Below are 54187 nucleotides of genomic sequence, written 5' to 3'. Positions count from 1 at the left end.
GCGCCGCCGACGCCTGCGTTGAACCGTGGGTTCGACTCGAGGACGCGGATCCCGGCTTCGACCGCGTCGAGCGGGGTCGACGCGGCCGCGCCGGCCTCGGCCGCCTCGTCGAGGACCGCCTGTCTGGGTTCGGGTTCGTCCGGAGCGCCGCCCGCGCCGCCGTGGAGTATCACGCGCATGGTCGACCCTCCGAGGGCGACCCCATAAGGCTCCGGAAAGCGGCGGGGCGGACGGAACGCGGGAGCGACGGTCCGGAGCCCCCGGACCGACGCCCGATTTTTGTACCCCGCGGTCGAACCGGCTGGCGTGACCGACCCGCCGCCGACCTCCGTGCTCCTGCCGACGGTTCGCTGGACCGACGCCTGCGAGGAGGTCGCCGCGATGCTGGGGGAGGAGGACGAACTCCTCGTGATCGCGGACGACGCCGACGATCCGGTCGCCGACCGACGAGGCGAGACGGCCGAGGGAGTTCGGGTCGTGCTCGCCGGCGAGCCCGAAGGGTGTTCGGGCAAGGCGAACGCGATAGCCGCGGGGATGGAGGCGGCCGAGGGCGACCGGATCGTTTGGACCGACGACGACTTCCGGCATCCACCGGGGTGGCTCGCCGAGCTTCACGCCGACTACGAGCGGCAGGGGCCGACCACGGAGCTTCCGGTCTTCGTCGGTCGCGATCCGCTCGGAGTCCTGCTCGAGCCAGCCTACCTCGTCGGCGGAACGCTCGCGGTCGCCGCCGGCGGGATCGCGTGGGGCGGCGCGGTCGTCTTCGAGCACGACGATCTCGATCAGACCGCGTTCCTCGACGACCTCCGGCGAACCGTCAGCGACGACGGGACCCTCTCCGATCACCTCGAGGTGAAACCGGTGAAACGGATGCGGATCGTGCCCGCCGGCGGGTCGATCCGAGCGTCGCTGGAGCGGTTCGTCCGCTTCCTGTGGATCGTGCGGTACCACGCGCCTCGTGCGAGCGTGGTCAACGTCGGGCTCGCGGTTGCGTTCTCGACGCTGTGTCTCGCGGCGCCGATCATCGGGATCGGGTTCGTGACCCTGTTTTCCGGGGCGACCTACGCGTGGGCGGGGCTCCGCCGACCGACGTTCCTGCTCGCGGGCCCGGTCGCGATCGCGATGCCGGCGTTGATGGCGTACGCGTACGCTCGCCGGACGTTCGTGTGGGGCGGTCGTCGCTACCGATGGGTACGGAAGAGCGACGTTCGAGTGTACCCCGAGTGAACTCCCTTCCCGAACACGGTCGCGTGGAAAGCGGCAGGCACTTTACGGCGGTCTGAGAAACCTCGACCGACATGAGCTACGAGAAGATCGAAGTCCCCGACGACGGGGAGCGCATTACTCTCGCCGACGAGGAGACTGGCGAACTGGACGTTCCCGAGAACCCGATCATTCCGATCCTTCACGGAGACGGAATCGGAACCGACGTCGGCCCGGCCGCCCAGCAGGTGCTCGACGCCGCCGCCGAGGCGACCGGCCATTCCATCGCGTGGATGCGCGTGTACGGCGGCGAGAGCGCCCGCGAGAAGTACGACGAGAACCTCCCCGAGGACACCGTGAACGCGATCCGCGAGTTCCGCGTCGCGATCAAGGGCCCGATGACGACGCCGGTCGGCTCCGGCTTCCGCTCGCTGAACGTCGCGCTCCGCCAGACGCTCGACCTGTACGCGAACGTCCGACCGACCTACCACCTCGACGGCGTCCCGTCGCCCGTGAAGAATCCCGGGGCGATGGACATGATCACCTTCCGGGAGAACACCGAGGACGTGTACGCCGGCATCGAGTGGGAGGCCGGCACCGACGAGGTCGAGCAGGTCCGCGACTTCCTGGAAGACGACATGGGCGTCGAGGACGTGCTCCACGACGGTCCCATCGGGATCGGCGTGAAGCCCATCTCCGAGTTCGCCTCCAAGCGCCTGATCCGCGAGGCGCTCGACTACGCGCTCGCGAACGACCGTGACTCCGTCACGCTCGTCCACAAGGGGAACATCATGAAGTTCACCGAGGCGCAGTTCCGTGACTGGGGCTACGAGGTCGTCGAGGAGGAGTACGGCGACGAGTTCATCACCGAGGACGAGCTCTGGGAGGAGTACGACGGCGAGCAGCCCGAGGACACGGTCGTCGTCAAGGACCGCATCGCGGACAACATGCTCCAGCAGCTTCTCACCCGGACGAGCGACTACTCCGTCATCGCGACGATGAACCTCAACGGGGACTACATGTCCGACGCCGCCGGCGCGCAGATCGGCGGTCTGGGCATCGCGCCCGGCGTCAACTACGGCCACGGTCGCGCGCTCGCCGAGCCTGTCCACGGTTCCGCGCCCAAGTACGCCGGCGAGGACAAGGTCAACCCGACCGCGATGATCCTCTCCGGCCGCGAGATGCTCGATTACCTCGGCTGGTCGGACGCCGCGGACCTCGTGCGTGACGCCGTCGAGGAGACCATCTCCTCCGGGAAGGTCACCTACGACCTCCACCGACAGATCGAGGGCGGCGAGAAGCTCGCGACGAGCGAGTTCGCCGACGCCGTCGTCGAGAACATCGAGAAGCAGTCATAGACAGCTTCTCTGTCGTCCGGGAACCGCCTATCTCGGTGAACTCCCCGGGGATCGCACGGACGACCGGAGCGTCGACCCGCCGTGTTCCGGACTCGTACACGCGAATATCACCGCGGAGAATCGATCACTGTATTTTAAATACGAATAGTGTCTTGATCGTACAATGAAAGTCCAGTTCGAGTGCTCGTGTTCCGAGGAGATATCCGAGTTCACTCGAGGGCAGGCGAGCCGTGGGGTTCACGTCGAATGCGGCAACTGCGGGGCGGTGTACGCGGTCACCATCACCGAACTCGAGTGACGATCGCGGTCTCGATCTATCCGTCCGTCGGCCTCTCTGCCGCCCGGAACCGGAGCAGAACGGTGGTTCCGTCGTCGGTGGCGTCGAACCGTACCGTGCCGTCCTGAAGCTCGCACATCCACTTGACGAGCCACAGCCCGATGCTGCTGGCGTGTGAGAGCGGCGTCTCCTCCTCTGCTCGGAGCACCGCTCGCTCGTCCTCGGGGATCCCCGGTCCGTTGTCGTGGACCTCGAGCCGGGTCGTCGTTCCCTCCGTCTCGACGCGTGCGAGGACTCGGCGACCCGGTTCGTCGTTGTGGGAGATCGCGTTCTCGAACACCTCTCGAACCGGGTAGCTCACCGAGTCGTCGGCGTGTATCCACGCGTGCTCCGGGAGATCGAGAGAGAGGTCCACGTCGTTCCGGTCGTCGTCCAGTTCCTCGATCACCTCACGGACGACCGTCACGAGATCGACGCGATCCTCGACGGGGCCGGGCGAGGCGTCCTCGATGACTCGGAGCTTCTCGCTTATCTCGACCATGTCCTCCGTGGTCTCGCGGATCGTCGCCAGGCACTCGCGGCTGCGTTCGTCGTCCAGACGCCGTTCGAGCAGATCGGCGTACCCCTGAACGACGTTGAGGTCGTTCCGGACGTTGTGTCTGAACACCCGGCTCAACACCTGGAGCTGTTGGTTCGAGGTCTCCAACTCCTCGCGAGCGGTGACGGTCCGACGGGAGTGGTGACGCACCGCGCCGTAGACGAAAACCGAGGATGCCCCGACGAGCGCCAGACTGCCCGCGAGCCGGGCGGGCGAGAACGGGGCCGCGGAGCCCGAGAGCGTCCCGACGGCGACGTCGACCGCGACCGCGCACGCCGCGCCGAAGAGGAGGTACAGGCCGGCGACGGCGCGGGGCGACCGATCGAGGAGCCGATCCGGATCTGATTTCATTTATATATCACTTAACCCCACCGCATATCGTCCGTAACTAACGGGTCGATCCGACGTGTATTAAGTGTTCACCGTGGCGGAACGATTCGGAAAACCGATGGACCGAACGCCCGTTTTTCGGGTGACGGATCCCAGAGACCGCGGAAACGAACGGCTACCACTCCGCGCAGTCGGCGCAGACGAGACCGTCGCCGTCGCGCCAGCGCCGCTCGACCGTCGCGCCACAGCGGTCGCAGTCGGCCCCGTCCGCCGACCACGTCGACGTCGACTCGGCGGGCTCGACGTCGGCGAGACCGTGCTCGTCCGAGTCGTCCTCAGTGGGATCGTCCCCGTCGGCCGAGGCGTCCTCGTCGGTCTCGGCGGAGGCGAAGTCGTCGAGAGAACGGTCCTCGGACATTCACGCCTCCCGCCGGAGCCTCGAGACGACGAATTCCCGTTCCAACTCGCCGAGAAACTCGCCGAGCCGTGGACCCTGCGGCTGGTCGAAGAAGAGCCGGTAGCCCGCCTCGAAGAAGTCGGCGACCTCGACGTCGTTGTCGCGGGCGGTCTCGTACATCTCCGCCTGGATCGCCTCGCCGTCGTGGCCCGCGGCGACGAAGTCGGCGAGGGCGTCGAGCGCCGCGGCCACGTCGTCCTCGAGGTCGACGGCCGGGAGATCGGTCTGGAGCCGGTAGTTGTACTCGTTGTCGGTGCGCTCGGCCCACGTCCGCGCTCGCTCGACGCGCGACAGCGCCTCCCGGACCGCCCACTCGGGGGTGTCGTCGTCGACGTGTCCCTCGTCGCGCGCGAGTTGCTCGCGCAACCCCTCGTCCTCGACCATGCCGAGGACCGCGGCGAAGGTGTACGGGAACCGGACGCGGTCGGCTGGATCGGCGTCGTCCGGGCGGTCGGCGCCGGTGGCCGGATGGCCGGACTCCCATCCCATCACGAACGGGTACGCGCGCTCGGCGAACCGGGTCAGCTCCTCGTCGTCGACCTCGCCGAAGTACGCCCGCTCGAAGCGGTCGAAGCGGTCGACGAGGAGGTCGATCCGCTTGAGGTCGAGGTCCCGCGCCTTCTTCGGGTGGAGCGCGAAGAAGTAGCGGACCACCTCGGGCTCGAGTATCTCGAGCAGTTCGGGCACCGTGACGACGTTGCCCGCCGACGAGGAGAGCGCCTCCCCGCCGAGCGTGAACCACTCGTACACCATCGGCACCGGCGGCTCGATGCCGAAGACGGTCCGCGCGAGGTCGACGCCGGAGGGCCACGACCCCTCGGCGTGGTCCTTGCCGAACGGCTCGAAGTCGACGTCGAGGACGTCCCACTGCGCGGGCCACTCGAGCCGCCACGGCAGCTTCCCCTCCCGGAACGTGGCGGTCCCCTCGTGGCCGCAGCCCTCGATGACGTCGTCGCCGACCTCCAGGTCCGTACACGCGTACTCGACCGTGCCCCCCTCGAGATCGACCGCGGTCACCGTCTCGGTGACCTTCCCGCACGCCGCACAGACCGGGTTGAACGGGACGTACTCGCCGTCGACCTTGTCCTGGTACTTCCCGAGCGTCTTGCGGACCGTTTCGAGGTCGGAGAGGACGGTCCGGACCGCGTCGTCGAAGCTCCCGTCCGCGTACAGATCCGTGTTCGAGACCATCTCGACGGGGACGCCGAGGCGCTCGGCGTCGGCGGAGAGCAGCGCCGCGAAGTGGGCCGCGTACGACTCGCGCTCGCCGAAGGGGTCCGGGATCGCGGTGTACGGCTTCCCGAGGTTGCGCCCGAGCGCGCCCGCGTCGACGTCGCCGAGCCCGACGATCTCCCCGTCGGCGTTCGCCAGCTTCCGCGGGAGCTTCCGGAGCGGGTCCTTGTCGTCGGAGGTGAACAGCTGACGGACCTCGTGGCCGCGGTCGCGGAGCACCTCGGCGACGAAGTAGCCGCGCATAACCTCGTTGACGTTGCCGACGTGGGCGACGCCGGAGGGAGAGACGCCCCCCTTGATCACGATCGGGTCGTCGGGGTCGCGCGCCTCGATCTCGTCGGCGACGACGTCGGCCCAGAAGGCGTGGAACTCGTCGTTCCCCGAGGTCCCGTCCTCGGCTCCCGTCGCCTGCTCGGAGAGGATGTGTGGGGAGTCGTCGCGGTCGGGGTCTCCGGAATCGTCGTCCCCGGCAGCGTCGTCGGTCATCGTTCCGCGCTCCAGGCCGCCGGTTCGGTGCTCCCCTCGGGGGTCACGTTCGTTCCGGTGTGTTCGCCGCGGAGGACCGCGTCGACGACCGCGTCGGGGTCGGTGCCGTCGAGGACGACCGAGCGGATCCCGGCGCGGTCGATCAGCTTCGCCGCAAGCAGGTCGACGGGCGCGGACGAGCCGGCGTCCCGGCTCATCGGGAGCACCACGTCGACCAGTTCCGCTGGCGACAGCGACTCGAACCGGGTCGCGTCGTCGTGGCGGTTCGGGTCGACGTCGTAGACGCCGTCGGCGCTCGTCGCGAACACGAGCAGGTCGGCGTCGACGGACTCCGCGAGCGCGACCGCCACCGTGTCGGTCGTCTGTCCGGGCGTTATCCCGCCCATCACGGGGACCTCGCCCCGGCGGAACGCGGCGGCGGCCTCGTCGTACCCCGTCGCCGGCGCGGGCGCGGCCGCGTCGCCGAGCGCGGCGATCAGCAGGCGGGCGTTGAGCCGCGTGGTACCGATGCCGAGTTCGTCGAGTTCGACCTCGTTGCCGCCGAGCTCGCGGGCGGTCGTGATGTACTCGCGGGCGACCCCGCCGCCGCCGACGACGGCACCGATCTCACACCCCTCCGCCGTCAGCCGCTCGACCGCGTCGGCGTAGGCGGCGACACGTTCGGGATCGAGCTCCGGCGCGAGCACGCTCCCGCCGATGGAAACGACGACTCTCATTGCGGCGAGGTAGCCGTGTCGCCGGCTTAAGGATTGTCAAGCGGAGACGGCAACGGAGCCTCCAGCGAGCGCGTTTCTCATGGAAAACAGTTTAGGACCGTCCGGGAGTTCACCCGGCATGAAGGTCCGCGTCGGGTCGGCGGCGACGCCCGAGGAGGCCGAGGCGATCGCCCGGTCGCTCGCGGCGCACCTCGGCGTCAGGGTCGACGTCCACGTCGGGGAGAGCGAGGAGCCCGCGGCGAGCGCGGACCCTCCGGAGACGGCCTACCCCCTCGAGGACGACCTCGGCCCCACCGACCGCGAGCGGGACCTCCGAGCGGAGATCGAGGACGTCCGGGAGGGCGGCCCCGCGAAGTACCGCGAGCGACTCGAAGAGCAGGGAAAGCTGTTCGTGCGCGACCGCCTCGACCTCTGGTTCGGCGGGGAGGGGGGAACGCGCGGCGCGGGCGACGCGGATTCGGGGGGCGCCGACGCGTCCGGCGACGGCCCTGCGGGGATCCGCTTCGAGGACGGGACGTTCGCCGCCTTCGACGACTGGCACCCGAATGCGGCCGGTCGGAGCGGCAGGGAAGACGTCGAGGACGACGAGGGGGGCAATGCCGACCGCGACGACGATGCCGACCGCCTCCCCGCCGACGGGCTCATTACCGGAGGTGCCGAGTTCGAGGGACGAGACGTCCACTTCATGGCCAACGACTTCACGGTGAAGGCGGGGTCGATGGCGGCGAAGGGCGTCGAGAAGTTCCTCCGGATGCAGCAACGCGCGCTGAAGACGGGCAACCCCGTCCTCTACCTGATGGACTCCTCGGGCGGGCGGATCGACCGACAGTCCGGCTTCTTCGCCAACCGCGAGGGGATCGGGAAGTACTACTACAACCACTCGATGCTGTCGGGCGCGGTCCCGCAGATATGCGTGCTCTACGGACCGTGTATCGCCGGGGCGGCCTACACCCCCGTCTTCGCCGACTTCACCGTGATGGTCGAGGACATGTCCGCGATGGCGATCGCCTCGCCGCGGATGGTGGAGATGGTCACCGGCGAGGAGATAGACCTCGCCGACCTCGGCGGTCCCCGGATCCACGCCGAACACTCCGGCTCCGCGGACCTCGTCGCCCGCGACGAGGAGCACGCTCGCGAGCTCGTCGCCGACCTGATCGCCTATCTGCCGAACCGGGCCGGCGAGAAGCCGCCGCGCGCCGATCCGAAGCCGCCCAAATACTCGCCCGAGGGGATCGACGAGCTGATCCCCGAGTCGCCGACCCGCCCGTACGACGTGCGCGACCTCCTCGACCGGATCGCGGACGCGGAGTCCGTCTTCGAGCTGAAGTCGGGGTACGGACCCGAGATACTCACCGCGTTCTGCCGGATCGACGGCCGGCCCGTCGGCGTCGTCGCCAACCAGCCGACGGAGCGCTCGGGCGCGATCTTCCCCGACGCCGCCGAGAAGGCCGCGGAGTTCGTCTGGACGTGTGACGCCTACGAGATTCCCCTCTTATACCTCTGTGACACCCCGGGGTTCATGGCCGGTTCGCAGGTGGAGAAGGACGGCATTCTGGAGAAGGGAAAGAAGCTGATCTACGCCACGTCGTCGGCGACGGTCCCGAAACAGACCGTCGTGGTCCGGAAGGCGTACGGCGCGGGGATCTACGCGATGGGCGGGCCCGCCTACGACCCCGAGAGCACCATCGGGCTGCCCTCCGGCGAGATCGCGATCATGGGGCCGGAGGCCGCGATCAACGCGGTGTACGCCCGCAAACTGGCCGAGATCGACGACCCCGAGGAGCGGGCCGCGGAGGAGGAGCGCCTCCGCGAGGAGTATCGCGAGGAGATCGACGTCCACCGGATGGCGAGCGAGGTTGTCATCGACGAGATCGTCCCGCCCTCGGACCTCCGCGCACAACTCGCCGCCCGGTTCGACTTCTACGCGGACGTCGAGAAGGACCTCCCCGAGAAGAAACACGGGACGGTACTGTAAGGCAGGTACGGTTATAGAGTCCGAGCCCAACGATCCCGTTATGATGGAGGACGTGAACAAATGGCAACGAGAGATTCGAGAGGAGTACCGGGGAGCCTTCGTCGACGAGACGCGCAAGGAGATCAGTTCCATTGTCGGCGTGTTTCCCGAATCGGTGCGCGACGATACGAGGTTCACGCAGTACCGTACGGACGAAGGATCGATCGACGAAGAGTTCACGCTCGGTGAGGGCGTGTTCGAGCGCGGCGAAACCGGCGCTGAAACCAGCCTTGGAATTGAACGGAGTGAACCCACCGGTAGCAGGCACGAGTCCTGGGAAGCCGCTCGCGAGTTCGTGGAGTCGTTACATCTTCTCTCGGGAGCGGTAGCCGTTTTCGAGCCGACGGAACACGGCAGGCCGATAGCAAGCGACGACGAAGAGAAGGACGGGGATCCCGTGGAGGAGACGGACGATCCAGTTGCTGAGGTGATGTGGACGGTACAGTTGGTCGACCAGCGGTTCGAGACGCTTCGGTCGTCGTTCGCCGGATCGATCTCGAGCAAGATCAAGAGCGTGTTCGGGTGGGTCAAGAACACCCTCTCGTCGATATCGTCGCGGCTGTGGAGCCTGGTCTCCTCGCACACCAGTCTTCGGGAGTGGAGCGTCACCGGCGGGGCCGGCGTCTCGATGTTCGGTCTCCAGGGCAACGCCGACCTGTCGTTGACGTTCGATACGTAGCCGCTGTGTGTTCGTCCCGTTCGAAACGTCGCCCGCGGACGTGATCTTATCCGTCCCGCACGCGACCGTGGACGAACGATGATCGACATTGGCGTCAAGGCCCCCGACTTCGCCGCGCCGGCGGTCGCGGACGGACGGGCGACCGAACTCGCGTTGTACCGGCTCGTGGAGTCGCACCGCGCGGTCGTCCTCGCGTTCGCGCCGGCGAGCTTCGTCCCGACGACCACCGCGGCGTTCGCCGCGGTCCGGGACGCCGGGTGGCACGGCCGGGAGGACTTGGCCGTCGTCGCGCTCACCGGCGACTCGCTGTACGCGGGGTTCGCGTACGTCGACCGCTTCGATCTCCCGTTCCCGGTCGTCTCGGACTTCCACGGCGGGGTCGCCGACTCCTACGACCTGCTCGCGGAGTCGTGGGAGGGGCACGCCGACATCCCGCGACGGGCGACGGTCGTGATCGACGGCGACTGGCGGGTCCGCTTCGCCGAGGTGACGACCGACGCGCTCGACCGCCCCGCGCCCGCGCCGGTCGAGAACGCGACCGCGACGCTGCGGGAGTTGGGCGTCGACGTCGACCGCCCGCGCGTGAACTACGACGGGCCGTGGTGAACGACGGGCCGTGGTGGGACCAGCGGAGTCGTCCCCACCGCCGAGTTCACACCGCCGATACGGTCGGCGTGCGCCGGTGAGCGCCCAACGGGCGCGAACCGACCGCGCGAGGGAGCCCGCGTCGGCGTTCGCGAACGCCGACGCGGCGAGGCTGGGGAGGCGTGAGGCGCGGTGCTGTGCGGTTGCGGTTCGGGTGGACCTTCGGAGGCGGTCGTCTCGCCGTCGCCCGCGGATCGGTATCGGATCGAGATCGGATCAGATCCGGACGGCCGTTATTTGTGTCTCGAAGAAGAGACACGCACGATGCCCTCCGTCCTCTCCGACCTCGTGTTCAGCGAACCGTCCGGCCGGACCAACGCGCTCGTCCAGTTCGCGGGAGCGATCACGTTCCTGGGACTGTACGCCTACTCCGGGGTCACCAGTAACGCCGGCTCGAGCGACTGGCTGCTCGTCATGGCCCTCGGGGCCGTCTTGGCGGGAGTCGCGGAGTCGCTTCCGAAGGATCGACGCCTCGCGGCCGGCGTGTTGCGGCTGGCCGCGATCCTCGTACTGCTGTGTCTGCTCGTCGCCATCGTCCTCGCTCCGGAGTTCGTCGTCGGATAGCGTCGGCGAGTTTGGCTCCGTTGAGCTCCCCTTTTTCAGATAGAATTCGGACTGAACCAGCCGGTCGCTGAAGAGCGCTTATATGGCGGGTGTTTCGTAAGTGATCGAGGTGAGAAGAAGGGAGTAGTTGCTGGCGCGGTGAACACGTCCAAAGCCCCAGCCACGAGGACTCGCGCGGCTCGCTGCGCTCCTCGCTCAGTCGCTGTCGCTCCTTCACTGCGGTGCTTGCTTCGCCGGGCTTCGTCCTCGCGACTGCCCCTTTGAGTCCCACCCCGCACGGCCCCGCACCTCACACCTCCCCAGCCTCGCGGTTCGCACTCTTCGAGTGCTCACCGCGTCCCTCGCGGGCTCCTCGTGCCCCTGCGGGGCACTCGGAGGCGCGCCACCGCTTCGGCGATCGCTCACTTCCTCGTCTATACTGACCACGGCCGGATTATGACATATCGTCTACGGAGGATTCCAACGGAGCCACGAGTTTTGTATCGGTGCTGCCGATCGAAAGCGGTCGATAGCGTCGAACTTCTCGGTGATTTCGACCACTTGGTTCACGAAAGCACCGGCCGAGACTCCCGCGAGTGAAACGAGCGGGAGTCAGGCCGGTGGATCTTCGAGCGCAGCGAGAAGATGCACCGGCCGAGATTTGAACTCGGGTTGCAACCATGGCAAGGTTGCGTGATACCACTACACTACCGGTGCGTGCTTCGCGGTAGACGCTCCGCCGGTGAGACACTTAAACCTGTCACATTCCCGGCCCCGCGAGATCGATCGTCACCGACTCGGTCGACAGGTCGTAGATGTTCATCTCGCGTCCCTTCGTCGAATATCGCACCCTGACGGGCGTGATGAGGTCGACGCGCTGGAGCCGGCGCAGGTGGTAGGTGACCGCCTGAAGCGAGACGTCGAGTTCGTCGGCGATCTCGGAGGGCGTCGAGGGCGACTCGCGGACGACGGCGATCACCTCGCGGGCAGTCGCCGACGCGAGGACCTCGAGGAGGCCGTCGGACTCCTCGAGCGTGGTCGTCCGGCGGTCCCGGTCGGAGTCGGACTCCGCCGGCGGCGGGGAGAGTTGTTCGAGCGTCATCGTCCGAGACCAGTGGCGAACGATCGGCGCGACGAGACGTGTTCGACGACGAGGGCGACGACGGCGGGGGAGAGACCTCGGTCGGGGAGAGACCACTCGATCGGTTGACCGTTCTCTCTCGTTGAAACGAGCATCTCTCTGAAGCGACGAGGTGCGGTCGGATAGGTATTATGACGTCACAAACGTCATAATCGACTGTACCGACACAACAATCAATATCTACGGCCCGTATTCGCGAACATGGCGAAACTGGACGCACCGAGGCGGATCCACGTCGTCCCGCTCGGGTACGAGAAGGACCGCATCGTGGAGCCGGTCGTCGACGCCGACGCCGACGAGGCGCTCTTCTTAGAGCCGAACCCCGACGACGAGGGGGTCGATCGGCCGTCCTATCACGAGGAGGTCAGAGAGCGGATCCGGGACGCCGGGATCCGGACGGAGACGATCGAGTGTGACATCTTCGATCTGTACAGCTCGCTGGGGACGATCGCGGAGGTGGCCAACCGCTTCCGCGAACACAGCGTCTACGTCAACCTCGCGTCCGGCTCGAAGGTGACCGCGATCGGCGGGATGATCGCGTGTATGGCGACGGGGGCCGTGCCGTACTACGTGCGCGCGGAGACGTACGCGGGCGGCGAGGAGCGACCGGTCGCCTCGGGCGCGGAGCCGCCGGAGACGCTCCCGAAGTACCACATCGAGGAGCCGAAGCGCGAACACGTCGCGGTCCTCGATCACGTCGACCGCGAGGGGTCCGTCACGAAGCGGGAGCTCATCGAGTACGGCCGCCGCGAGGGGCTCCCGTTCGTGGAGCGGTACGACGCGGAGGGCGTCCAGAACCCCGACCGGGGCTACTACCGACGGCTCAACGCGCGGATCGTCGATCCCCTCGAAAGCCGCGGGTTCATCGAGATCGAGGAACACTCCAAGTACCAGTACGTCTCGGTCACGGAGAGCGGTGAGAACCACCTCCAGGCGTTCCGATACCTGCTCGAGGAGTGAGCCCAGCGGGGACCGGGATCCGGAATCCCGCAGTCCGTAACCCCCCGTCAGCCCTATGTCGCTCTCGCACCGAGGAGATCCCATGGGGGTTCGTGGCACGCTCTCGGGAGCCCTCGACCGCCTCGAGCCGCCGCCGCGGATCGTCGACTGGTCGCTCCTCGTCGTCGTCCTGGCGGAGACGGTCACCGGACTGGTCTCCTTCACCGTCGGGACCCCCGCCGGCTGGCCGGTCTTCTGGCTCCACCGCGCGCTCGGGCTCGCGATCGTCGTCCTCCTCGGCTGGAAGCTCGCCCGGGTGGGACACCGCCTGACCGACCGGACGCTGTGGCGGCGGTCGACCGCCCTCTCGGTCCTGACGCTTGTCGCCGCGGTCGGAACGGTCTCGACGGGGGTCGTCTGGGTGTTCGGGCTCGACGTCCGGCTCTCCTACTGGACGCTGCTTTCCGTCCACGTCGGCTTCGGGCTGGCGCTCGTCCCCCTCGTCGCCGCCCACGCCGCGAGCCGGTTCCGGCCGCCGAGGCGAGTCGATTTCGAGGGGCGGCGGACCGCGATCCGGTACGGATTACTGTTGATCGCGGGCGCGATCGTCTACCGGCTCCAGCAGGGCGCGAACCGGCTGCTCTCGACACCCGGCGTGGACCGCCGGTTCACCGGGTCACAGCCGCGCCAGGGAGAGGGGAACGGCGCGGTTCCGGTCACCTCCTGGGTCGCCGACGACCCGGACCCGATCGACCGGGCGAGCTACCGGCTCTCGGTGACGGGGCTCGTCGCGGAGCCGCGGGAGTTCGCCGCGGACGACCTCGAGCACGTCGGCGGCGATGAGACCTCGGCCCTGCTCGACTGTACGAGCGGCTGGTACACGGTTCAAGAGTGGGGCGGCGTGCGGGTCGGCGACCTGATCGCGGCGGCCGGCGGGGCGGAGGGGAGCGGCCGGGCGGAGGGGGACGACGAGGTAGGAGGAGGCGACGGGGCGAAGGGAAGCGACGGGACGGAGGACGACGGAGTCTCCGACGGTCGAGAGCCGGCGTACGTCCGGTTCGTCTCCGTCACGGGGTACCGGTGGACGCTCCCGCTCGCGGAGGCCGAGGACGCCCTGCTCGCGACCCGCGTCGGCGGTGACCGGATCTCTCACGGCCACGGCGCGCCCGCGCGTCTCGTCGCGCCCGGTCGTCGAGGGTTCCAGTGGGTGAAGTGGGTGACTCGCGTGGAGGTGCGCGCGGAGCGCGACCCCGCGCAGTGGGTCGTCACGCTGGTGAGCGGGTTCGACTAGGGCGGCGGTCACTCCCGGATCGCCCGGATAGACCCGTGTGAACGCCCCACAATCCCGAAACCGGACCGCTATCCTTTTACTCCGTCGTCCGGAATCAGGAGTACAGTCTCGCCACGATGCGCACCGAAGACGGACTCACGATCTGTGTTCCGTCTTCGGTCGTCCGGGAAGCCGAGGACGATCGCGAGGCGACTCGCAAACTCGGCTACGTCGCCCGTGCGGCGGCGGTGTTCCGGGCGGACCGGCTCGTCGTCTTCCCCGACCGGGAGGGCGAACGGGACCGGGGCGGGGAGTACGTCCGTGCCGTGCTGGGGTACGCCGCGACGCCCCCGGAGCTCCGAAAGGACCTCTGGGGCGAACGCGAGGAACTCCGGTACGTCGGCGTGCTGCCGCCGCTTCGCGTGCCGTGGCGGACCGGCTCGCCCCCGAACGGGGACGAGTCGACAACACAGGGACTCGTGACCGAGGTCGGACCTGAAGGCCGCGTCCGGGTCAATTCCTCGCTGGAGGAACACCCGATCTCTCTGCTCGTCCCCTCCGGAATTGAGGTCGAGCGGGGGGAGCGCGTCACCATCAGGGTCTCTTCGAGAGAACCGGTCCGCGCCCGCATCACCGGGAAGCCCGAGGTCGGCTTCCAGGTCGTGGGTGCGGACCTATCGGAAGCGCTCGCCGGCGACGACGTCGCCGTCGCCACGTCGCGACACGGGGAGGAACTCTCCGTCTCGCGGCTCGGCGAACTCGTCGTCGACGCGCGGGAGGCCGGCGGATACACCGTCGCCTTCGGCGCGCCGGAACGGGGGCTTCCGGAGATGCTCGGGCTCTCGCCCGAGGACGTTCGGGCGGCCGTCGCCGACGGCCGCCGAGTCGAACCCGATCCGGGGTTCGACCTCTGGCTGAACACGATCCCGGCACAGGGCAGCGGGGTAGTCCGAACGGAGGAGGCTCTGTTCGCGACCCTCGGCTCGCTCACACTCACGGAGTAAACACATGCCACAACCAAGCCGACCACGAAAAGGCTCGCTGGGCTACGGCCCACGCACCCGCGCGGACAGCGAGGTACCGCGCATCCGCTCGTGGCCAGACGACGACGGAGCGCCCGCACTGCAGGGCTTCGCCGGCTACAAGGCCGGGATGACCCACGTCATGATGGTCAACGACGAGGCGGACTCGCCGCGTGAGGGGATGGAGGAGTCCGTCCCCGTCACGGTGGTGGAGACGCCGCCGATGCACGCCGTCGCCGTGCGAGCCTACGAGAACACGCCGTACGGACAGAAGCCGGTTGCCGAGGTCTGGGCGACCGAGTTCCACGAGGAGCTCGACCGCGCGCTCGACCTGCCGGCCGAAGACACCTTCGAGGAGGACCGAACGGAACTCGAGGAACTGCTCGAGGACGACGTGGTCGATGACGTCCGCGTCATCACCCACACGAACCCCTCGGAGCTCGCGAACGTGCCGAAGAAGGAGCCCGACGTGATGGAGACGCGCGTCGGCGGCGGCTCCCTCGAGGAGCGCGCCGACTTCGCGCTCGAGCTCGTCGCGGACGGCGGTGCCCACGAGTTCGGCGACGTCTTCCGCGCCGGACAGTACACCGACGTCTCCGGCGTCACGAAGGGGAAGGGGACGCAGGGTCCCGTCAAGCGCTGGGGCGTTCAAAAGCGGAAGGGCAAACACGCCCGCCAGGGATGGCGGCGTCGGATCGGCAACCTCGGTCCGTGGAACCCCTCCCGCGTGCGCTCCACCGTCCCCCAGCAGGGCCAGACCGGCTACCACCAGCGCACCGAGCTCAACAAGCGCCTCATCGACTTCGGCGAGGGCGACGACGCCTCCGTCGACGGCGGCTTCGTCAACTACGGCGAGGTCGACGGCGAGTACGCGCTCATCAAGGGCTCGCTGCCGGGGCCGGACAAGCGCCTGCTTCGCTTCCGCCCGGCCATCCGGCCGAACGACCAGCCGCGCCTCGACCCCGAGGTCCGGTACGTATCCACCGCATCCAACCAGGGATAATCCATGAACGCAACAGTACACGACCTGGACGGCGGGGACGCGGGCAGCGTCGAGCTGCCGGCGATCTTCGAGACCGCGTTCCGACCGGACCTCATCGGTCGGGCGGTCAGCGCCGCACAGGCTAACCGGAAACAGGCCTACGGGGCCGACGAGTTCGCCGGACTGCGAACCCCCGCGGAGTCGTTCGGCTCCGGGCGCGGGCTCGCTCACGTCCCGCGCTCCGAGAACGTCGCCCGCCGCGTCCCGCACGCGGTGTCGGGCCGCGCCGCGCACCCCCCGAAGGCCGAGAAGGACCAGACGAAGAAACTGAACGACAAGGAGCGCCAGCTCGCGGTTCAGTCGGCCATCGCGGCCACCGCCGACGCCGAGCTCGTCGCCGAGCGCGGTCACGCGTTCGACGACGACCTGGACCTCCCGCTCGTCGTGAGCGACGAGTTCGAGGACCTCGAGAAGACTCAGGAGGCCCTGGGCGTCCTCGAGGCCGTCGGCGTCGACGCCGACGTCGAGCGCGCCGACGAGGGTCGCTCCGTCCGAGCCGGCCGCGGGAAGACCCGCGGTCGCAAGTACAGCCAGCCGAAGTCCGTGCTCGTCGTCACGAGCGAGGAACCGTCGCGCGCCGCCCGCAACCTCGCGGGCGTCGACGTCGCGACCGCCGGCGAGGTCAACGCAGAGGACCTCGCGCCCGGCACGCACCCGGGTCGGCTCACGCTGTGGACCGAGTCGGCGATCGAGGAGGTGGCCGACCGATGAGCTCGCTCATCGAACACCCGCTCGTGACCGAGCAGGCCATGAACGAGATGGACTTCAAGAACAAGCTGCTGTTCTTGGTCGACGTCGACGCGACGAAACCGGCGATCCGCGACGAGGTCTCCGAGCGGTACGACGTCACCGTCACCGACGTGAACACGCAGGTGACGTCGAAAGGCAAGAAGAAGGCGACCGTCACGCTCTCCGAGGAGGACGACGCGACCGACGTCGCCTCCCGGATCGGGGTGTTCTGACGATGGGACGACGAATCCAAGGACAGCGGCGAGGACGCGGCGGCCCGACGTTCCGGGCCCCCTCCCACCGCTACAAGGCGGAACTGTCGCACAAGACGCTCGAGGACACCGACCTGATCACCGGCGAGATCGTCGGGATCGAACACGACCCGGCGCGTTCCGCGCCGCTCGCGGAGGTCGAGTTCGACGACGACGACCGGCGGCTCGTGCTCGCGCCGGAGGGCGTGCGCGTGGGCGAGACGATCCAGGTGGGCGTCTCGGCGGAGATCAAGCCGGGCAACACGCTCCCGCTGGCGGAGATCCCCGAGGGGGTCCCCGTCTGTAACGTCGAGAGCAACCGCGGCGACGGCGGGAAGTTCGCCCGCGCCTCGGGCGTCTCGGCGACGCTTCTCACCCACGACCGCGACGTCGCGGTCGTCCAGCTTCCGAGCGGGGAAGTGAAGCGGCTCGACCCGCAGTGCCGCGCCACGATCGGCGTGGTCGCTGGCGGCGGGCGGACGGAGAAGCCGTTCGTCAAGGCCGGCAACAAACACCACAAGATGAAGGCGCGCGGGACCAAATACCCGCGCGTACGCGGCGTCGCGATGAACGCCGTCGACCACCCCTTCGGCGGGGGCGGTCGCCAACACCCCGGCCAGCCGAAGTCGGTCTCGCGGGACGCCCCGCCGGGACGCAAGGTCGGGGACATCGCATCCAAACGGACCGGACGAGGTAGCAACAAATGAGTTCCGAATACCGCACCGGCCGCGAGGGCGAGGAGTTCGCCTACCGCGGTCACTCGCTCGACGAGCTGCAGGAGATGGACGTAGAGGAGGTCGCGGAACTGCTCCCCGCACGACTGCGGCGAAGCATCACGCGAGGGCTGAGCGTCGAGAAGGAGAAGCTTCTCGAGAAGGCTCGAAGCCGTGACAAGGAGACGACCGCCGACGACCCGATCCGGACGCATCTGCGCGACATGCCGATCCTTCCGGAGTTCGTCGGCGTCACGTTCTCCGTGTACAACGGACACAGCTTCGAGCGCGTCCAGGTCGAACCCGAGATGATCGGCCACTACCTGGGCGAGTTCCATCAGACCCGAAGCACCGTCGAACACGGTCAGGCCGGCATCGGCGCGACCCGGTCCTCGAAGTTCGTGCCCCTCAAGTAACCCATGGGAATCAACTACAGCGTCGAGGCCGACCCGGAGACCACCGCCAAGGGGATGCTCCGCGACCGGCCCATCAGCGTGAAGGACAGCAAGGAGATCTCCAGGGAGATCAAAGGCGAGACGGTCGCCGACGCAGAGGAGTTCCTCCGGGAAGTCATCGACGAGGAGACCTCGGTGCCGATGCGCCAGCACAACGCCGGCGCGGGCCACCGATCCGACATCGACGGCTGGGACGCGGGTCGGTACCCCGCGAAGGCCGCCAAGGACTTCCTGAAGCTCCTGGAGAACGTCAAGCACAACGCCGACGAGCAGGGGTTCGACGGCGAGGAGATGGTGATCAAACACGTCGCGCCCCACAAGGTGGGCGAGCGACCCGGTCGGAACCCGCGCGCCGCGGGGGCGACCCAGTGGAACACCACGCTCGCGGACGTCGAACTGATCATCGAGGAGCCGGAGGCTGAGAACTAATGGCTGACGAACACCAATTCATCGAGGACGGCCTTCGCCGTTCACAGATCAACGAGTTCTTCGCGGACGAGCTCGGCCGAGCCGGCTACGGCGGCATGGACGTCGCCAAGACACCGATGGGCACGCAGATCGTCCTGAAGGCGGAAAAGCCCGGCATGGTGATCGGGAAGGGCGGGAAGAACATCCGCAAGATCACCACCGAGCTCGAGGACCGCTTCGACATGGACGACCCGCAGATCGACGTTCAGGAGGTCGACGAGCCCGACCTGAACGCTCAGATCGTCGCGGACCGGCTCGCGAACGCGCTCGAGCGCGGCTGGTACTTCCGGAAGGCGGGCCACACCACGATCGACCGGATCATGGACGCGGGCGCGCTCGGCGCCGAGATCGTCCTCTCCGGAAAGGTCACCGGGGCGCGCTCGCGCGTCGAGAAGTTCAACCGCGGCTACATCAAGCACAACGGCGAGCCCGCCCAGGAGGTCGTCGACCACGGCCAAGGCGTCGCGGTGATGAAGCTCGGCACCATCGGCGTCAACGTCAAGATCATCCCGCCGGGCGCGAAGCTGCCCGACGACTTCGACGTCCGCGAGGACGCCGAGGTCCCGGAGGTCGACCAGGCCGACGCGGCCGGCGACGAGGGTGTCGAGGCACTCTTAGAGGAGGAGCCCGAGGAGGTCCCGGACGCAGGGGCCGACGACGACGACGTCGACGTGCCTGACGACGACCCGGCAGACGTCATCGACGAGGAGATCGTCGAGGAGGTCGTCGAGGAGACGGGCGAGACCGCGACGGAGGCGACGGACGCCCCCGCGGAGGAGCCGGTCGAGACCGGTGACGTCGACGATGAACCGGATGAGCTCGACGAGCTCGACGAGGAGATCGAATCGGAGGCGGCCGACCTGGTCGCCGAGATGGAAGAGGCCGACGAGGAAGCCGAGGAGGACGAGTAAATGGCGATCCTCTACACCGACGAGATCCGCGACATGACCGCGGCCGAGCGGGAGGTCGAACTCGAGGAGCTCGAGACCGAGCTCCTCAACACGAAGGCACAGCAGGCGGCCGGCGGGATGCCCGAGAGCCCCGGCCGCGTGAACGAGCTGAAGAAGACGATCGCCCGGATCAAGACGATCCAGGCGGAAGAAGGCGACTTCGACGACGAGTAACCGACCCATGATCTCCCCCGAAACGCTCGTACGGCACGAACTCGTCGGCCTCCCGGTTCGGGTGGCCGACGCCGACAGCGACGCCCACGTCGGGATCGCGGGTCGGGTGCTGTACGAGACCGAAAACACCCTCGTGGTGCGGACGGGATCGGGGGAGAACGCGACGGACAGGCGCGTGCCCAAGTCGGGCACGACGCTGGAGTTCGCGGTCGTCGAGGAGGCGACCGCACGCACAGATGAAGCCGCCGACGACGGCCAGTCGTCGGGGTCCGCGTCCCAACTCGGGTCGGATACTGCGGGGGTCCGCCCCCGTCAGTCCGGCCCGTCCGCGGCCGGTGTGCCGAACACCGACGCGGCGAGCCGGCGAGGCGAGTGCAAAGACGCGGTCTACGTAACGGTGGATGGCACGCGGCTGCGGGACCGGCCCGCCGAACGCACCGAACGAGGTGTCTCACAATGGCGATAGGAATCGACGTACCCATGCCTCCGGAGCCAGACGACCCGGAGGATTACGACTACGAGAAGTGCCCGTTCTACGGGCAGCTTCCCGTCCGCGGCCAGCTCCGAGAGGGGACGGTCGTGTCGACGGATATGGAAAAGACCGTCATCGTCGAGCGAGAATACGACGTGTTCGTACCGAAATACGACCGGTACATGAAGCGTCGCTCGCGCATCCCGGCACACGTGCCGGGCGTGCTCGAGCCGCTCGAGGAAGGTGACGAAGTGACGATCGCGGAGACGCGACCGCTCTCGAAGACGAAATCACACGTCGTCGTCGAGAACCTGTCGGGTGATCAGTGATGGAGGCGCTCAAAGCCGACGTCACGCAGGGCCTCTCGAAGGGCTCTCTCATCACGTGCGCCGACAACACCGGCGCGCGCGAGCTGAAGGTGATCTCCGTCGCCGGCTACTCCGGCACGAAGAACCGCCACCCGAAGGCAGGTATCGGCGACAAGGTGACCGTCTCGGTCACCAAGGGGACGCCCGAGATGCGGCGGCAGGTGCTGGAGGCGGTCGTCGTCCGCCAGCGCAAGTCGATCCGCCGTCCCGACGGCACGCGCGTGAAGTTCGAGGACAACGCGGCCGTGATCATCGACGACCTCGACGAGCCGCGGGGCACGGAGATCAAAGGTCCCGTCGCCCGCGAGGTCGCCGAGCGCTACGGGAGCATCGCGTCCACCGCGACGATGATCGTGTAACCATGACGAAACAGCCACGCAAACAACGAAAACAGTCGGAGACCGCGTCGCTTCACGAGCGGCAACGGAAGGTCCGATCCCCGCTCACGCCCGAGCTCCGCGAGGAGTACGGCCAGCGGAGCGTCCGCGTCAACGCGGGCGACACCGTCGAGGTGCTCCGCGGCGACGCCGCGGGGACCGAAGCGGAGGTCCTCTCGGTGGATCTCTCCGCCGAGCGGATCACCGTCGAGGACGTCACCGTCGAGCGGGCGGACGGGGAAGAGGCTCCCCGTCCGATCCCGGCGAGCAACGTCCGCGTGACGGATCTGGACCTCTCGGACGACCGCCGCGAGGCGCGGCTCCAGGAGGACAACGAATGACGCGACATCAGAAACGACTGGCGGTACCGAACTCCTGGCCGGTCGAGCGGAAGACCCAGACGTTCACCGTGAAGGCCGGCGCAGGCCCGCACGGCGAGGCTGGCGTCCCGCTCGTCGTCCTGCTGCGGGACGTGCTCGGCTACGTCGACTCGACGAAGGAGGCGCGCTACGCGCTGAACAACGACTCGGTTCTCGTGAACGGGGACGCGGTGTCGGACGAGCAGCGTCCGATCGGGATGTTCGACATCCTGGCGTTCCCCGTCCGCGGGGAGTTCTTCCGCGTCTTCCCCGACGAGGGGGGTCGGCTCGCGCTGACGCCCGTCGACGAGGAGTCCGCGAGCAGTCGACTCGGGAAGGTGACGAACAAGACGGTCGTCCCCGGCGGGGACGCCCAGCTGACGCTTCACGACGGGACGAACGTCCGCGTGGACGCCGGCACCGAGTACGACACCAAGGACTCGATCGTCATCGACAACGAGTCCAAGGACGTCGTCGCCCACTTCGAGTACGAGGAGGGCGCGCTCGTCACCGCTACCACCGGCCAGCACGCCGGTCGGATCGGCGAGATCGAGACGATCGACGTCACGCTCGGCTCCGGTTCCAACACGGTCGTCGTCGACGACGACGAGGACGGCTACGAGACGGTCGAGGAGTACGTCGTCGTCATCGACGAGAACTTCACCGGCGACGAGGACGCGGCGGCGGAGTCCGCCGACGCCGACGAGGCGGGTGAGGACGATGAGTGACGCCGAGAGCGCGTCCCACGAGATGCGCGAGCCGTACCTGGAGAAGGTCGTCGTCCACATGGGCGTCGGTCAGGGCGGTGAGCCGCTCGCGGACGCCGAGAACATCATCGAGGAAATCACGGGCCAGCAGTCGGTCCGGACCACCTCCAAGCGCACCATCGCCGAGTTCGGGATCCGCAAGGGCGACCCGATCGGCGTCAAGGTGACGCTGCGCGGCGAGGACGCCCACACGTTCCTCGAGACCGCACTGGACCTCGTCGACGTCTCGGCGAGCCAGTTCGATGACACGGGGAACCTGAGCTTCGGGGTCGAAGACCACACCGACTTCCCGAGCCAGGAGTACGACCCGAACATCGGCATCTACGGGCTCGACGTGACGACGACGATCGTCCGGCCGGGGTACCGCGTCGCCAAGCGCGACAAGGTGACCCGCTCGATCCCGTCGAACCACCGGATGACCGCCGAGGACGCCGTCGCGTTCCTCGAAACGCACTTCGACGTTGAGGTAACGGAATGAGCGAAGCGAACAACGAGACGGGCGAGCACGCGGCGAAACGCACCGGCCAGCAGCACGACTGCCGGCGGTGCGGCCGCGAGCAGGGGTTAGTCGGGAAGTACGACATCAACCTCTGCCGGCAGTGCTTCCGCGAGGTCGCTCGAGACATGGGATTCGAGAAGTACAGCTGATCATGACAGGAAACGATCCATTCGCCAACGCACTCGCAGGCGTGGACAACGCCGAGAGCGTTGGCCACCTGTCGTACACGGTAGAGCCCGCTTCGAACATCATCGGCTCCGTCCTCGAGGTCCTCTACGACCGCGGGTACGTCGACGGCTTCGAGTACGTCGACGACGGGAAAGCCGGGAAGTTCGAGGTCGAACTGAAAGGCGCGATCAACGAATGTGGCGCCGTCAAGCCCCGCTACTCGGCGGGTGCGGACGACTTCGAGAAGTGGGAGAAGCGATACCTCCCCGCCCGTGACTACGGGACGCTGGTCGTCACGACGAGCCACGGCGTCATGAGCCACTACGAGGCCCGCGAGGAGGGCATCGGCGGCCAAGTGATCGCATACGTCTACTAACAATGAACAGAGTCGAAATCGAGATTCCGGACGACGTCTCCGCCGAGACCGACCACCTCGAACTCACCGTCGAGGGGCCGAACGGGAGCGTCACGCGACGCCTCTGGTACCCCGACATCGACGTGTCGGTCGAGGACGGTGCTGTCGTTATCGCCTCGGAGAACGAGGACGCGAAGACGAACGCCACGGTCGGCACCTTCGAGAGCCACGTCTCCAACATGGTCCACGGCGTGACCGAGGGGTGGGAGTACACGATGGAAGTGTACTACGCCCACTTCCCGATGCAGGTCAGCGTGGAGGGCGAGGAAGTCGTCATCGAGAACTTCCTCGGCGAGAAGGCGCAGCGACGCACCCCGATCCGCGGAGACACGGACGTACAGGTCGACGGCGAGACGGTCACGCTCTCGGGCTCCGACAAGGAGGCCGTGGGGCAGACCGCCGCCGACATCGAACAGCTGACCAAGGTGACCGACAAGGACACGCGCGTCTTCCAGGACGGCGTGTACATCGTCGAGAAGCCGACCGGAGGTGCCTGACATGGCAGACGAACTCGAAGACATCAGCGGCGTCGGTCCCTCGAAGGCGGACGCGCTTCGCGAGGCCGGCTACGAGACGGTCGAGGACGTGAAGGCCGCCTCCCAGTCGGAGCTCTCCGAGGTCGACGGCGTCGGCAACGCGCTCGCCGCGCGTATCAAAGCCGACGTCGGCGGTCTGGAGGTCGACGAGGAGGCCGAAGCGGAGATCGAAGACGAGACCGACGAGGAGGAGGAGGCCGCGGCGGCCGAGTCCGACGAGGAGGTCGAGACGGAGCTTCGTCCCCGCGGCCACGCCGAGAAGACGCCGGACCTGGACGAGGAGACCGCTCGCGCGCTCGCACAGAAGCACCGCGAGGGGAAACCGCAGTTCAACCGGCAGGACTACCACAAGAAAAAGCGGATCCCGACGTCGTGGCGCAAGCCGCGCGGCGGGCTCTCCAAGCAGCGCCGTCGCATGAAGGCGAAGGGTCCCGTCGTCGAGGCGGGCTTCCGCTCGCCGACGGCCTCGCGCGACCTCCACCCGAGCGGTTTCGAGGAGGTCCGCGTTCACAACACGGACGACCTCGAGGGCGTCGACGGCGACACGCAGGCGGTGCGGATCGCCTCGAAGGTCGGCGGTCGCAAGCGCGAACTGATCGAGGACGAGGCGGAGGAGCGCGACATCCGCGTGTTGAACCCGACCTACGTCGAGGTGGAGGTGGACGATGAGTGATCTGAAGGCGCAGAAACGACTGGCCGCGGACGAACTCGACGTCGGCAAGGGCCGCGTCTGGCTCGACCCCGAGGCACAGGAGGAGATCGAGGACGCGATCACCCGCGAGGACGTTCGCGAGCTCATCGAGCAGGGAACGATCCGCGCGAAAGACGCGAAGACGAACTCCCGCGGTCGGGCCCGCGAGCGCGCGGAGAAGCGCTCGTACGGCCACAAGAAGGGTGCCGGTTCCCGGAAGGGGAAAGCCGGCGCGCGACAGAACACCAAAGACGACTGGAAGGCGCGGATCCGCGCACAGCGAGCTCGCCTGAAGGAACTCCGTGACGGGGAGGACGTCCTCGACGCCACGGAGTACCGCACGCTCTACAACAAGGCGAGCGGCGGCGAGTTCGAGGACGTCGCTCGGCTGGAGGCGTACATCCGGACGCAGTACGGTTACGAGGTGAACGACTAATGGCGACAGGACCACGATACAAGGTGCCGATGCGTCGTCGCCGAGAGGTCCGGACGGACTACCACCAGAGGTTGCGCCTGCTGAAATCGGGCAAGCCTCGCCTGGTCGCCCGGGTGAGCAACGCTCACGTCAGGGCGCAGCTGGTCACTCCCGGACCCGACGGCGACGAGACCCACGCGGCCGCCTCCAGCGAGGACCTCGCGGAGTACGGCTGGGAAGCCCCTACGGGCAACCTCCCCAGCGCGTACCTCACGGGATACCTCGCGGGCGCTCGCGCGGTCGAGGCCGGCCTCGAGGAGGCCGTCCTCGACATCGGGCTCAACACGGCGACGCCCGGCAACAAGACGTTCGCGGTACAGGAAGGAGCGATCGACGCGGGCCTCGAGATCCCCCACAACGACGACGTGCTGGCCGACTGGTCGCGCACGCGAGGCGAGCACATCGCCGCGTACGCCGAGCAGCTCGACGAGCCGCTGTACAGCGGGGAGTTCGACGCCGGCGAGTTACCCGAGCACTTCGATACCGTGCTCGACGAGCTACAGGAGGACCATGAGTAGACACAACGACGGCTGGGAACCGCGAACGCGGCTCGGCCGCAAGGTACAGGACGGCGACATCACGTCGATGGAACAGGCGCTCGACTCCGGCCTCCCGTTGAAGGAGGCCGAGATCGTCGACCAGCTCCTTCCGGGGCTCGAAGACGAGGTGCTGGACATCAACATGGTCCAGCGCATGACCGACTCCGGCCGACGCGTGAAGTTCCGGTGCGTCGTGGCGGTGGGCAACCGCGACGGCTACCTCGGATACGCGCAGGCGCGGGACGACCAGGTCGGCGGCGCGATCCAGAAGGCGATCGACGTCGCGAAGCTGAACGTCATCGAGGTCGACCGCGGCTCGGGCTCGTGGGAGGACCAGCCCGGCGGCACGAACTCGCTGACCCGGACGGCGAAGGGGAAGGCCGGCTCCGTCACGGTGGAGATAAAGCCCGCCCCGCAGGGACTCGGGCTGGCCGCCGCGGAGACGGTGCGGAACATCTTAGAGCTCGCCGGCGTCGAGGACGCCTGGACGAACTCCGACGGCAACACCCGGACGACGGTGAACCTCGCGAAGGCGACGTTCAACGCGCTGGAGAACGCGGCGCAGTCCCGCACGCCCCAGCACGCGCGCCAGGTCCACTACGACGAGGTGAGCGAGTGATGCAGGCGATCGTTCAACTCCGCGGAGAGGTCAACGTGAACGAAGGCGTCGTCGACACGCTCGACATGCTGAACGTCGGGCGCGTCAACCACGCGACGTTCGTTCCGGAGACCGACTCCTACCGCGGCATGATCACGAAGGTGAACGATCTGGTCGCCTTCGGCGAGCCGAGCGTCGAGACGGTGACGGCCACGATCGAGCGGCGCGGCGAGCCCCTCGAGGGCGACGCCGACGTCGACGACGAGTGGATCGCGGAACACACCGACTACGACGACGTGGCGGCGCTGGCCGAGGCGGTCGTCGCCGAGGAGACGACGCTGCGCGAGCAGGGTCTCTCCCCGACGCTCCGTCTCCACGCCCCGCGCGGCGGTCACGACGGCATCAAACACCCGATCGTGGAGGGTGGCGAACTCGGACGCCACTCCACCGAGGAGATCGACGCGCTCCTGGAGGCGATGCGATGACGAGCAAGAAACGCCGACAGCGCGGCTCCCGGACGCACGGAGGCGGCACGCACAAGAACCGGCGCGGCGCCGGTCACCGCGGAGGTCGCGGTGCGGCCGGTCGATCGAAACACGAGTACCACAACTACGGACCGCTCGGCAAGCACGGCTTCAAGCGGCCCGAGGACTCCAAGACGAACGTCCTCGAGGTCAAAGCCCAGAAGCTCGACGAGGACGCAGCGCTGTACGTCGCGGAGGGCCTCGCCGAGGAGGACGGCGACGCGTACGTCATCGACGCCCGCGACGTCGTCGAGGACGGTCACGACGCCGACGTGGTGAAGGTGCTCGGCGGCGGACAGGTCCGCCGCGAGCTCCGCGTCACCGCCGACGCGTTCACGGCCGGGGCGGTCGAGGGGATCGAGTCCGCCGGCGGGGAGGCGACGCTCTCGGAGCGCGCCGAGGAAGCCGCCGACGAAGCAGAAAACACTTCCGACGACGAGACTGACGAGGCGTAACGATGAGTTGGAAGGAGGTCGCCGAACCGGTGCTCTCGCGGATGCCCGTCGTGGAGCGACCTGCGGGGCACGTCCCGTTCAGACGCAAGCTCATGTGGACGGCGGGGATCCTGCTCGTCTACTTCTTTTTGACCAACATCAACCCGTTCGGCCTGGCGGCCGGACAGGGGAGCGACTTCTTCGGGCAGTTCCGCTCGGTGTTGGCCGGAGAGTCGGGCTCGCTGTTACAGGTCGGAATCGGTCCGATCGTCACGGCGTCCATCGTCTTACAGCTGCTCGGCGGCGCGAACTTGCTCGGGCTCGACACGGACGACCCGCGCGATCAGGTCCTCTATCAGGGCCTCCAGAAGCTTCTGGTGGTCATCGTCACGGCCCTTACGGCCGCACCGATGGTGTTCACCGGCGAGTTCCTTCCAGCCGATCAGGCCGTCGGACAGGCGCTCGGGATCGGCGAGTTCGGCGTCCAAGTCCTGATCTTCGCACAGATCTTCGTCGGCGGCGTCCTCATCCTGTTCATGGACGAGATCGTGAGCAAGTGGGGCGTCGGCTCCGGCGTGGGGCTGTTCATCATCGCCGCCGTGAGCCAGCAGATCGTCGGCGGCTTCTTCAGCTTCTCGGCGCTCGGCGCCCCCGGCTTCTTCGCGAGCTGGTACGGGATCGTCTTCGGCGACGTCCCCGTCTCGCTGTCGCCGTTCACGGCCGAGGGTCTCCAGAACTTGCTTTTCGACCCCGGTAACGTCCTGGCGCTGTTCACGACGGTGTTCATCTTCGGGATCGTCGTGTACGCGGAGTCGGTCCGCGTCGAGATCCCGCTGTCACACGCCCGCGTGAAGGGCGCTCGGGGACGATTCCCGGTGAAGCTCATCTACGCGTCCGTCCTGCCGATGATCCTCGTTCGCGCACTTCAGGCGAACGTCCAGTTCCTCGGGCAGATCCTCTCCTCGCAGTGGGCGGGGATGCCCGCGTGGCTCGGCGAGTACAGCGACCAGGGCGAACCCCTCTCCGGGCTGTTCTACTACTTGAATCCGATCCAAGCGCGGACGGAGTGGATGTGGTTCCTCGGCGAGATCCCGGCGTCGGTCGAGCCGTGGATGATCGCCGTTCGGCTCGCCATCGACCTGACGTTCATGGTCGTCGGCGGGGCGGTCTTCGCGATCTTCTGGGTCGAGACCACCGGCATGGGGCCGGAGGCGACCGCCCAGCAGATCCAGAACTCCGGGATGCAGATTCCCGGATTCCGGCGGAACCCGCAGGTCGTCGAGAAGGTCATGGAGCGCTACATCCCGCAGGTGACCGTCATCGGCGGCGCGCTCGTCGGGCTGCTCGCCGTGATGGCGAACTTACTCGGCACCATCGGACAGGTCTCCGGTACCGGGCTGCTCCTCGCGGTCTCGATCACGTACAAGCTGTACGAGGAGATCGCCGAAGAGCAGCTCATGGAGATGCATCCGATGATGCGCCAGATGTTCGGAAACGAGTAAGAACAGTTCTAGAACGCAAACGGGCGTTCTAGCCGTTCTTACGCTGTTTTATCAAAATCCATTAGTCTGTTCCGCGATTAGTTCAATTCTGAGCAGCGGCTATCGAACATCTCCCGCCCTCGTGTGTTTGAGAGCGTACGCGCGTGTTCCGTAACATCTCCCAGCCCGAAAAGTTGTACGTCATCGCGCTCGGACGTGGCTTCTCGAACCGACTGTGTCGCACCATTTCGGGTGAATAAGGCGTACTCAGCGTCCCTCTCACCGCGGTCCGGCGTCCAGCGTATCTCGGCGGCGTGGCCTTCGATCGAGGCGAGAGCTCCGTAGTCAAGCGGTGCGTTCGTGAACTTGCACTCCCCCACGACCATCTTCCCGTCCGTGCTGAATCCGACGACGTCAACCTCGTGTTCCTTGTACCACCAGCGACCGATATCGAGGAACGTCTCTGCGGGGTAGAGGCCGGGGAGTGCGTCTTGGCAGAGTCTCTCGTGACTCACGAAATCCGAGAGATCCAGCTCAATGACCGCGTCGTAGGCGTTCTCCCCGAGGCGCTCGTATCGATCCTCCTTGCCGTAAACGAAGCAAAATCAGAACCGGAACAGCGGATCCAGGATTCGATAGCGCGTCCGGCGTGACTTCGCCTTCTCTTCGGTGATCGGGACCTCCCGCTCGATGAGCCGCAACCGTTCTAACTTCTGTGTGTACGTGGATATCTGCTTCCCATCGGTTCCTATCGCTTGAGCGATCTCGCTCGACGTCGTCTTTCCCGCGACGATGGCGGTGAGGATCGCAAAGTATCGGTTCGGGTCCGTGAGTTCGGAGCGAAGCACGTACCCCGGGTCGTTATGGAGGTCCCTTCTGGGAGAGGACTTCCTCGGTGAGAGTCCTTCCGAGGTCTCGTTCGGAACGAACTCCCGTGTAGCAGCGAAGTTGAGAGGTCTGAGGTCAAGTCGTTCGGTGAATCGCCCATACAAGGGACTGTTCCCGAGAAGCGTCCTTCTTCCATCATACTGATCGACGACCCGATCAGAATCAGCGTTCCGGAGCCGCTGTTCCCACAGTCGCTGAACCACGACGGAGGCTCTCGTCGGCTTCGATGATACGGGAATTCGTCGAGGACCACGATTCCGTCCTGATCTCCAAGATATCCGAGCAGCGCTTCCCAGTTCCGTTTGATCTGCGTGATGCTGGAGAAGTTTTCCGAGGCGACATCGACGAACTCGTCGAGCTGTATCTGCGAGGTGGTCTCCGTGGCCTGATAGACGCTGCGTCGTCACGGTCGGAGAGCGAGTGCTGGACGAGCCGTGTCTTCCCGAGGCGTCGCCGACCGAAAACCACGACCATCTCGGCGTCGTCGAATTCGTAGCATCCGCGTAGCCGGGTCTCACTCCTCTGGGTTCAGTTTCCTCTGTACGTTTTGGCTGGCATTCGCAACATCACGTACAATTTCTATATCGCAGAATGTGATTTATCAGCTCTCGAACGATCGAACCGTCTCGAAGGAGCCGTCGGCGATCGCCGCGGCGATCGCCGCGGTATCGGTCTCACGGTCTATCTCGTGGGGATACTTCCGACCGAAGTACCGAAGCAGGTTGGCGACGTCGCGTTCGAGGAACTCGCGGGCGTTCTCGTGGTCGGTCGGGACCGCCTGCGGCCAGTCGAACACCGTGACGCCGTCCTCCGAGACGGCGACGTTGTGCTCGGACACGTCCGCGTGGATCCAGCCGAGTTCGTAGGCGGTCACCAGCTCCCGGTAGATCAGATCGAGGACGCCCGCCGCCTGTTTCGGCTCGAGCTTGGCTCGGGCGAGCTCGACGCCGGCGAACTTGTCCATCACGATCGCGTGGCGGTTGTGGTCGACCGGGCGGGGAACCGCCACGTCGGGATACAGCGCCTCCATCGCCTCGTACTCCCGTTCGGCGGCCTTTCGCGCGGTGTACATCCACGAGACGTGGTCGCGGTCGGCGGTGTATTCGCGCTCGCGGTTGACCGCCCGGAAGTTGGTGTACCCCTCGCGGTGGTACTTCAGCGCGAGGGGCTTGAACGACTGGACCTCGTAGACGTCGCCCTCCTTGCCGAGACCGAGCGGTGAACCGACGCCGTCTATCGTCCCGCGCTCGGAGAACGTCCGGAGAGCGAGCGCGTCGTACCCCTCGAAGGTGAGTTGGTAGCCCTCGTACTGGATCGTCTTTCGTTCTATCAGCTCGCGGTCGAGACACCGGTCGATCCGGTAGTCGATCTCCTCTGCCGTCAGATCGGCGTAGTCGGGCAGTTTGTCGCGGCGAACCCACTCAGAGAAGCGCATCCCCTGCTCGACGCCCGAGAGGAGGTAGAAGTCCTCGGGGTCGAGATCCGCCATGTCGCCGGCGACGTTGCGTACCATACGGCCCCTACTCCGGGGATTCCTAAAAACGGCCCGCGTTCGCCGAATCACGACTATAAATCGCATGTCGCGATAACAAATCGAGAACGATCGCGATCTGCCGACGAACGCAACCGCTTTCGGGTCGCCGCGTCGACGGGGACGCATGACCGCGCCGGAGGGTGACTGGCGGCTGATCCGCGAGGAGCGTCGACCGGGGCCGATGCAGATGGCGCTCGACGAAGTCGCGGCCGAGACCGCGAGCGAGGGTGGACCCGGCACCGTCCGGACGTACCGCTGGGACCCGACCTGTCTCACGCTCGGGTACGGACAGGACCCGGAGACCGTCGACTGGGACGCCTGCGAGCGTGCGGGCGTCGACGTCACCCGCAGACGGACCGGCGGCGGCGGGATCCTCCACGACGCCCACGGCGATATCGCCTACTCGATCGCCGTCCCCGCCGGGGACGTGCCGGGCAAGCTGCTCGACGCCTACCACCTGCTGTGTGAACCGATCCTCGAGGCGTTCGACCGGCTCGGGATCGACGCCGACTACGTGGAGGAGGCCGTCCCGGAGCTGTACCACCCCGCGTGTTACCTTCGGGAGCTCCACCCGGCTCACGACGTGGTCGCCGCGGGCCGGAAGATCGCCGGCAACGCGCAGTACCGCACCCGCGACGCGGTGGTCCAGCACGGCTCGCTCTCCTTCTCGGTCGACGCCGAGGCACACCTCGACGCGTTCGCGGACCCGCCGGTCGCCCCCGAGACGTTTCGCGAGCGCGTCGTCGGGATCGACGAACTGGCCGACATCGACCGCGAGGAGGCGGTTCGGGCGGTCGAGGAGTCGCTCGCGGCGTGGGTGGAGGCGGGGAACGGATCGGACGGAGTCGGTTCGCTCGATCGGGACGGGTCGTGGACCGACGCCGAACTCGACCGCGCGAGCGAACTCGTCGAGGCGCGGTACCGCGACGACGACTGGGTTCGCTCGCGTCCGGGCGATCGGGAGTGATTCGATCGCGCGCCTTCCGAAGCGGCTTTTCCCCTCCCCCGTCTATCGCTCGTATGAGCCTGAAGATCGGCGCGCACGTCTCGATCTCCACGTCGAGAGCATCCAACGATCCCGAGACGCCCCCGCACGGAAACATCGCGAACGCGGTGTTCAGACAGACGCAGTTCGGCGGCAACTGCGGGCAGATCTTCACCCACTCCCCGCAGGTGTGGGAGGACCCGAACATCGGCGAGGAGGAGGCGGCGCTGTTCCGCGAGCACACCGAGCGCGACCTCGACGGGCCGTGGGTGATCCACACCTCCTACCTCGTCAACCTCTGTACGCCGAAGGACGGGCTTCGCGAGAAGTCACTGGAGTCGATGCAGCGGGAGGTCGACGCCGCCGCCGCGCTGGGGATCCCCTACGTGAACGTCCACCTCGGAGCCCACACCGGTGCGGGCGTCGAGGGCGGGCTCGACAACGCGGCGAGCGTCATCGACGACGTCGACGTCCCCGAGGACGTGACGATCCTGATCGAGAGCGACGCGGGCGCGGGGACGAAACTCGGCGGCGAGTTCGAACACCTCGCGGGCGTCATCGACCGGACGGAGACCGACGTCGACGTCTGTGTCGACACCGCCCACGCGTTCGCGGCCGGCTACGACCTCTCGACGGCCGAGGCGGTCGACGAGACGGTCGCGGAGTTCGACGACGTGGTGGGGCTCGAGCATCTGAAGTGTGTCCACCTCAACGACTCGAAACACGCCTGCGGCACAAACAAGGACGAACACGCCCACGTCGGCGAGGGGCTCATCGGCGAGGAGGGGATGGAGCGGGTGATCAACCACCCCGACCTCGCCGACGTCCCGTTCGTGTTGGAGACCCCGACGGAGGACGGCAAAAGCTTCGCGTGGAACGTCGAGCGCGTCCGGGAGCTTCGCCACGAGTGAGGACGCGAAGGGGGACGACGCGAAGAACGTGGAGGTGGGGAAGATCCCGTCTGACGCGCTTTTAAGTCCGTCCGGCGTGTGAACGCGACGCATGACGACCACGAAAGCGCTGCTGTTCGGTCGCCGACGCGAGCGAGCGGTCGGGCTCGTGGTCGGGTTCACCGTCGCCGTGGGGCTCGTCGCGGCGGTGACCCTCGTGGCGAGCGCGATCGATCACCGCACGGTGACGACCCTCTCGGCGCGGACCCTGCCGTTCGTGGCGGTGTACGCGCCCGCGCCGATCGCCGCCGTCGGCGCGTACGCTCGCTGCGGCGGACCGGCCTGTCTGGCGGTCGGCGTCGTTCCGGTCGTCGTCCTCGGGGCGTCCCTCGCGGTCGCGAGCGCGATCGGGGTCTCGGGCGTCGACGGCGTGTGGATCGCCGAGCTCACGGGCTCGTTTCTGACCCACAGCGTCGCGAGCGCGTTCGTCGGCTTCTGTGCGGGGGTCACCGCCGCGCTGGTCGCCGACCTCGTCGGGATCGGGTCGAGCGAGTGAACCCCGCCCCTTAATCCGCGCCGCCGCGAACGGGGCGGCGTGAGACGGTTCTCAGCCGAGTACCTCGAGTTCACCCGCGAGGGGATGTGGGCCGACGGGCGCGAGGCGCTCGCGGACTGCTCGCTTCCCGACCGCGAGCGCGTCCTCGACGTCGGCTGCGGGACAGGTGAGTTCACTCGCGTGCTCGCCGAGGAGACGGGACCGGACGCGACCGTTATCGGGATCGACGCGGACACGAGCCTGCTCGACGTCGCCCGCGAGGAGACGTCCGCGCTCGCCTCGTACGCCGCCGGGGACGCGACCCGGCTGCCGCTCCGCGAGGACGCCGTCGACCTCGCGGCGTGTCAGGCGCTGCTGGTCAACCTACCCGAGCCGGCGCGGGCGGTGCGGGAGCTCGCGCGGGTCTCCGCGGATCTGGTCGCGGCCGTGGAGCCGAACAACGCCGACGTGACCGTCTCCTCGACGGTCGATCGCGAGGCCGACCTCGAGCGGGAGGCACGGGAGGCGTACCTCGCGGGCGTGGAGACCGACGTGGCCCTCGGCGACCGCGTCGAGTCGCTGTTCGTGGACGCCGGCCTCGTCGACGTCCGGACGCGGCGGTACCTCCACGAGAAGCGGACGGCCCCGCCGTACGCCGAGCCGGCCCTCGAGTCGGCCGCCCGGAAGGCGTCCGGCGCGGGGCTCGATGACCACCGCGAGGAGCTTCGGAACGCGCTGTCGGCGGCGGCGTACGACGACCTCCGCCGGCGCTGGCGGGAGATGGGTCGCGACGTCGTCGCGGCGATGCGCGAGCGCGAGTACGAGCGCGTCGAACTCGTTCCCTTCGAGGTGACGGTAGGTCGGGTTCCGTGACGCCGGTGTATTCGGTGAGACGACAGACGATCGGTGAGTCGACAGACGGTCGGTGAGGCGACGGACGGTCGATGACCCCGGCACGCGCCGGCGAGTCGGTGTCTCCACCACTTCTTTCGCCGGGTCCGGAAGGACGAAGTCGGTCGGCCCGGACCGGAGAGACATGCCAGCCGCAGTCGTGACGGGGTCGTCGCGGGGGATCGGTCGCGGGATCGCGCTTCGGTTCGCCGAGGACGGCTACGACGTCGCCGTCAACTACCACACGAGCGAGGAGGCCGCCGAGTCGGTCGCGGCGGAGGTCCGGGACCTGGGCCGAGAGGCGGTCGTCGTCGGGGCGGACGTCTCGGATCCCGAGGCGGCCGCCCGACTGGTCGAGACCGCCGCCGACGCGTTCGGCGGCGTCGACCACGTCGTCAACAACGCCGGGATCGACCAGCACGTGTACACCGAGGACCTGGACCCGGCCGACTTCGACCGGGTCATGGACGTGAACGTCAACTCCGCGTTCAACGTGACGAAGGCGGCGCTGCCGCACCTCCGCGACTCCGCGGACGGCCCCTCGGTCTCGAACGTCTCCTCCATCCTCGCGCACACCGGCGCGCCGATCGAGTGTCACTACGCCGCCTCGAAGGGCGCACTCGTCTCGCTCACCCGCAGCCACGCCGGCGACTTCGCGCCCGACGTGCGGGTGAACGCGATCGCGCCCGGTCACGTCGAGACGGACATGACCGGCGACAGAACGCCCGAGGAGGAGCGCGAACAGCTCGAAGCGATCCCCGTCGACCGCTTCGGTCGACCCGAGGACATCGCCGAGGCGGCCGCGTACCTCCGGGACGCAGGGTTCGTCACCGGCGAGACGCTGAACGTGAACGGCGGCGAACTGATGAACTGACCGGCGAAAAGGCGGTCGGCTGCCGGGGCGTCACGTCTCCCGGCGGGATTCGGGACTTCGTTCACTCGATTCACGCCGTCGACCGATCAGAACCCGAACACGAACACGCCGACGACGAGCGCGACCCCGAGGACGACGAAGACGGCGTGTTCGGCGTCGATCGAACCCGGTTCGATGGGCTCCGTCTCGGGCGTCGAGGTGTCCTCCGTCACCCCGTCGGGGCCCACGTCGTCGACGCTGAAGCGCCACTCGCGACCCTCGTCGTCCCCCTCGTCGGTCCGGACCTCGTTCGCCCGGCTTCGGGTGTCGTCGCCGCTCATACTCGCCGTAGACGCGTGCCGGATAAATGACTGGCGGGCGCGATTCGGAGGCGACGGCTCGACCGGGCGCTATCGCCGACTGGCGGGCGCGATCACGTCCCCGTCGTACACGACGCCGCGCTCGCCGTCGAGCGTCAGCGTGGTCCCGTCCGCGACGGAATCGGGCAGTGTCACGCCCGAGATCATCGGCACGCCCAGCTCGCGGGCGACGACGGCCGGATACCCGGTCATGCCGGGACGGGCGTCGACGATCCCGGCGATCCGGTCGAGATCGCCGGTGAACTCGCCCTCGAAGTCGGAGCCGAGCGCGACGATCGAGCCCTCGGGAACCGCGGAGAGGTCGCCGTCCGGACTTCGAGAGACGGGTGCGGCGACACGGCCGGCGACGACCGCCTTCCCGGTGGCGACCGTCTCGGCCGCGATGTGGACCTTCAGCGTGTTCGTGGTGTTCGTCCCCTCGAGTTCCGTCAACATTCCAGAGAGGACGACGAGCGTGTCGCCGGAGGCGGCCGCGCCCGTGTCGAGGGCGGCGTCGACCGCGTTGTCGAGGACGGTCTCCATGTCGTGAGCGTACTCGGTGGTGACCGGCTGGACGCCCCAAGAAAGCGCGAGCTGGCGGCGAACCCGGTCGTTCGGCGTCGTCGCGACGACCGGGACGCCGGGGCGGAACATGGCCGTCTTGCGGGCGGTGTATCCGGACTCCGAGACCGCGACGACGGTCGACGCGCCGATGTCGCGTGCGAGGTACCGCGCCGAGCGCGCGAGCGCCTCGGTCCGGGAATCGGTGGCGGCGGTCGGGACCCGCTGTTCGCGCGTCTCGGCGTACTCCTCGCTGGTCTCGACCTCGCGGACGATCCGGTCCATCGTCTCGACGACCCGAACGGGGTGGTCGCCGATGGCGGTCTCGCCGGAGAGCATCACCGCGTCGGTCCCGTCGAGGACCGCGTTGGCGACGTCGGAGGCCTCGGCGCGGGTGGGTCGCCGTGAGTGGACCATCGAGTCGAGCATCTCGGTCGCCGTGATCACGGGCACGCCCTCGTTGACGCAGGTGCGGATGATCCGCTTTTGGATCATGGGAACGTCCTCGAGCGGGCACTCCACGCCGAGGTCGCCGCGGGCGACCATCACGCCGTCGGCGACGTCGACGATGCCCGTCAGGTTCTCCACGGCCCCCGCGCGCTCGATCTTCGCTATCACCGGGATGTCGTCGCCGCCGTACTCCTCCAGCCGGTCGGCGATCCGGTACACGTCGTCGGCGTCGCGGACGAACGAGGCGGCGACGAAGTCGGCGTCGGCGCGCGCGGCGAGGCGGAGTTCGTCCTCGTCCTTCGGCGTGATGAGGTCGACGTCGATCGCGACGCCGGGGAGGTTGACTCCCTTCCGGGAGCCGAGCTCGCCGCCGGAGACCACCCGCGCGACGACCGAGCCGTCCTCGGCGACCCGCTCGACGCGACACTCGATCCGGCCGTCATCGAGCAGGATCGTGTCGCCGGGGGCCGCCGCCGCGATCGAGTGGGTGAGCCCGATCCGCTCCGGCGTGGCGTCCTCGCCCTCGTGGAACGTCACTTCGGCGTCGGTCGCGATCGAGATCGGGTCGTCGATCTCGGCGGTCCTGACCTCCGGTCCCTTCAGGTCGACCATCACCGCGAGCGGGTCGTCGATCGCGTCGTCGACGGCGCGGACGCGCTCGATGACGTCCTCGCGGTGGGCCGTCGTCCCGTGGCTGGCGTTGAGTCGGGCGACCGACATGCCCGCGGCCGCGAGGTCGCGGATCGCGTCCCGGCCGTCCGACGCCGGACCCAGCGTACAGACGATCTTGGCGTTTCGCATACGTCCAGTTCGGCGCAGCGCCGGAAAAAGACACACGGTCGAGCCGCGATCCGATCGGAACGAGAGAAGCCGGAATACACACCCGAGCCGTCGTATTTCGGCGTATCCATCGAGAACGATCGTGGACGATCACGACGGATCTCCCGGAGTCCGATCGCGGCCCGTACGGCCGACCGTTCGCACGCCTCGGACCGTGACCCGTGTGTCCGGAACGCATGACATGTCATTTTGAACGAAATACATAAGCACTTACTACCACACCTGACGGACGAATGGACAGTATCGCCGCGATTCGATCTCGGGACGCGCTCGCGTTCTCCGTGCTCGACAGCGAGGTGAGGCTCGCGATCCTCGACTCGCTGTACGATCTGACGGTCGCGTCCGGGCCGATCGCGGGCAACGCCGCGTACTCGACGATCAAAGCCGACGTGGGCGTCGAGGACAGCGGCCGGTTCAGCTACCACCTCGACAAGCTCACCGACCAGTTCGTCACGAAGACCGAGAGCGGCTACCGGCTCGCCGAGTCCGGCCGCGAGGTGGTTCGACTTCGACGGACCGGCATACTCACCGACGATCCGACCGTCGAGGCCGAACCGGTCGACGGGGAGTGTTACCGCTGTGGAGGGGAGATCCGGGCCTTCTACCGCAGGGGATATCTCGTGACGCAGTGTCAGGAGTGTATCGGACTGATCGATCACGAACTCGTCCTCGACGGAGCGCTCGCGTCGCTCGCGTATCCGCCGTCGGGCGTGTCGGGAGTCGACATCGAGACCGCCTTCGAGCGTTCCCATCTCCGCTCGGTACACACCTTCCGGGCGATGGCCGACGGGTTCTGTCCGAACTGCGGTCACGACGTGACGGTCACGCTCCCCCCCGCGGAGGGCGAGGAGCCGGGAGACGACGGATACGGGTTCCGCCACGTGAACCACGACGGGATGATCCGGTTCGCGTGTGATCACTGCGGACGCCGGCACATCGCACATCCGCTCTACGCCACCGACGACCGGGAGCCGATGGCCGACTTCTTCGCGAGAAACGGGGTCGACCCCGGCTGGGATCGCATCGCCACGGTGATGTCGTGGCCGGTCATCGCCGACGGAGACGACCTCGTCTACGAGACGCCGGACGGGATCCGGTTCCGGGTCGACGAGGACCTCGACGTCAGCCGGGACTAGGAGTCGCGTGCGGACGGGATCAGTCGTCGGCGGGGGCGGGCCGGGAGGAGAGCCGCACGTCGCCGGCGTCGACGTCGAGGTCGTCGAGCGCGGCCTGCGCCGCGCGCTTGCCGGAGACCAACATCGCGCCGAAGGTCGGTCCCATCCGCGGGAGGCCGTAGGCGGTCGCGACCGCCATCCCGCTCGCGACGAGTCCGTCGTGGACGACGCCGGTGTGCTCGACGACGGCGTCCTCGCTCTCGCCGACCCACATCGAGTCGTGGCCCGGCGAGTCGTGGCCGGGCGCGCCGTACTCGTCGTCGTCGGTCGCGTCCATCCCAGTGTTGTGCTCCCTTGCGTGGGAGATGCCGGGAACCTCGAGGACGCCCCGTTCGTCGAGTTTGTTGATCGCGACCGCGTCGTGGCCGGTGGCATCGATCACGACCTCGGACTCGACCGCGATGGGGTCGACGCAGGTGATCTCGCGGGGAAGCGCGTGGACGGGCGTCCAGTTCATCACGATCCCGCCGACGCGGTGGTCCTCGCGCACGACGAGGTCGGTGAACTCGGTCATGTTCTGGACCTTGACGCCCGCGTCGCAGGCCGCCTTGATCAGCCCCGAGCACGCCTCCGGCCCGTTGGCGACGTAGAGGTCCTCGACGCCCTCGGCGGGCTCGAAGTCGACGCCGAGGTCGGCGAGCACCTCCTGGGCGGGGTCGCGGACGGTCACCTTGTTCATGAGGAAGCCGCCGAGCCAGAAGCCGCCGCCGAGGTAGTTGTTCTTCTCGACGACCATCACCTTCACCCCGCGGTCGGCGAGCTCTTTCGCCGCCATCAGCCCGGACGGGCCGCCCCCGACCACGATGACGTCGCTCTCGGAGAACTCGAGGAACTCCTCGGACCAGTCCTGCCCGATGGCGCGCGTTACGTCGGTCTCGCTCACGTCGCTGAAGCCGTCGAAGTCCATGATACGACTTAGTGGTATTACTGGGTAGTATTAGTCGTTGTGGTCGGTGTCGTGCGAGTACCGATCCGACTCGCGGTGCGGTGGCGCGCCGGTGAGCGCCCGGAGGGCGCGAGTCCGACTGCGAGGGACGCGGTGAGCGCTCGAAGAGCGCGAACCGCGAGGCTGGGGAGGTATGAGGTGCGGGGCTGAGCGGGGTGGGACTCAAAGGGGCAGTCGTGATTCCCGCGAGCGTAAGCGAGCGGGAAGTCGAGAGACGAAGTCTCTCGGAAGGACGAAGCACGGCGCAGTAAGCACTGAGGGAGCGAGCAGCGCGAGCGACCGAAGCGCGCAACAAGCCGCGCGAGTCCTCGCGACTGGGGCTTTGGCGGTGTTCACCGCGCTAGCAACGACCCGTTCTACTCACTCCGATCTCGATTCGATCGACGAACCTCGCCAGTGAGCGATGGTTCCTTCGAGGACGCATCCGAGAAACGTGAGTTCGAGGAACGGATACGCCACGGAGGCGCACGGGCGTGGCCGACTCGTAGCCTTTTTACCCACGCTGACGGTACTCGGGCACACTATGGCTGAGGACAAGGCACGAAGCACCGGCAGTGCGGGCCGATTCGGGGCTCGCTACGGCCGCGTCGCCAGAAAGCGGGTCAAGGACATCGAGGGAGAGATGCAGAACGCGACCGTCGACGGCGACGACGTCAAGCGCGTCGGCACCGGCATCTGGGTGAACGAGGAGACCGGCGAGACGTTCACCGGCGGGGCCTACCGCCCCGAGACCCCCGGCGGCCGCACTGTCCGCCGCTCCATCCGCGCCGCGCTCGCCGACGAGGAATAATGAGTTACAAGTGTTCCCGCTGTAAGCGCGACGTCACGCTCGACGAGTACGGCGGCGTCCGCTGTCCCTACTGTGGCCACCGCGTCCTCCTGAAGGAGCGCGGCGGCGACATCAAGGAAGTCGACGTCGAGTAACCCGACCCCGCCGTGACCGACTGCGACCACGGAACGCTTCTCTCCTTCGAGTACCCCGACGAGCGGCGCGCCCGGATCATCGCCGACGCGCTCGCGCCCGAGGTCGGCGAACTCGACGAGTCGCGATCGAGCGCGACCGTCGAGCGAGACGGTTCCGTCGTCCGCGTCCGCGTGACCGCGACCGACCTCGTCGCGCTGCGGGCGGGGATCAACAGCTGGTCGCGACTGGTCACGGTCGCCGAGGGCGTGAGCCGGGATCGATAGCACCGCGGACGCGAGTAGCGACACCGCACGCGAACTGGTTGGGGCGCACGCGAATCGGGAGCGACACGCCGATCGACGACGCGGTGCGAGAGACGTTTTCGTTCGACTCTACCCGTCTTCCGCCGGTTCACGGCGGTTCTCGTTCTCATCGGAGAAGTCGGGGGTTTTTCCGTCCGGACCGCCTCGGTCCGCCCATGCAAGGGAACATGCCGCCCGAGGCACAGGAGAAGATCGAGGAGCTTCAGGAGCTACAGGAGACCGCACAGCAGGTCGCAGAACAGAAGGAGCAGGCGAAGACCGCGCTCAACGAGTCGAAGACGGCGCTCGATGCCCTCGAGGACGTCGACGAGGACGCCGGCATGTACCGCGAGATCGGCGAGGTGCTCGTCGAGACCGACTACGAGTCCGCCTACGACGACCTCGAGAACAAGGTCGACTCCCTCGAGGTCCGCACCGAGCAGCTCGAGAAACAGGAGGAGCGCGTCCAGGAGCAGTTCGACGACCTCCAGGGCGAGCTCCAGCAGATGCTCCAGGGCGGCGCGGGCGGCGGCCCGATGGGTCCCGGCGGTCCGGGCGCGGGCGGCGCGTAGAGACCGATGAGCGAGGACGCGTCGAGCGAGCAATCGACGAGTGACGGGCCGACGGACGAGGAGGTCGTTCGTACCGCCGCGGAGGCGGCCGAAGGGGTCGTCTTCAAACACTACGACCAGTCGGCCGTGACCGACCTCGACGTCACGGTCACCTTCGAGAAGGGCGTCCTCGACGTCGACGTCTACCTGAACGCTCCCGACGGCGACGACGACTCCGACCCGGAGGCGGTCGCCGAGGCGGCCACCGAGGCCGCGGGCGACGCCGTCGACGAGCTGTTCGGGGAGTAACGAGAGCGGGTCGAGATTCGTCCCGTTCGTCTTTTTTGCCTTTCAGCGGGAGCGCCGTCCCGCCGCTCACGTCAGGAAGAACAGCAGCACGCTCACCGACATGGCGAAGAGCGTCACCGCCGCCGCCAGCGCCGCGCCGAGCGATATCGCGGCGTTGGCCTGCGTCGCGAGCGTCTCGGTGCGGTCGTTGCCGAAGACGGTCACCGTCGCGTGCTCGGTGCCCCCGGCGACCGCGACGTGCTCGAGGTCCTCGCGTGCGCCGACCGCGAGCGACGCGACGGTCTCGGCGAGCCGGTCGACGTCGATCTCCAACCCGACTCGGTTGTCCGCGCGGGTCCGATTGACGACGTGGTTGTCGGTGGTCATGACCTCGACGCGGTCGATCCCGGTCGCCTCGCGGACGGCCGCGAGCAGGTCCTCACGCAGCCCCGGAACCATGTTGTTGCCGTCGATCAGCACGTAGGCGGCCTCGACGCCGGCGACGCGGGTGACCGCGACTCGGACGCCGAGAGGGCCGATCCCCTCCTCGGGCGTCCAGTCGGTCGGCTCCCAGGCGACGCCGAGCTCCGTCCGCCCGCGCTCGGCGGCGGCGGCGGCCTCGCCCGCGGAGCCCGCGGCCTCGTACAGGTCGTAGGACCGTTCGGAGCCGGGCGTGACGTGGCCGAGATCCGCCCCCGAGAGCCCCGTGTGGCAGTTGTGACCGTCGACGAGGAGGACGTCCTCCACGCCGCCGGATCGCAACTCCGCCATCGCGGACTGGCCGACCGCGAAGTCGACGTCGTCGGCCGACCCCGGCGCGAACGTCGAGACCGCGAGCGCGGCGTCGCCGAACCGCTGGGCCAGCACCGAGGACTCGCCCGCCTCGACCGAGAGCGGGACCGTTCCCTCCCGGCGGAACGCCGCGCCGTCGAGCGCGCGGTCGGCGGCGTCGATGACGCAGTCGACCTCGCTCTCGGAGACGAGGTTGAAGTCGTGGCCGGCGGTCGCGTGCGGCGGGAAGCCGATCCCCTCGGCCGAGAGCGCGACCCGACGCGGGAGGTCGCCGCCGCCGATCTCGCCGAGCGGGCCGGGGTGGATCATCGGGAGCACGAACCGGGCCTTCTCCGCGCCGAGGCGGCCGGGGTCGACCCGCCCGCCGTCGGCGGCTACACCGTCGGGGTCGTCATTCGCGGCGTCAGCCGCCGCATCGTCACTCGCGGCGTCAGCCTCCGCGTCGTCAGCCTCCGTACCGGCGTCGTCTCCCTCGATCACCCGGAACGACAGCGCCGAGACGGGGACGACCGCCTCCTGTCCGAGCCGCTCGAAGAACTCCTCGAGGTCGCGTGACTCCTCGGCGGCGTAGCCGATGAACCCGCGGATGAAATCCAGCACCGAGACGTCGAGCGCGCGCCGCCACGGCCGCTCGACGGCGACGAGGAACCCCCAGACTGCGACGGCGTACAGCAGACAGAGCGCGCCCAGAAGCAGGAAGTGGTCGAGCGTCACCGCGTCGAAGACGGGCGGGCCGTGGTCGGTCCGCGAGAGGAACACGACGTACGCCTCGTAGGCGGAGCCCCCGTCGATGAGAAGGCGGGCGGTCCCGCCGTACACGAAGAGCAGGACCGCGGCGACGGCGGTCTGGACCAGCGCGGGGACGCTGGCGGCGGGCACGGAGACCCGCGAGACGGCGAGGACGGCGAGCAGTCGGAGGGCGAAGATGGACGCGAGCGCGACGACGAGCGCGTCGAAGACGAACCGCTGGGAGAGCCCGAACACGGCGGCGAAGACGCCGGCGACGACGAGGACGACGACGACGAACAGCTCACACAGGAGCGCTAAAAGCGCCGATCGGTTGTACGTGAGGCTCCCGCCGAGCGCGCGGTCGACCGTGGTGGTCGTGAGCGCGGCGACGACCGTCGGCGCGCCGAGGAAGACGATCCCCTGCCAGGCGTCCTGGCCGACGAGCAACACGGGGTACCTCGACCCCATCGTCGAGGCCGAGTCGAAGACGGCGATCCCCGTGAGCCCGCCTAAGAGCACGGCGAACGCGAGCGTTCGCGGCCAGCGCGGCGCGCGGAAGATGAACTTGGAGAGCCCGGCGAGCCGCCCCTGTGTCGCGGTCACGGGTGTGCGGTTCTCGCCCGCGAATAAAAGTCCCTCCGGCTTTCGGATGCCGGCACGAAGACCGGTGTCCCTCGCCAGTAGTGTGTCAACACGAAGCGATCGACTTGTGCGGTGGCGCGTGCCTCCGAGCGCCCAGCGGGCGCGAGGAGCCCACGCGAGGGATGCTGCGAGCGAAGCGAGCAGCGAGGCTGGGGAGGTATGAGGTGCGGTCGCGGTGCTGTGCGGGGTGGGACTCAAAAGGGGCGGTCGCGAGGGCGAAGCATACCGACGTAAGCACTGGAAGGAGCGAGCAACGCGAGCGACTGAAGCGCGCAGCGAGGTGCGCGAGCCCTCGCGGCTGGGGCTTTGGAGGGGTTCTCCACGGAAGTGATCACGTAGCACCGACCGATCCGATTCCACTCCAGATCTCGATCAATGCTCACTCCTCAGCGAACGGTTGGTTCGTTTGAGAACCGATCGAAGGAGTCGAACTCCAACCGAATCGGAATCGAACACCCGAAACGTACTATTCCGACTCGCAGATCGCGACGAAGTTCTCGAAGACCTCCTCGCCCTCCTCAGTGTGGGCGACCTCCGGGTGCCACTGGACGCCGTACAGGTCCTCCTCGACGTTCGACATCGCCTCGATCCCGCAGACGTCCGAGGTCGCGGTGTGGGCGAATCCCTCCGGAAGCTCCTTCACCTCGTCGGCGTGGGAGGCCCACACGCGGGTGTCGGGCGCGAGCGACCCCACGAGCGGGTCCGCCTCGTCGACGATCTCCACGTCGACGTCGGCGTAGCCGCCGTAGTCGCCCCCGCCGACGCGACCGCCGCGCTCGTCGGCGATCACCTGCATCCCCAGACAGATCCCGAAGACGGGGACGTCGAGGTCGATGTACTCCCGTGCCTTGCCGATCCGGTCCATGTCGGGGCCGCCCGAGAGGACGACCCCGTCCGCGTCGACCTCGGCCGGCGGCGTGTCGGCGTCGACGATCTCGGTGTCGACGCCCATGTCCCGGAGCGCGCGCCGCTCTAGGTGGGTGAACTGGCCGTGGAGGTCGAGAACGACGATCCGTGTCATGGACGCGATCCGCGGGGACGGCACAAAAACGACTCGGAACGGACCGCAGGGTCGTGCCGGTTCTCGACCACCGTCCGCGCAAACGATCCATGTGTTTGGATCATCACGCCGCGATTCGGAACTCGAACCGCTACCGCTCCAGCGGGTCGACCTTCGTGAACTCCCGGAGGAGGACGGTCGCGTACGACCCGCTCGGGAGCGCGAACGCGAAGGTGGGGTCGCCCTCCTCGACCGTCACCTCGAGATCCGTCCGGACCTGGATCGCCCGCCGGGTGCCGCTCGAGTCGAACTCGCCGGGGAGGTCGAAGTCGGCTGGCTCGATCCCGGCGTCCGCGAGGACCGTCCGCTCGATCTCGCCCGGTTCGCCGTCGGCGAGTTCGGTCTCGGTGCCGATGAGCGGCGCGGTGACGAACGCCCGCCCGCGGGCGCAGTGGCGCGCCATGACGTCCACCCGCTCCTCGGTCACTCGCTGTTCGCGGTCGGGGTCGGGCGCGTACAGTTCGTCGGGGGCGTCGCGGTCGGCGAAACACGCCACGTCGCCGGCGACGGGACGGTCGAAGGGGAGCCCGCGGCGGAGCCGCTCGCTCAAGATTCGGTTGAAGAGGACGGACTGGGCCGCGTTGACGAAGAGCCGCTGGAGGTTCGAGGGCACCGCCTCGAGCGCGCGCCGCCAGTCGTCGTCCGCGGGCGGCGCGGCCGGGTCGACGTCGTGCTCGGCGAGCCGGGAGAGCATCCCGCGCTCGAACCGGAGCTTCCGCGGCATCGCGTCGAGACACGCCTCCCAGTCGCCGTCGCCGGTGCCGTCGGCGACCCGGCCCTCGTCTCCGCCGCCGGAAGCGTCGTCTCCCTTCCCCTCGCCGGCGACCCCGAACGCGTCGTCGACCCGATCGCGCCCGGCGCGCGTGTCGTCCGGCTCGGCCGCGGATGGGTTGCCGGCGTACAGCCGGACCGCCTCCCGGAAGTCGCCGCGCACGACCGCGAGCCCGACGCGGTGGGTGACCGGGCGGACGCTCCCGAACCGCTGCTGGCCGAAGTAGTTGGGGACCGCGACGGGGGCGTCCGAGTCGTCCGGGTCCGCGCCAGCGAACACCCGGAGGTCGCGGGCCACGGCGGCAACGCGTTCCTCGGCATCCGGGACCGCGTCGGCGACGCGGATCTCGAAGGCGTTGCCGGCGAGGTCGCCGAAGGAGAGCCGGCGGCCCGCCCGCCCGATCGGCTCGACGTCGACGCCGCGGATCTCGGGGAGATCCTCGGGGTCGACCTCGCGCAGCGTGAACAGCTGGGTCGTCACGGCGCGTTTGTCCTTCGTGCCGGCCCAGGAGACGCGCTCGCGGCTGATCCCCAACGCGTCCGAGATCCGGCGCGCGAAGTCGTTCGTGTCCCAGTTCCGGAGCGTGGCGCGGACGACGAGCTCGGGGTACCCGCCACGGTCGGCGTCGAGCGGGTCCGGCTCGAACGCCTCCAGTTCGGTGACTCGGAAGTCCTCGGGCCGCTCGCGGAGCCGCCCGCCGATCCCGTCCGCGTCGCTGAGGAAGTGCTCGATGCCGACCGCGCGCTCGACGGGGTGGGCCTCGCGGAGGGTGTGGGGGGAGGGGTCGTCCGGAGATGAGTCGGCCATTCAGTAGAGCGGGAGGTCGCCCGTGACGCGGTCGACGAGGTCGTCGCTCGCGGGCCCGACCGCGAGCGCGGTGACGGTCCCCGGCTCCAGTTCGGTGTGGCCGGCGTCGCGGATGACCGCGTAGGGGATCCCCTCCGTGTCCGCCTTGTCCGCGAGTTCGAACAGTTGGCTCTCGGAGTCGGCCCCGAGAACGACCTTCTTCTGGCCGGAGCCCTTCCACTTCTTGCGGCTTCGACGGCCCGTGTCCTCGTAGGCCGACAGCGACGCGTGTGCGACCTGCGCCGCGAGTTTTCCCTCGCCCATGCCGAGGTCCCGACGGGCGACGATCGCCTGTTTCATATCGACCGTGAGCCCCGCCGCGGGTATAGCTCTGTTCTCTCGGGCGGTCGAATCGTCAGGACTTTTTGACCGCAGTCGACGAGTTCGACCGCGTCGTCCCCGCGACGCTTGGTTCCCATGGATCTGGACGAGTTCGCGCGCACGAGCGCGCCAGAACACGACGGCGACGAGTTTCGAAAGGAGAACAACCGGCTGCTCGGTATCCCGCTCGACGGGACCGTGACGGTGAAGGCCGGCTCGATGGTGGCGTACACCGGCGACGTGACGTTCACGGGCAAGGCCTCCGCCGAGGGCGGCGTCACCGGCTTCCTCAAGGACGCGGTGAGCAGCGAGGGAACGCCGGTGATGGAGGCGGAGGGGAACGGCTACCTCTACGTCGCCGAACAGAGCAAGAAGGTGCGGACACTCGACCTCGACGACGGCGAATCGATCTCCGTCAGCGGCACCGACGTGCTCGCCTTCGAGTCCTCCGTCGACTACGAGATCAACACGATCGGCAGCGTCTCGGAGGCGGCCGCCGGCGGGCTGACGAACGTCTACCTCACCGGACCGGGACAGGTCGCGATCTCGACGCACGGCGACCCCGTCGTGTTGGAGCCGCCGGTCTTCACCGACCCCGACGCGACGGTCGCGTGGAGCAGCGACCTCTCGCCGTCGGTGTCGATCAACAAGACGTTCGAGTTCGGGCAGACTTCCGGCGAGTCCGTTCAGATGGAGTTCACCGGCTCCGAGGGGTTCGTCGTGGTTCAGCCCCACGAGGAGTGAGGAGTCGGCCGGGCGTTCCCGACGGCGGTTCCCGACGACGATTTGCGACGGCTTCCGGGAGCCTTTAGGTCGCGCCCCTCCCCTCTCCCGGCATGATCCTGTCGGACGCGGACATCCTCGACCGCCTCGCGGCCGGGGACCTCGTGGTCGAGCCGCTCGCGGACGTCGACCAGCAGGTCCAGCCGGCGAGCGTCGACCTCCGGCTCGGCGAGCGATTCCTGGAGTTCCAGCGCACCAACATCCCCTGTATCCACCCGACCGAGGCCGACGAGGTCGGCGAGTACGTCACGGAGACCACGGTCCCCGAAGGCGAGGAGTTCATCCTCCACCCCGGCGATTTCGTGCTCGGGACGACGACCGAACGCGTCGAGATCCCGGACGACCTCGTCGCGCACGTCGAGGGCCGGTCCTCGCTCGGTCGGCTCGCGATCGTGGTCCACGCGACGGCGGGACTGTGTGACCCCGGCTACAAGGGCCAGATCACCCTCGAGCTCTCGAACCTCGGGACCGCGCCGGTCGCGCTCTCGCCGGGGATGCGCGTCTCACAGCTCACGTTCACGGAGCTGAAGTCGCCGGCTGACCGCCCGTACGGAAGCGAGCGCGGCTCGAAGTACCAGGACCAGGACGGCCCGCAGGCGTCCCGGATCGGCTCGGATCCGGAGTTTTCGGGGGAGGACGAGGGAGACGGCCCGAGCGACGCCGGAGGATCGGCATGAAGTTCATCGAGGAGGTCGTCGTCGACGAGTTCCTGCCGACCGTGCGCTCGATGCTCGCCGAGGACCTCCGCGATCGCGGGTTCACCCAGCGGGAGGTCGCCGACGCGCTCGGCATCTCGCAGTCGGCCGTCTCGAAATACGCCCACGGCGACGTGGCCCGCCACGACCGGATCGTCGCGGACGAGCGCGTGCGCGACCTCGTGGAGCGCGTCGGCGAGGGGCTCGCCGAGGGCGACCTCTCGCCCGTGGCGGCACTCGTCGAGATCGAGGTGCTGATCCGCCGGCTGGAGGAGGGCGACCTCCTCGCGGAGCTCCACGAGGAGGCGATGCCGGCGCTCGAGGCGGCCGACGTGGACTTCTCGGTCCACGACCCCGACAGCGGGCTCCGCGAGCGCGAGGCCGTCCTCGCGTCGGTCCGCCGCGGACTCCGGACCCTGACGAACGCCTCCGGGTTCGCCGGACTCATTCCGAACGTCGGCGCGAACGTCGCCGAGTGTCTCGCCGACGCGGCGACGGTCGACGACGTGGCGGCCGTTCCCGGCCGGCTCGTCGACGTGAAGGGCCGGGCGATGGTGCCGGGTGAGCCCGAGTTCGGCGTGAGCGAACACGTCGCGACCGTGCTTCTCGCCGCCCGTGAGGCGGGGTCACCGGCCCGCGGGGCGGTCAACGTCCGGTACGACTCCGACCTCGTCGCGACGCTCGCCGAGTCGCACCCGATCGTCGAGTTCGACGCGGAACGGGAGACGCAGGAGGCGGTCGCGGAAGCGGTTCGGGAGGCAGACCTCCCGGAGAACGCCGACGCCCTCGTCCTCTATCAGACCGGCGCGGTCGGCGTCGAGCCGATCGTGTACGTCCTCGCGCCGACCGCGCCCGAGGCGGCGCGGGTCGTCCGCAGGCTGTTGTAAGCGGCGGTCCGCAGGTCGTCGTAAGCGACGGGTCCGCACCCGGAAACCAGCGGGCTTTTGGCGCGTATCCACGACACACGAGACACACAATGAGCCACGACGACTTCCCCACGGAACACCCGGCGGTGGTGACCTGTGGACTGCCGTACGCCAACGGCGACCTCCACATCGGCCACCTCCGGACCTACGTCGGCGGCGACGTCTACGCCCGCGCGCTCAAGCGGCTCGGCCAGGAGACCGCGTTCGTCTCGGGCTCCGACATGCACGGGACGCCCGTCGCGGTTAACGCCGAGAAGGAGGGGGTCTCCCCCGAGCAGTTCGCGCTCGACTGGCACGAGCGGTACGCCGAGACGTTCCCGAAGTTCAACGTCGAGTTCGACAACTACGGCCACACCCACGACGAGACGAACACCGAGATAACCCAGGACCTCGTCCGCGACCTCGAGGAGGCCGGCCACCTGTACGAAAAGGAGATCATGGTCGCGTACGACCCCGTCGACGACCAGTTCCTCCCGGACCGCTATGTCGAGGGCACCTGCCCGTACTGCGGCGCGCACGCCCGCGGCGACGAGTGCGACGAGGGCTGCCAGCGCCACCTCGAGCCCGGCGAGGTCGAGGACCCCGTCTCGACCATCTCGGGAAATCCCGCCGAGTACCGCGAGCGCACCCACCAGTTCTTCGAGGTCTCCGCGTTCGCCGACTACCTCTCCGAGTTCCTCGACCGCCTGGAGGGCACCTCGAACGCCCGGAACCAGCCCCGCGAGTGGATCGAACAGGGGCTTCAGGACTGGTGTATCACCCGCGACATGGACTGGGGGATCGAGTATCCGGGCGAGAACCCGCAGGACCTCGTGCTGTACGTCTGGGTCGACGCCCCCATCGAGTACGTCTCCTCGACGAAGCAGTACACGGAGCGCGTCGGCGCGGACGTCTTCGACTGGGAGGCCGCCTGGAAGGAGGGCGCGAGCGACGAGCACCCCGAGGGCGGCGAGATCGTCCACGTGATCGGCCGCGACATCATCCAGCACCACACGATCTTCTGGCCCGCCATGCTGGAGGCGACGGGCCACGCCGAGCCGCGCGCGGTAATGGCGAGCGGGTTCGTCACCCTCGGCGGCAAGGGCTTTTCCACCAGCCGCGACCGCGCGGTCTGGGCCGACGAGTACCTCGAGGAGGGCTTTCACCCCGACCCGCTCCGCTACTACCTCGCGACCAACGGCGGGTTCCAGCAGGACGTCGACTTCTCCTGGGAGAAGTTCCGCGACCGCGTGAACACCGAACTGGTGGGGACCGTCGGCAACTTCCTCTACCGATCGCTGCTCTTCGCGCACCGGAACTACGAGGACGCGCCGATCGCGGACGCGACGAGCGACGAGGTGGGTGCGCGGATCGAGGAGGCGGTCGCCGACGTGGAGGCCGCCGTCAACGAGTACTCGGTGCGGGCACTCGGCGACGCCGTCACCGACCTCGCGCGCTTCGGCAACGAGTACATCCAGCACAACGAGCCGTGGAAGCTCGTCGACGACGACCCCGAGGAGGCCGCGCAGGTCATCCACGACTGCGTCGCGATCGCGAAGGCGATCGCGGTGCTCTTCGAGCCGATCGCCCCCGAGAAGTGCGAGCGGCTGTGGGACCAGCTCGGCGAGGACGGCTCCGTCCACGACGTGACCGTCGCGGCCGCGAGCGAGGAGCCCGAGGGCGACCTCTCCGAGCCGACCGAGCTCTTCGAGAAGGTCGAGGACGACCGCGTCGAGGAGCTGAACGCGAAGCTTGAGTCGCGCGTCGCCGAGGCGGAGGCCGGCGACGGGGACGGCGAGGACGCGGACGAATCGAGTGATGACCAAGACGACGACACCGAGGACGCAGACATGACCGACATCGACCCCATCAGCGACGACCGCATCAGCTTCGAACAGTTCCGGGACCTCGACGTCCGCGTCGGGCGGATCGAGGACGCCGAGGAGATCGAGGGGGCCGACGACCTCTTGAAACTCCGCGTCGACCTCGGCGTCGAGACGCGAACCATCGTCGCGGGACTCAAGGGACTCCACGCGGTCGAGGACCTCCCGGGGACGAAGGTGGTCGTCCTCGCCAACATGGAGAAGGCGGAGCTGTTCGGCGTGGAGTCGAACGGAATGGTGCTCGCCGCCGGCGAGCAGGCCGACCTCCTCACCACCCACGAGGACGCGGAGCCCGGCACGAAGGTGCTGTAAGGACGCCCGATCACCGACCGACCTCTCGAACGATTTTTCTCCGACCGCGGAGAACCGTCTCCCGCTTCATGTCCCTGCTTCCACGCTGGTTCGAGACGCAGCCCTTCGAGCGACAGATCGTCGTCCTCGCGGTCGTCTGCGACCCGATCGGCTTTACCGCCGGCTACCTGCTCGCCCCCGAACTCGGCGTCGAGCCGATCCTCGGCGGGGTGTACGGCCTCGTCGCCGCGAGCCTGCCGCTGTCGCTTCTCGTGATGCGCGAGGCGGGCGAGAACTGATCGGGACGAGAATCGATCGACCGCCTCAGGCGTCGAGGACCTCGATCAGGTTCCCGTCGGGATCCCTGACGAACAGGATCGTCGTCCCGCTCTCGGTCGTGCGCGGCTCGCTCAGCGTCTCCACGTCGTCCGCGAGGCCGTCGTGGAAGGCCGCCACGTCGTCGACGGCGAGCCCGAGATGGGTCGCGCCCGGTCGGTCGAGCGAGCGCTCCGGCATCGGCTCGCCCTCGGGGTCGTACTCGACGAGTTCGAGACGGATCCCGTCGGCCGCGAGGTGCGCGAACGAGGCGGACGCGCCGGCGGCGTCGACGGCGTCGGCGAACGCCTCCCCGCCGACGGAGAACTCGGCGACGACGTCGAGGCCGAAGACCTCGGCGTAGAAGTCGACGGCGCGGTCGAGGTCGGAGACGGTGATCCCGACGTGGTGTGCGGTCGGATCGGACACGCTCGAAGCGTCGGCGACCGTCGAGAAAACGGTGTCGACCTGAACGAGATGCGACATCGACGCGGTTCGAAAGGGAAGGAACCGCCGACGACGACGGGCGTTCATCCGGTGCTCGCGGCGATCACACCCCTCGGGAAACCGTGGCGCGCCTGCGAGTGCCCGAAGGGCGCGAGCAGCCCGCGAGGGACGCGGTGAGCGGGGCGAGGTGTGAGCGAAGCGAGCACCTCGATAACGAGCGGCGAAGCCGCGAGTCGCGAACCGCGAGGCTGGGGAGGCGTGAGGTGCGGTGCTGTGTGGTACGGGGTGGGGCTCAAAGGGGCAGTCTCGAGGGCGAAGCACGGCGCAGTAAGCACTGAGGGAACGAGCAGCGCGAGTGACCGAAGCGCGCAACAAGCCGCGCGAGTCCGCGAGGCTGGGGCTTTGGTGGTGTTCATCGCACTCCGAGATCCCGGATCGTACCATCGAGTGGCTGGGACTTCAGGACCTACTACCGCTCGATGAGGGACGTATCGAACCGAGCGGTAGACGTACGGGACCGAAACGACCATTCGACCTCCGGACGACCCACGCGTATGTACGTCGTCGTCAACGCGGCCCAGAGCGTCGACGGGAAGCTCTCGACGCGCCGCCGGGAGCAGCTCCGGATCTCGGGTGAGGAGGACTTCGACCGGGTGGACCGAATCCGGGCGGCCGCCGACGCGGTGTTGGTCGGCGTCGGGACCGTCCTCGCCGACGACCCGCACCTGACGCTCGACGAGGAGGCGCGTCGCGTCGAGCGGCTCCGGAACGGCCGGCCGGGCGACCCCGCCCGCGTCGTCGTCGACTCCACGGGCCGAACGCCGACGGACGCCCGGATCCTCGACGACGCGGCGACCACCTACCTGCTCGTGTCGGCCGCGGCGACCCCCGAACGCTGCGAGGAACTGTCCGACGCCGGCGCGGAGGTGATCGTCGCCGGCGAGGAGCGCGTCGACCTCGTCGAGGGCACGGGCGCGCTGGCCGAGGCGGGCGTCGACCGGCTGATGGTCGAGGGCGGCGGCGAGGTGATCTACTCGTGTTTCGCGGCCGGGGTCGTCGACGAGCTACAGGTGTACGTCGGGTCGCTCGTCGTGGGGGGGCGCGACGCGCCGACGCTGGCCGACGGCGAGGGCTTTCTCGAGGAGTTCCCGCGACTGGATCTGACCGGAATCGAGCGCCTCGACGACGGGGTCGTGCTCTCGTACGACGTGGAGGATCGCTCGTAAACGGATCGATTCGCCCTCAACTCTGCTCAACTCGCACCCGTCAACGACTCGCACGACGCACGTGAGGTGTTGCCAAGATCGGGCGGTACACGCCCCGTGCTACCGACTTTCACACGATTTCACCGAAGTATTTATATGTCGGCCTGCGGTACGTTGAGGTACCAGAACGCCTCCGGCGCTGGTAGGATCGCACGCTGAAATGAACGGGAGTTCTTATCAACGGCCCCACGCACGACGGCGAGCGGCCGCCACATCCGGAGCGGTGATGGAGTGATCAAAAAATGGTAACGAAAGAAGAAGTCATCGAACAGTACGACATCGAGGCGATGAACGAGGCGGACAACGTGGACCTTTCTGAAGACGACCTGGAGAACGGCTCCAAGGGTCAGCTCATCAAGCGCGCCGGTCAGCTGCGCGACCGACGCAACGAGCTGAACCAGATGGCCTCCGAGCGGGCGTCGAACCGCGACGACCTCAACGCCGAGACCCGGGAGAAGGTCGACGAGGCCCAACAGCACCGCGAGAAGCGCGACGAGCTCAACGAGCAGGTCCAGGAGCACAAGGACAAGCGCAACGAGCTCAACGCGGAGGCGAACGAACTGTTCGACGAGGTCGAGGAGCTCAAAGGGGACATGGAGCTCGGCTCCGGCAAGTCCATCGAGGAGCTCAAAGAGGAGATCGAGGAGCTCGAGTTCCGCCAGCAGACGGAGGTCCTCGACGCGGAGGACGAGCGCGAACTCATCGAGAAGATCGACGACAAGCGTGAGAAGCTCGCTGAGAAGAAGGAGAAGGTCGACGACACCAGCGAGCTCGACGACCTCGTCGAGGAGGCCGAGGAGGTCCGCTCGGAGGCGTCGAAGCACCACCAGAAGGTGACGGAGCTCGCGGACAAGGCCCAGGAGCACCACAACCAGATGATCGAGGCCTACCGCGAGGCCGACGACATCCGCGACGAGGCCGACGAGATGCACGAGCTCTTCGTCGAGGCCCAGGAGGCGGCGGACCGCCACCACGAGGACTTCGTCCGCGTTCAGAAGCGCCTGCGCGAGCTCGACAAGAAGGAGGAGGAAGAGCGGAAGGACGAGCGCGCCGAGAAGCGCGAGGAGGAGAAGGAGGAGGCCGAGGAGATCTA

Annotated in this window: 67 protein-coding genes, 1 tRNA gene and 1 pseudogene (2 of these 69 cut by a window edge); 52 read left to right on the top strand and 17 right to left on the bottom strand. The window is 68.2% G+C overall.

The window, feature by feature from the left end:
- A protein-coding gene (locus tag FN829_RS11810) for an isoaspartyl peptidase/L-asparaginase (protein WP_142987173.1) crosses the window boundary here: on the bottom strand, positions 1-179 show its 5' end (the start). The gene continues 733 nt to the left of window position 1, outside the view; the window shows 179 of its 912 coding nt (coding positions 1-179); the start codon lies at positions 177-179; the stop codon falls past the left edge of the window.
- Positions 180-306: 127 nt separating this feature from the next.
- Between FN829_RS11810 and FN829_RS11805 the strand changes: the two genes are divergently transcribed.
- The 3 genes from FN829_RS11805 (at position 307) to FN829_RS16380 (ending at position 2859) form a co-directional block, all read left to right on the top strand.
- Positions 307-1227, top strand: a complete 921-nt coding sequence (locus FN829_RS11805) for a glycosyltransferase family 2 protein (RefSeq protein WP_246066524.1) — start codon at positions 307-309, stop codon at positions 1225-1227.
- A 71-nt stretch (positions 1228-1298) separates the two neighbouring features.
- Positions 1299-2561, top strand: coding sequence for an isocitrate dehydrogenase (NADP(+)) (gene icd / locus FN829_RS11800; protein ID WP_142987172.1), 1263 nt, complete (start codon positions 1299-1301; stop codon positions 2559-2561).
- Positions 2562-2724: 163 nt separating this feature from the next.
- Positions 2725-2859, top strand: a complete 135-nt coding sequence (locus FN829_RS16380; protein ID WP_262488571.1) for a hypothetical protein — start codon at positions 2725-2727, stop codon at positions 2857-2859.
- A 16-nt stretch (positions 2860-2875) separates the two neighbouring features.
- On the opposite strand, the gene FN829_RS11795 is transcribed toward FN829_RS16380, so the two are convergent.
- The 4 genes from FN829_RS11795 to pyrH all read right to left on the bottom strand — a co-directional run bounded on the left by FN829_RS11795 (position 2876) and on the right by pyrH (position 6658).
- The gene (locus FN829_RS11795; RefSeq protein WP_142987171.1) at positions 2876-3787 is read right to left on the bottom strand and encodes a sensor histidine kinase; all 912 of its coding nucleotides are present in this window, start codon (positions 3785-3787) and stop codon (positions 2876-2878) included.
- A 154-nt stretch (positions 3788-3941) separates the two neighbouring features.
- A complete protein-coding gene (locus tag FN829_RS11790) occupies positions 3942-4184 on the bottom strand; it encodes a DUF7573 domain-containing protein (RefSeq protein ID WP_142987170.1) in 243 nt (80 codons plus the stop codon).
- Positions 4185-5942, bottom strand: coding sequence for a lysine--tRNA ligase (lysS, locus tag FN829_RS11785; RefSeq protein ID WP_142987169.1), 1758 nt, complete (start codon positions 5940-5942; stop codon positions 4185-4187).
- Entirely contained in the window at positions 5939-6658 is a 720-nt protein-coding gene (gene pyrH / locus FN829_RS11780) for a UMP kinase (protein ID WP_142987168.1), read from the bottom strand. Before pyrH ends, lysS begins: the two co-directional genes overlap by 4 nt.
- Positions 6659-6776: 118 nt before the next feature.
- Here pyrH and FN829_RS11775 point away from each other — a divergent pair, with 118 nt between their 5' ends.
- The 4 genes from FN829_RS11775 to FN829_RS11760 all read left to right on the top strand — a co-directional run bounded on the left by FN829_RS11775 (position 6777) and on the right by FN829_RS11760 (position 10560).
- Positions 6777-8633: an acyl-CoA carboxylase subunit beta gene (locus tag FN829_RS11775; RefSeq protein WP_142987167.1), complete on the top strand. Its 1857-nt coding sequence runs from the start codon at positions 6777-6779 to the stop codon at positions 8631-8633.
- Positions 8634-8676: 43 nt separating this feature from the next.
- Positions 8677-9351 carry a hypothetical protein gene (locus FN829_RS11770; protein ID WP_142987166.1) on the top strand — a complete coding sequence of 225 codons (675 nt, stop codon included), beginning with the start codon at positions 8677-8679 and terminating at the stop codon, positions 9349-9351.
- Between the two features lie 78 nt (positions 9352-9429).
- Positions 9430-9957: a redoxin domain-containing protein gene (locus tag FN829_RS11765; RefSeq protein ID WP_142987165.1), complete on the top strand. Its 528-nt coding sequence runs from the start codon at positions 9430-9432 to the stop codon at positions 9955-9957.
- Between the two features lie 303 nt (positions 9958-10260).
- Entirely contained in the window at positions 10261-10560 is a 300-nt protein-coding gene (locus tag FN829_RS11760; protein ID WP_142987164.1) for a hypothetical protein, read from the top strand.
- Positions 10561-11185: 625 nt separating this feature from the next.
- Here FN829_RS11760 and FN829_RS11755 read toward each other — a convergent pair.
- Together FN829_RS11755 and FN829_RS11750 are read right to left on the bottom strand one after the other, a co-directional pair.
- A tRNA-Gly gene (locus FN829_RS11755) sits at positions 11186-11256 on the bottom strand.
- Positions 11257-11299: 43 nt separating this feature from the next.
- Positions 11300-11641: an ArsR/SmtB family transcription factor gene (locus FN829_RS11750; RefSeq protein WP_142987163.1), complete on the bottom strand. Its 342-nt coding sequence runs from the start codon at positions 11639-11641 to the stop codon at positions 11300-11302.
- A 240-nt stretch (positions 11642-11881) separates the two neighbouring features.
- Between FN829_RS11750 and FN829_RS11745 the strand changes: the two genes are divergently transcribed.
- The 27 genes from FN829_RS11745 to secY all read left to right on the top strand — a co-directional run bounded on the left by FN829_RS11745 (position 11882) and on the right by secY (position 28417).
- Positions 11882-12640 (top strand): HFX_2341 family transcriptional regulator domain-containing protein, encoded by a 759-nt coding sequence (locus tag FN829_RS11745; RefSeq protein WP_142987162.1) that lies wholly within the window; start codon positions 11882-11884, stop codon positions 12638-12640.
- Positions 12641-12722: 82 nt separating this feature from the next.
- Positions 12723-13910, top strand: a complete 1188-nt coding sequence (locus FN829_RS11740) for a molybdopterin-dependent oxidoreductase (protein WP_142987161.1) — start codon at positions 12723-12725, stop codon at positions 13908-13910.
- Between the two features lie 116 nt (positions 13911-14026).
- The gene (locus FN829_RS11735; protein WP_142987160.1) at positions 14027-14893 is read left to right on the top strand and encodes a putative RNA uridine N3 methyltransferase; all 867 of its coding nucleotides are present in this window, start codon (positions 14027-14029) and stop codon (positions 14891-14893) included.
- 4 nt (positions 14894-14897) lie between these two features.
- On the top strand, positions 14898-15914 hold the full coding sequence (locus FN829_RS11730; protein WP_142987159.1) for a 50S ribosomal protein L3: 1017 nt from the start codon (positions 14898-14900) through the stop codon (positions 15912-15914).
- A gap of 3 nt (positions 15915-15917) precedes the next feature.
- Positions 15918-16664, top strand: a complete 747-nt coding sequence (gene rpl4p, locus FN829_RS11725) for a 50S ribosomal protein L4 (protein ID WP_142987158.1) — start codon at positions 15918-15920, stop codon at positions 16662-16664.
- On the top strand, positions 16661-16915 hold the full coding sequence (locus FN829_RS11720) for a 50S ribosomal protein L23 (protein ID WP_142987157.1): 255 nt from the start codon (positions 16661-16663) through the stop codon (positions 16913-16915). The genes rpl4p and FN829_RS11720 overlap by 4 nt, the downstream gene beginning before the upstream one ends.
- 2 nt (positions 16916-16917) lie before the next feature.
- The gene (locus tag FN829_RS11715; RefSeq protein ID WP_094531044.1) at positions 16918-17640 is read left to right on the top strand and encodes a 50S ribosomal protein L2; all 723 of its coding nucleotides are present in this window, start codon (positions 16918-16920) and stop codon (positions 17638-17640) included.
- Positions 17637-18062, top strand: a complete 426-nt coding sequence (locus tag FN829_RS11710; protein ID WP_142987156.1) for a 30S ribosomal protein S19 — start codon at positions 17637-17639, stop codon at positions 18060-18062. Before FN829_RS11715 ends, FN829_RS11710 begins: the two co-directional genes overlap by 4 nt.
- 3 nt (positions 18063-18065) lie before the next feature.
- Entirely contained in the window at positions 18066-18530 is a 465-nt protein-coding gene (locus tag FN829_RS11705) for a 50S ribosomal protein L22 (protein WP_142987155.1), read from the top strand.
- On the top strand, positions 18530-19480 hold the full coding sequence (locus FN829_RS11700; RefSeq protein ID WP_142987154.1) for a 30S ribosomal protein S3: 951 nt from the start codon (positions 18530-18532) through the stop codon (positions 19478-19480). The genes FN829_RS11705 and FN829_RS11700 overlap by 1 nt, the downstream gene beginning before the upstream one ends.
- On the top strand, positions 19481-19693 hold the full coding sequence (rpmC, locus tag FN829_RS11695) for a 50S ribosomal protein L29 (protein ID WP_066413526.1): 213 nt from the start codon (positions 19481-19483) through the stop codon (positions 19691-19693).
- A 7-nt stretch (positions 19694-19700) separates the two neighbouring features.
- Entirely contained in the window at positions 19701-20159 is a 459-nt protein-coding gene (locus tag FN829_RS11690) for a ribonuclease P protein component 1 (protein ID WP_142987153.1), read from the top strand.
- A complete protein-coding gene (locus tag FN829_RS11685) occupies positions 20150-20494 on the top strand; it encodes a 30S ribosomal protein S17 (protein WP_142987152.1) in 345 nt (114 codons plus the stop codon). Before FN829_RS11690 ends, FN829_RS11685 begins: the two co-directional genes overlap by 10 nt.
- Positions 20494-20892: a 50S ribosomal protein L14 gene (locus tag FN829_RS11680; RefSeq protein ID WP_122106333.1), complete on the top strand. Its 399-nt coding sequence runs from the start codon at positions 20494-20496 to the stop codon at positions 20890-20892. The genes FN829_RS11685 and FN829_RS11680 overlap by 1 nt, the downstream gene beginning before the upstream one ends.
- Positions 20893-20894: 2 nt before the next feature.
- A complete protein-coding gene (rplX, locus tag FN829_RS11675; RefSeq protein WP_142987151.1) occupies positions 20895-21251 on the top strand; it encodes a 50S ribosomal protein L24 in 357 nt (118 codons plus the stop codon).
- Positions 21248-21997: a 30S ribosomal protein S4e gene (locus tag FN829_RS11670; protein ID WP_142987150.1), complete on the top strand. Its 750-nt coding sequence runs from the start codon at positions 21248-21250 to the stop codon at positions 21995-21997. Before rplX ends, FN829_RS11670 begins: the two co-directional genes overlap by 4 nt.
- Positions 21990-22514 (top strand): 50S ribosomal protein L5, encoded by a 525-nt coding sequence (locus FN829_RS11665; protein WP_142987149.1) that lies wholly within the window; start codon positions 21990-21992, stop codon positions 22512-22514. The genes FN829_RS11670 and FN829_RS11665 overlap by 8 nt, the downstream gene beginning before the upstream one ends.
- Positions 22511-22684 carry a 30S ribosomal protein S14 gene (locus FN829_RS11660; RefSeq protein WP_142987148.1) on the top strand — a complete coding sequence of 58 codons (174 nt, stop codon included), beginning with the start codon at positions 22511-22513 and terminating at the stop codon, positions 22682-22684. The genes FN829_RS11665 and FN829_RS11660 overlap by 4 nt, the downstream gene beginning before the upstream one ends.
- A gap of 2 nt (positions 22685-22686) precedes the next feature.
- A complete protein-coding gene (locus tag FN829_RS11655) occupies positions 22687-23079 on the top strand; it encodes a 30S ribosomal protein S8 (RefSeq protein WP_142987147.1) in 393 nt (130 codons plus the stop codon).
- Positions 23080-23081: 2 nt separating this feature from the next.
- Positions 23082-23615 (top strand): 50S ribosomal protein L6, encoded by a 534-nt coding sequence (locus FN829_RS11650; RefSeq protein WP_142987146.1) that lies wholly within the window; start codon positions 23082-23084, stop codon positions 23613-23615.
- Between the two features lies 1 nt (position 23616).
- Complete coding sequence (locus FN829_RS11645; protein ID WP_142987145.1) at positions 23617-24327, top strand: 50S ribosomal protein L32e; 711 nt, start codon at positions 23617-23619, stop codon at positions 24325-24327.
- Positions 24320-24781 carry a 50S ribosomal protein L19e gene (locus FN829_RS11640; protein ID WP_142987144.1) on the top strand — a complete coding sequence of 154 codons (462 nt, stop codon included), beginning with the start codon at positions 24320-24322 and terminating at the stop codon, positions 24779-24781. Before FN829_RS11645 ends, FN829_RS11640 begins: the two co-directional genes overlap by 8 nt.
- Entirely contained in the window at positions 24781-25338 is a 558-nt protein-coding gene (locus tag FN829_RS11635; protein WP_142987143.1) for a 50S ribosomal protein L18, read from the top strand. The genes FN829_RS11640 and FN829_RS11635 overlap by 1 nt, the downstream gene beginning before the upstream one ends.
- Positions 25331-25978 carry a 30S ribosomal protein S5 gene (locus tag FN829_RS11630; protein WP_142987142.1) on the top strand — a complete coding sequence of 216 codons (648 nt, stop codon included), beginning with the start codon at positions 25331-25333 and terminating at the stop codon, positions 25976-25978. The genes FN829_RS11635 and FN829_RS11630 overlap by 8 nt, the downstream gene beginning before the upstream one ends.
- Complete coding sequence (locus tag FN829_RS11625; RefSeq protein ID WP_142987141.1) at positions 25978-26442, top strand: 50S ribosomal protein L30; 465 nt, start codon at positions 25978-25980, stop codon at positions 26440-26442. The genes FN829_RS11630 and FN829_RS11625 overlap by 1 nt, the downstream gene beginning before the upstream one ends.
- A complete protein-coding gene (locus tag FN829_RS11620; RefSeq protein ID WP_142987140.1) occupies positions 26439-26936 on the top strand; it encodes an uL15m family ribosomal protein in 498 nt (165 codons plus the stop codon). Before FN829_RS11625 ends, FN829_RS11620 begins: the two co-directional genes overlap by 4 nt.
- Positions 26937-26938: 2 nt before the next feature.
- Positions 26939-28417: a preprotein translocase subunit SecY gene (gene secY, locus FN829_RS11615; RefSeq protein WP_142987139.1), complete on the top strand. Its 1479-nt coding sequence runs from the start codon at positions 26939-26941 to the stop codon at positions 28415-28417.
- Positions 28418-28494: 77 nt separating this feature from the next.
- On the opposite strand, the pseudogene FN829_RS16455 reads toward secY, so the two are convergent.
- A pseudogene (locus FN829_RS16455) lies at positions 28495-29797 on the bottom strand (ATP-binding protein); the annotation flags it as partial.
- 88 nt (positions 29798-29885) lie between these two features.
- Positions 29886-30797, bottom strand: a complete 912-nt coding sequence (locus tag FN829_RS11605) for a serine/threonine-protein kinase RIO2 (RefSeq protein ID WP_142987138.1) — start codon at positions 30795-30797, stop codon at positions 29886-29888.
- Between the two features lie 145 nt (positions 30798-30942).
- Here FN829_RS11605 and FN829_RS11600 point away from each other — a divergent pair, with 145 nt between their 5' ends.
- The 5 genes from FN829_RS11600 to FN829_RS11580 all read left to right on the top strand — a co-directional run bounded on the left by FN829_RS11600 (position 30943) and on the right by FN829_RS11580 (position 34993).
- Positions 30943-31785, top strand: coding sequence for a lipoate--protein ligase family protein (locus tag FN829_RS11600; protein WP_142987137.1), 843 nt, complete (start codon positions 30943-30945; stop codon positions 31783-31785).
- Positions 31786-31838: 53 nt separating this feature from the next.
- Entirely contained in the window at positions 31839-32714 is an 876-nt protein-coding gene (locus FN829_RS11595; protein WP_142987136.1) for a deoxyribonuclease IV, read from the top strand.
- 91 nt (positions 32715-32805) lie between these two features.
- Positions 32806-33249 carry a hypothetical protein gene (locus tag FN829_RS11590; RefSeq protein ID WP_142987134.1) on the top strand — a complete coding sequence of 148 codons (444 nt, stop codon included), beginning with the start codon at positions 32806-32808 and terminating at the stop codon, positions 33247-33249.
- 39 nt (positions 33250-33288) lie between these two features.
- Complete coding sequence (locus FN829_RS11585) at positions 33289-34101, top strand: class I SAM-dependent methyltransferase (protein ID WP_142987133.1); 813 nt, start codon at positions 33289-33291, stop codon at positions 34099-34101.
- Between the two features lie 163 nt (positions 34102-34264).
- Positions 34265-34993, top strand: coding sequence for a 3-oxoacyl-ACP reductase family protein (locus tag FN829_RS11580; protein ID WP_142987132.1), 729 nt, complete (start codon positions 34265-34267; stop codon positions 34991-34993).
- 86 nt (positions 34994-35079) lie between these two features.
- Here the strand turns inward: FN829_RS11580 and FN829_RS11575 are convergent, their stop codons facing one another.
- The gene (locus tag FN829_RS11575) at positions 35080-35313 is read right to left on the bottom strand and encodes a DUF7312 domain-containing protein (RefSeq protein WP_185955749.1); all 234 of its coding nucleotides are present in this window, start codon (positions 35311-35313) and stop codon (positions 35080-35082) included.
- A 69-nt stretch (positions 35314-35382) separates the two neighbouring features.
- Positions 35383-37143 (bottom strand): pyruvate kinase, encoded by a 1761-nt coding sequence (pyk, locus tag FN829_RS11570; protein ID WP_142987130.1) that lies wholly within the window; start codon positions 37141-37143, stop codon positions 35383-35385.
- Between the two features lie 272 nt (positions 37144-37415).
- On the opposite strand from pyk, the gene FN829_RS11565 reads away from it, so the two are divergent.
- Positions 37416-38318, top strand: coding sequence for a DUF7351 domain-containing protein (locus FN829_RS11565; protein WP_142987129.1), 903 nt, complete (start codon positions 37416-37418; stop codon positions 38316-38318).
- A 19-nt stretch (positions 38319-38337) separates the two neighbouring features.
- Here FN829_RS11565 and FN829_RS11560 read toward each other — a convergent pair whose 3' ends face one another.
- Positions 38338-39264, bottom strand: a complete 927-nt coding sequence (locus tag FN829_RS11560) for a sulfide-dependent adenosine diphosphate thiazole synthase (RefSeq protein ID WP_221929841.1) — start codon at positions 39262-39264, stop codon at positions 38338-38340.
- 562 nt (positions 39265-39826) lie between these two features.
- Between FN829_RS11560 and FN829_RS11555 the strand changes: the two genes are divergently transcribed.
- The 5 genes from FN829_RS11555 to FN829_RS11535 all read left to right on the top strand — a co-directional run bounded on the left by FN829_RS11555 (position 39827) and on the right by FN829_RS11535 (position 41369).
- The gene (locus FN829_RS11555) at positions 39827-40093 is read left to right on the top strand and encodes a 50S ribosomal protein L37 (RefSeq protein ID WP_066414134.1); all 267 of its coding nucleotides are present in this window, start codon (positions 39827-39829) and stop codon (positions 40091-40093) included.
- Entirely contained in the window at positions 40093-40227 is a 135-nt protein-coding gene (locus FN829_RS11550) for a DNA-directed RNA polymerase subunit P (RefSeq protein WP_007994536.1), read from the top strand. The genes FN829_RS11555 and FN829_RS11550 overlap by 1 nt, the downstream gene beginning before the upstream one ends.
- Positions 40228-40239: 12 nt before the next feature.
- The gene (locus FN829_RS11545) at positions 40240-40491 is read left to right on the top strand and encodes a KEOPS complex subunit Pcc1 (RefSeq protein ID WP_142987127.1); all 252 of its coding nucleotides are present in this window, start codon (positions 40240-40242) and stop codon (positions 40489-40491) included.
- 206 nt (positions 40492-40697) lie between these two features.
- Entirely contained in the window at positions 40698-41081 is a 384-nt protein-coding gene (locus tag FN829_RS11540) for a prefoldin subunit beta (protein WP_142987192.1), read from the top strand.
- A 6-nt stretch (positions 41082-41087) separates the two neighbouring features.
- Entirely contained in the window at positions 41088-41369 is a 282-nt protein-coding gene (locus FN829_RS11535; RefSeq protein WP_142987126.1) for a DUF3194 domain-containing protein, read from the top strand.
- Positions 41370-41435: 66 nt separating this feature from the next.
- Here FN829_RS11535 and FN829_RS11530 read toward each other — a convergent pair whose 3' ends face one another.
- The 4 genes from FN829_RS11530 to pth2 form a co-directional block, all read right to left on the bottom strand.
- Entirely contained in the window at positions 41436-43472 is a 2037-nt protein-coding gene (locus FN829_RS11530; RefSeq protein ID WP_185955748.1) for a DUF2070 family protein, read from the bottom strand.
- 505 nt (positions 43473-43977) lie between these two features.
- Positions 43978-44532, bottom strand: a complete 555-nt coding sequence (locus tag FN829_RS11525) for a GMP synthase subunit A (protein WP_142987123.1) — start codon at positions 44530-44532, stop codon at positions 43978-43980.
- 130 nt (positions 44533-44662) lie between these two features.
- A complete protein-coding gene (truD, locus tag FN829_RS11520) occupies positions 44663-46150 on the bottom strand; it encodes a tRNA pseudouridine(13) synthase TruD (protein WP_142987122.1) in 1488 nt (495 codons plus the stop codon).
- Positions 46151-46489: a peptidyl-tRNA hydrolase Pth2 gene (gene pth2, locus FN829_RS11515; protein WP_122105288.1), complete on the bottom strand. Its 339-nt coding sequence runs from the start codon at positions 46487-46489 to the stop codon at positions 46151-46153. It abuts the gene before it with no gap.
- 117 nt (positions 46490-46606) lie between these two features.
- Between pth2 and FN829_RS11510 the strand changes: the two genes are divergently transcribed.
- From FN829_RS11510 to FN829_RS11490, 5 genes are all read left to right on the top strand, one after another.
- Positions 46607-47254 (top strand): AIM24 family protein, encoded by a 648-nt coding sequence (locus FN829_RS11510; RefSeq protein WP_142987121.1) that lies wholly within the window; start codon positions 46607-46609, stop codon positions 47252-47254.
- Between the two features lie 92 nt (positions 47255-47346).
- The gene (gene dcd, locus FN829_RS11505) at positions 47347-47970 is read left to right on the top strand and encodes a dCTP deaminase (RefSeq protein WP_142987120.1); all 624 of its coding nucleotides are present in this window, start codon (positions 47347-47349) and stop codon (positions 47968-47970) included.
- Positions 47967-48875: a thiamine-phosphate synthase family protein gene (locus FN829_RS11500; protein ID WP_142987119.1), complete on the top strand. Its 909-nt coding sequence runs from the start codon at positions 47967-47969 to the stop codon at positions 48873-48875. Before dcd ends, FN829_RS11500 begins: the two co-directional genes overlap by 4 nt.
- Before the next feature lie 89 nt (positions 48876-48964).
- On the top strand, positions 48965-51088 hold the full coding sequence (gene metG / locus FN829_RS11495) for a methionine--tRNA ligase (RefSeq protein ID WP_142987118.1): 2124 nt from the start codon (positions 48965-48967) through the stop codon (positions 51086-51088).
- A 68-nt stretch (positions 51089-51156) separates the two neighbouring features.
- Positions 51157-51366 carry a hypothetical protein gene (locus tag FN829_RS11490; protein ID WP_142987117.1) on the top strand — a complete coding sequence of 70 codons (210 nt, stop codon included), beginning with the start codon at positions 51157-51159 and terminating at the stop codon, positions 51364-51366.
- Positions 51367-51391: 25 nt separating this feature from the next.
- Here the strand turns inward: FN829_RS11490 and FN829_RS11485 are convergent, their stop codons facing one another.
- The gene (locus tag FN829_RS11485; protein WP_142987116.1) at positions 51392-51811 is read right to left on the bottom strand and encodes a VOC family protein; all 420 of its coding nucleotides are present in this window, start codon (positions 51809-51811) and stop codon (positions 51392-51394) included.
- A gap of 572 nt (positions 51812-52383) precedes the next feature.
- Between FN829_RS11485 and FN829_RS11480 the strand changes: the two genes are divergently transcribed.
- Both FN829_RS11480 and FN829_RS11475 read left to right on the top strand, forming a co-directional pair.
- On the top strand, positions 52384-53055 hold the full coding sequence (locus FN829_RS11480) for a 2,5-diamino-6-(ribosylamino)-4(3H)-pyrimidinone 5'-phosphate reductase (protein WP_142987115.1): 672 nt from the start codon (positions 52384-52386) through the stop codon (positions 53053-53055).
- A gap of 281 nt (positions 53056-53336) precedes the next feature.
- Positions 53337-54187, top strand: partial view of a coiled-coil protein gene (locus FN829_RS11475; protein ID WP_142987114.1) — the 5' portion only. It continues 73 nt past the right edge of the window; only the first 851 of its 924 coding nucleotides appear in the window; it begins with the start codon at positions 53337-53339; its stop codon lies beyond the right edge, outside the window.

Origin of the sequence: Halorubrum cibi (assembly GCF_900182635.1) — an archaeon.
In the GTDB taxonomy this organism is placed as follows: domain Archaea; phylum Halobacteriota; class Halobacteria; order Halobacteriales; family Haloferacaceae; genus Halorubrum; species Halorubrum cibi.
The sequence above is the reverse complement of the archived record's forward strand: the minus strand, read 5'-3'. Positions and strand labels throughout refer to the sequence as shown.

Coding starts and splice junctions, on each gene's coding strand:
- icd (WP_142987172.1), top strand. CDS start 1,299: ATGAGCTACGAGAAGATCGAAGTCCCCGACGACGGGGAGCGCATTACT.
- rplX (WP_142987151.1), top strand. CDS start 20,895: ATGACGAAACAGCCACGCAAACAACGAAAACAGTCGGAGACCGCGTCG.
- FN829_RS11760 (WP_142987164.1), top strand. CDS start 10,261: ATGCCCTCCGTCCTCTCCGACCTCGTGTTCAGCGAACCGTCCGGCCGG.
- FN829_RS11565 (WP_142987129.1), top strand. CDS start 37,416: ATGGACAGTATCGCCGCGATTCGATCTCGGGACGCGCTCGCGTTCTCC.
- FN829_RS11500 (WP_142987119.1), top strand. CDS start 47,967: ATGAAGTTCATCGAGGAGGTCGTCGTCGACGAGTTCCTGCCGACCGTG.
- FN829_RS11670 (WP_142987150.1), top strand. CDS start 21,248: ATGACGCGACATCAGAAACGACTGGCGGTACCGAACTCCTGGCCGGTC.
- rpmC (WP_066413526.1), top strand. CDS start 19,481: ATGGCGATCCTCTACACCGACGAGATCCGCGACATGACCGCGGCCGAG.
- FN829_RS11575 (WP_185955749.1), bottom strand. CDS start 35,313: ATGAGCGGCGACGACACCCGAAGCCGGGCGAACGAGGTCCGGACCGAC.
- FN829_RS11590 (WP_142987134.1), top strand. CDS start 32,806: ATGACGACCACGAAAGCGCTGCTGTTCGGTCGCCGACGCGAGCGAGCG.
- FN829_RS11730 (WP_142987159.1), top strand. CDS start 14,898: ATGCCACAACCAAGCCGACCACGAAAAGGCTCGCTGGGCTACGGCCCA.
- FN829_RS11690 (WP_142987153.1), top strand. CDS start 19,701: ATGATCTCCCCCGAAACGCTCGTACGGCACGAACTCGTCGGCCTCCCG.
- FN829_RS11765 (WP_142987165.1), top strand. CDS start 9,430: ATGATCGACATTGGCGTCAAGGCCCCCGACTTCGCCGCGCCGGCGGTC.
- FN829_RS11625 (WP_142987141.1), top strand. CDS start 25,978: ATGCAGGCGATCGTTCAACTCCGCGGAGAGGTCAACGTGAACGAAGGC.
- pyrH (WP_142987168.1), bottom strand. CDS start 6,658: ATGAGAGTCGTCGTTTCCATCGGCGGGAGCGTGCTCGCGCCGGAGCTC.
- FN829_RS16380 (WP_262488571.1), top strand. CDS start 2,725: ATGAAAGTCCAGTTCGAGTGCTCGTGTTCCGAGGAGATATCCGAGTTC.
- FN829_RS11480 (WP_142987115.1), top strand. CDS start 52,384: ATGTACGTCGTCGTCAACGCGGCCCAGAGCGTCGACGGGAAGCTCTCG.
- FN829_RS11665 (WP_142987149.1), top strand. CDS start 21,990: ATGAGTGACGCCGAGAGCGCGTCCCACGAGATGCGCGAGCCGTACCTG.
- pth2 (WP_122105288.1), bottom strand. CDS start 46,489: ATGAAACAGGCGATCGTCGCCCGTCGGGACCTCGGCATGGGCGAGGGA.
- FN829_RS11490 (WP_142987117.1), top strand. CDS start 51,157: ATGTCCCTGCTTCCACGCTGGTTCGAGACGCAGCCCTTCGAGCGACAG.
- FN829_RS11750 (WP_142987163.1), bottom strand. CDS start 11,641: ATGACGCTCGAACAACTCTCCCCGCCGCCGGCGGAGTCCGACTCCGAC.
- dcd (WP_142987120.1), top strand. CDS start 47,347: ATGATCCTGTCGGACGCGGACATCCTCGACCGCCTCGCGGCCGGGGAC.
- FN829_RS11700 (WP_142987154.1), top strand. CDS start 18,530: ATGGCTGACGAACACCAATTCATCGAGGACGGCCTTCGCCGTTCACAG.
- FN829_RS11630 (WP_142987142.1), top strand. CDS start 25,331: ATGAGTAGACACAACGACGGCTGGGAACCGCGAACGCGGCTCGGCCGC.
- metG (WP_142987118.1), top strand. CDS start 48,965: ATGAGCCACGACGACTTCCCCACGGAACACCCGGCGGTGGTGACCTGT.
- FN829_RS11580 (WP_142987132.1), top strand. CDS start 34,265: ATGCCAGCCGCAGTCGTGACGGGGTCGTCGCGGGGGATCGGTCGCGGG.
- FN829_RS11550 (WP_007994536.1), top strand. CDS start 40,093: ATGAGTTACAAGTGTTCCCGCTGTAAGCGCGACGTCACGCTCGACGAG.
- FN829_RS11660 (WP_142987148.1), top strand. CDS start 22,511: ATGAGCGAAGCGAACAACGAGACGGGCGAGCACGCGGCGAAACGCACC.
- FN829_RS11775 (WP_142987167.1), top strand. CDS start 6,777: ATGAAGGTCCGCGTCGGGTCGGCGGCGACGCCCGAGGAGGCCGAGGCG.
- FN829_RS11745 (WP_142987162.1), top strand. CDS start 11,882: ATGGCGAAACTGGACGCACCGAGGCGGATCCACGTCGTCCCGCTCGGG.
- lysS (WP_142987169.1), bottom strand. CDS start 5,942: ATGACCGACGACGCTGCCGGGGACGACGATTCCGGAGACCCCGACCGC.
- FN829_RS11640 (WP_142987144.1), top strand. CDS start 24,320: ATGAGTGATCTGAAGGCGCAGAAACGACTGGCCGCGGACGAACTCGAC.
- FN829_RS11525 (WP_142987123.1), bottom strand. CDS start 44,532: ATGACACGGATCGTCGTTCTCGACCTCCACGGCCAGTTCACCCACCTA.
- FN829_RS11740 (WP_142987161.1), top strand. CDS start 12,723: ATGGGGGTTCGTGGCACGCTCTCGGGAGCCCTCGACCGCCTCGAGCCG.
- FN829_RS11715 (WP_094531044.1), top strand. CDS start 16,918: ATGGGACGACGAATCCAAGGACAGCGGCGAGGACGCGGCGGCCCGACG.
- pyk (WP_142987130.1), bottom strand. CDS start 37,143: ATGCGAAACGCCAAGATCGTCTGTACGCTGGGTCCGGCGTCGGACGGC.
- FN829_RS11655 (WP_142987147.1), top strand. CDS start 22,687: ATGACAGGAAACGATCCATTCGCCAACGCACTCGCAGGCGTGGACAAC.
- FN829_RS11720 (WP_142987157.1), top strand. CDS start 16,661: ATGAGCTCGCTCATCGAACACCCGCTCGTGACCGAGCAGGCCATGAAC.
- FN829_RS11705 (WP_142987155.1), top strand. CDS start 18,066: ATGGGAATCAACTACAGCGTCGAGGCCGACCCGGAGACCACCGCCAAG.
- FN829_RS11510 (WP_142987121.1), top strand. CDS start 46,607: ATGGATCTGGACGAGTTCGCGCGCACGAGCGCGCCAGAACACGACGGC.
- FN829_RS11770 (WP_142987166.1), top strand. CDS start 8,677: ATGGAGGACGTGAACAAATGGCAACGAGAGATTCGAGAGGAGTACCGG.
- FN829_RS11560 (WP_221929841.1), bottom strand. CDS start 39,264: ATGGACTTCGACGGCTTCAGCGACGTGAGCGAGACCGACGTAACGCGC.
- FN829_RS11535 (WP_142987126.1), top strand. CDS start 41,088: ATGAGCGAGGACGCGTCGAGCGAGCAATCGACGAGTGACGGGCCGACG.
- FN829_RS11795 (WP_142987171.1), bottom strand. CDS start 3,787: ATGAAATCAGATCCGGATCGGCTCCTCGATCGGTCGCCCCGCGCCGTC.
- FN829_RS11600 (WP_142987137.1), top strand. CDS start 30,943: ATGACCGCGCCGGAGGGTGACTGGCGGCTGATCCGCGAGGAGCGTCGA.
- FN829_RS11680 (WP_122106333.1), top strand. CDS start 20,494: ATGGAGGCGCTCAAAGCCGACGTCACGCAGGGCCTCTCGAAGGGCTCT.
- FN829_RS11790 (WP_142987170.1), bottom strand. CDS start 4,184: ATGTCCGAGGACCGTTCTCTCGACGACTTCGCCTCCGCCGAGACCGAC.
- rpl4p (WP_142987158.1), top strand. CDS start 15,918: ATGAACGCAACAGTACACGACCTGGACGGCGGGGACGCGGGCAGCGTC.
- FN829_RS11540 (WP_142987192.1), top strand. CDS start 40,698: ATGCCGCCCGAGGCACAGGAGAAGATCGAGGAGCTTCAGGAGCTACAG.
- FN829_RS11735 (WP_142987160.1), top strand. CDS start 14,027: ATGCGCACCGAAGACGGACTCACGATCTGTGTTCCGTCTTCGGTCGTC.
- FN829_RS11650 (WP_142987146.1), top strand. CDS start 23,082: ATGAACAGAGTCGAAATCGAGATTCCGGACGACGTCTCCGCCGAGACC.
- FN829_RS11555 (WP_066414134.1), top strand. CDS start 39,827: ATGGCTGAGGACAAGGCACGAAGCACCGGCAGTGCGGGCCGATTCGGG.
- FN829_RS11685 (WP_142987152.1), top strand. CDS start 20,150: ATGGCGATAGGAATCGACGTACCCATGCCTCCGGAGCCAGACGACCCG.
- FN829_RS11635 (WP_142987143.1), top strand. CDS start 24,781: ATGGCGACAGGACCACGATACAAGGTGCCGATGCGTCGTCGCCGAGAG.
- FN829_RS11595 (WP_142987136.1), top strand. CDS start 31,839: ATGAGCCTGAAGATCGGCGCGCACGTCTCGATCTCCACGTCGAGAGCA.
- secY (WP_142987139.1), top strand. CDS start 26,939: ATGAGTTGGAAGGAGGTCGCCGAACCGGTGCTCTCGCGGATGCCCGTC.
- truD (WP_142987122.1), bottom strand. CDS start 46,150: ATGGCCGACTCATCTCCGGACGACCCCTCCCCCCACACCCTCCGCGAG.
- FN829_RS11645 (WP_142987145.1), top strand. CDS start 23,617: ATGGCAGACGAACTCGAAGACATCAGCGGCGTCGGTCCCTCGAAGGCG.
- FN829_RS11605 (WP_142987138.1), bottom strand. CDS start 30,797: ATGGTACGCAACGTCGCCGGCGACATGGCGGATCTCGACCCCGAGGAC.
- FN829_RS11620 (WP_142987140.1), top strand. CDS start 26,439: ATGACGAGCAAGAAACGCCGACAGCGCGGCTCCCGGACGCACGGAGGC.
- FN829_RS11710 (WP_142987156.1), top strand. CDS start 17,637: ATGAGTTCCGAATACCGCACCGGCCGCGAGGGCGAGGAGTTCGCCTAC.